Here is a 52,938-nt window from a genome sequence, read left to right on the forward strand (position 1 = left end):
CCGTCTTCATGGTCGAGCAGAACGCCTATCACGCGCTGAAGCTCGCCCACCGCGCCTACGTCATGGTCACCGGCCGCATCACCATGAGCGGCACCGGGGCCGAGCTGCTGGCCGACCCGGAGGTCCGCGCCGCCTATCTCGAGGGAGGGCACTGATGGAACAGCTTCTGGGATCCTCGCCCGGCGTCTTCATCGGGCTGACCCTGGTGGTGTTCGGCGGCTGCGGCTGGCTGACCGGCCAGTCGCTGGCATCGGGGTGGAAGCCGCTGGGGGCGGTGTTCGGCTACGCCGCGCTGCTCGGCGCCGGCGACCGCTTCCTGGTCTTCGGGCTGTTCGGCGGCGAGCTGCTGTCGGCCTGGGGGTACCTGTTCCACACCGGCGTGCTGGCGGTGATCGTCTGGCTGTCCTACTCCGCCGGCATGGCCCGGCGCATGGTCCGCCAGTACCCCTGGCTGTACGAGCGCGTTGGCCTGTTCGGCTGGCGCGAGCGGCGCCGGCAGCCCGCCTGACCTTATCACCGGAGCGTCCACCCCCTTTCCGCACCCGCCGGAGCCTCTCCGGGCGGGAAGGGGGACACTCGCGCGCCGGCCGCCCCCTCCGGTTCGGGGCGCGGCGGCCGGCGGCCTTTTCCTGAACAGCATACGGAAGGGTCGAGCATGCCTGGGGACACGCGGCGCCGTTTCTGGACCATCGGGCGGAAGGTCACCGCCGCCTTCGTCGCCGCTCTGCTCGGCGGCTTCGTCGCCATCATGGGCATGCAGGCGGCCATGCAGTACCGCGACGCGGTGCGCCTTGCCGCGCACGATGCCCGCGTGAAGACGGAGATGCTCGCCAACGCCGTGCGCGTCGGCATCCTGGCCGGCGACGGCGCGGCGGTGGAGAGCGAGTTCATGCCGCTCGCCAACTCCAACGAGGTGCAGCTGGCCTCGCTGCGCGCGCTGTCGGTGTCGGCCGGGGCGCTGGTGGACTTCGCCAACCCGCGCTTCGCCCGCTACGACCTCGGCGCCGACGCGGATCTGGCCGAGGCCGCGAAGGGCGGGGCCGCGAAGGGCGGGGCCGCGAAGGGCGGGGCAGGGGTGCAGGTGCGCTCCGGCAACGGGCACATCGTGGTGGCGGTGCCGGTGGTCAGCGGCAAGAGCAACCGGCTGATCGGCGTGCTCCAGATCGCCTGGAGCCTGGAGGAGCAGGTCGCCGCGATCCAGGGGCAGATGCGCGGGCAGGTCGCGGCGGCGCTGCTGGCGCTGGCGGTGCAGATCCTGCTGCTCAACGTCCTGCTCGGCCGCGTGGTGGTGAGGCCGCTGCGCGCCATGGCGGCGGTGATGGCGCAGCTTGCGCGCGGCGACACCGGCGTGGCGGTGCCGGGCGCCGGCCGGCACGACGAGATCGGCGACATGGCGGACTCGCTGCGCGTCTTCCGCGACAACGCCGAGGCCATCCAGCGGATGCACGCCGACCAGGCCGAGGCGACCGCCCGCGCGGAGCGCGACAAGCGCGCCGCGCTCTGCGCCCTCGCCGACCGCTTCCAGAGCCGGGTGAGCCGGCTGGTGGAGGGCATCGCGGCGTCCGCGCAGGGCATGGCCGGCAGCGCCGGCACCATGGCGGAGGAGGCCGGCGACGCCTCGGCGCGGTCGCAGGAGGCGGCGCGCGAGGCCGCCGCCATCCTCGGCAACGTCCGCTCCGCCGCCGCCGCCGCGACCGAACTCGCCGGCTCCATCCACGGCATCGAGGAGCAGGTCGGCCACTCCGCCCGCATCGCCGGCGCCGCGGTGGCGCACGCCGGCCGCACCAACGAGACGGTGCAGGGCCTGATCGCCAGCGCCGGGCGGATCGGGCAGGTGGTCGAGCTGATCCACGCCATCGCCAAGCAGACCAACCTGCTGGCCCTCAACGCCACCATCGAGGCGGCACGGGCAGGGGAGGCCGGCAAGGGCTTCGCGGTGGTGGCCAGCGAGGTGAAGGGCCTCGCCGACCAGACCGCCAGGGCGACCGACGAGATCAACGCGCACGTCGCCGCCATGCAGGGCGTGACGCGCGAGGCGGCGGCGGCGATCCAGGCCATCGCCGCGACGATCACCGAGATCGACTCCATCTCCGGCGCCGTCACCGCCTCGGTCGGCGAACAGAACGCCGCCACGCGGGAGATCGCGCGGGCGGTGGAGATGGCGGCGCTCGGCAGCCAGGGCGTGTCCTCGACCGTCGCCGGGCTGGCGCACACCACAGAAAACGCGGGCGGCACCGCCGCCGCCGTGCTGTCCGCCGCGCGCGGCCTGTGCGAGCAGAGCCGCGCGCTGTCCGCCGAGATGGCGGGCTTCCTGGACGAGGTGCGCTCCCAGGCCGCGTGAGGATTTTGGAGCGCGGCGCTTGCGCCGCCGCGCTCCAGGCTGTATACACGCCCCAGCATCAAGAGTTGGGCTGACGCCCAACACCAACCTGCCGACCCGGGCAAGGTGGTGCTCCCGCGAGGGAGGATGTGGCCGTACCGGCAACCAAACGGGACCGAGCCGCCGCGTCAGCCCTCCTCGCCGAACCAGAGGAGGGATTTTTTATGCCGGACAGCCTTTCCATCGCCCCGCTCGACCTGTCGCAGCCCGACCTGTCGCTGATCCTCGGCCCGGACGACACCGCCGTCGCCGTCGGGCCATGTCCGCTGCCGGACAGCGGCCGGCGCTTCGTGCGCGGGACGGTGTACGTGGTGGTGCACCGCCGTTTCGGGCTGTGGACGCACGTCTACCGGGTTCTCGAGGAGGACCGGCCGGGCCGGATGCTGGTGCACCTGGACAAGGTCCTGGCCGGCGACCGCCTGGACGAGGCGCGGGACTGGGCGCGGCCCCCCGGACGGTGAGCCCCGCTCACCGCCCCGAATGCGGGGAATGCGAAGGGGTTCCGGAGGAGCCGCCCTGCAGCAGGGCCCGCCCGAGCAGACCGAAGTCCCGCTCGACGTCCCGGGTGAACCGTTCGAGTTCCTGCTGAACGGCGGACACGGCTTGCGTCACCGGATCTTTCCGGACCGTGGGCTGCGCCTCGGCGGTGTACGTCCGCATCGGTTCCGGATCGACGCCGGGCGGCTGGGGGGGCGCAGGGCGGGCGTCGTTGTCCTCCCCGGCGCGCGCCCGGTTCGGCCTTGCGGGAAGCGCCGTCGTTTTCACGCCGTCGGCGCCCGTGGCGTGCCTGCCGCGGTCTTTCGAGCTGGCGATCCTTCCCCCGTGGGGCGGCGTGGCGTCGGTCGTGTTGCGGGCGAAGCTGTCCAGGCACAACCCCTGGTGCCGGGCCTGCTCCAGTGCGTTTCCCGTCAGCAGCCAGCAATCCAGCGTTTCCGCTCCGCACGCGGACCCGAACGAAAACAGCGCGAGCGCCACTGCGCAGCACCGAACCATGCGCGCCATATCGACGTCCTCCCTCGCCGCCGCGGTCGCGACGGCCCCACCGAAGACATACAAGTCGCCTTCGGCAGCATTCCCCGGGAAAAAGAGAGGAGGCGGAGCGTTTGGCATACCTCCGCAGGATGGATGCGGAGGGTGGCGTCCCCACGGGGATTCGAACCCCGGTTGCCGCCGTGAGAGGGCGGTGTCCTAGGCCTCTAGACGATGGGGACATCGTGCACCGGCAAGGGCGCCGTAGATATCCGACCGGAGGCTTGGGCGCAAGCGAAACTTTATCGAAAGTGTCACGATGGCCGGATCGACACGGGATGGCCTGCCCCGGCCACCGTATATTATTTCCATAATCACCATTATGCGATTTTAGGCAATGCGGGCGGGCGCCCTCTCACGGGCTGCGCCGCACGAAGACGCGGCGGTGATGGCGTTCGCAATACGAGGAGCCCGGCCGCCGGCGCTCCTGGCAATAGGTCCAGTCCTCGTCGCCCAGGTCGCCCTGGATCCAGCGGCAGCCGCGCGGTTCCCGCGTCGAGCGCTCCTCCTCCCGCCGCCGCTGCACGGCGTAGCCGCCGACGCCGTCGTGCGACGCCAGCCCCAGCCGGTGGCAGCGCCCGGCCACCGCGTTGCGCGTCGTGCCGAACAGGTCGGCGATCTCGCCGTACGAGCGCCGTTCGTGGACGAAGAGCTGTTCCAGGATCTCCCTCGACGCCGGCCAGCCGCCGGTCCGCGCATCCCACGGCATGTCGCGTGTCCCCCTCGCACGTCCTGAACGCTCAACGCTCAAGGCCGCGCTGGGTTTCCGCGCGCTTCGAAAATCAGGCGGTGATGTCGAGGAACATGCCGCGGCGGTAGTTGCGCGGCAGCGTCAGGATGCCGTTCACCATCAGGCTGGCGAGCTGGCGCACCGACGGGATGCGCTGCCGCCCCGGGGTGCCGACCTCCCCCACCCGGCCACCGCCGCGGCCGGCGGACAGCGCGCGGGCTCCGCCACCGTCGGGGCGGATCGGGTCGGTGCTGCGGTCTCCGGTGCGGCGGATCGAGTCCATGGTCCGTATTTACCATAAATGCGCAGGGCGGGCAACCGCCCCTCCTCCGGCAAGGATGGAACAAGGATGGGACAGCGCTCTTGACCGGAGTTATCCACAAAATGGTGGACAGCTCCGTGGATAAGCCTGTTGAACCCGTGGCCGTCGTTGCCCGGCGCGGGGTGCGGGGTGGCGCGCCGAATCGCCCTCCCCGTCCGGAGAGGGGCTCCCATCCTGCGCCGCCCCGCTAACCCCGAAGAAGAGGTAGGGGATCGCCCGCCCTGCCCCATATCAGGCTTCGTTGGTAGACGAAGGAGCTGGCGCGATGGCGCACTATCTGGTCACCGGCGGCTGCGGCTTCATCGGTTCGCACTTGGCCGATGCCCTGTTGGGCGAGGGGCACGCCGTCACCATCCTCGACGACCTGTCCACCGGCCGGCTGGAGAACAAGCCGTCGCGCGCCGAGCTGGTGGTCGGCGACGTCGCCGATGCCGACGCCGTGCGGCACGCCATGGACGGCGTGGACGGCGTGTTCCACCTTGCCGCCGTCGCCTCGGTGCAGCGCTCCAAGGAGTTGTGGGCGGAGACGCACCGCACCAATGTCGGCGGCGCCGTGACGGTGTTCGAGGTGGCGCGCGCCATCCGCGATGGCGGGTCGGTGCCGGTGGTCTACGCCTCCTCCGCCGCGGTGTACGGCGACAACCCGGACACGCCGCTGGGCGAGGACTGCGTGCCGCAGCCGCGCTCGGCCTATGGCGTGGACAAGCTGGGCTGCGAGCTGCACGCCCGCGTGGCGTGGGAGATCCACAACGTTCCCACCGTGGGCTTCCGCTTCTTCAACGTCTACGGGCCGCGCCAGGACCCGCTGTCGCCCTACTCCGGCGTCATCTCGATCTTCGCCCGCCGGGTGGCGCGCGGCGAGGAGGTGGAGATCCACGGCGACGGCGAGCAGGTGCGCGACTTCGTCTACGTCGGCGACGTGGTGCGCTTCCTGATGGCCTCCATGCAGAAGCGCTCGCAGGGGGCGGCGGTCTACAATCTGTGCACCGGCCGGCCGACCTCGATCCTGATGCTGCTGGACGTGCTGCAGGAACTGTGCGGCAAGAAGGCACGGCGCCTGCACCGGCCGGCGCGGCCGGGCGACATCCGCGTGTCCATCGGCGATCCGGCCAAGGCGCGCGCCGCCTACGGGCTGACCTGCCGCACCGGCCTCCTGGAGGGGCTGGGCGCCACGGTCAGCTGGGCGGTGCTGTGAGTTCGGCGGCGATGCGCTGCGCCACCAGGTCCGCGGCCTCGGCCACGGCGGGCGTCAGCGCGTCGCCGAAGCCGAAGTCGGCGCCCTCGATTCCCCAGATCACCAGGCGTTCCGGCAGGTGGCCGAGCGCGCGGGCCGTCTCCACCGCCTCGGCGAGGCCGAACAGATGGCTGGAATAGCGGAACAGGCCGCGCGGCGGTGCGGCGCCCACGGCGTCCAGCCGCACGACGGTGCCCGATTCGGCACCGGACTGCGTGGCGTCGACCACGACGACGCGGGCTTGGCCGCGCCACGCCTCGATCAGGCCGGCGCCCTCGCCCGAATGCTCCTGCGCCGGGATTCCCAGCGCCGCCAGCCGGTCGGCGACCGCCGGACCGACGCCGTCGTCGCGGCGGAAGCGGTTTCCGATACCCAGCACCAGCGTCATCGCGTGGCCCCTTCACCCTTCGGACAGGGGCGGAACGGCGGCCGTCCGGCATCCGTTCTCAACGATCCCATCCCGCACACCTCGGCAGCACAGGGTACGATCCGATGACCATCACCCGCAATCGCGAGGACGAGAACCGCGAAGCCACCTGGCGGCTGTTCCGCCTGGAGGAGCCGACCTTCGACGACCTCACCCGCGGCGTCTTCCTCGGCGTCGTCTGGTGCTTCGTCATGTGGGCGCCGATGTTCATCGACGTGCTGACGAAGCGCTGATCAGCCGCGCTCCACCGTCAGCGTCAGGAAGTGCGTGGCGCAGGAGATGCAGGGGTCGTAGTTGCGGATCGCCTGCTCGCAGCGCCACTTCAGCTGCTCGTCGGGCAGGTGCAGGTGGGCCTGCACCACGCCCCACAGATCGCGCTCGATCTGCTTCTGGTTCTGCGCCGTCGGCGGGACGATGCGGGCGTGCGTGATGCGCCCCTCCCCGTCCAGGTCATAGCGGTGCCAGCACAGGCCGCGGGGCGCCTCTGTGCAGCCGTGGCCGCGCCCGGCGCCAGGGGCGATCGGCGGCGCCGGGATCGCCAGTTCCTCATAGCGTTCCGCCAGCTTCAGCGCCTCCTCGAAGGCGTACAGCACCTCCACCGCGCGGACGACGATGCTCTTGAACGGGTTGCGCTCGACCGGACCCAGGCCGGCGTCGTAAGCGGCCTGCCGGGCAAGCGGCGACAGCTGCGCGTGGTTCAGCGCGTAGCGGGCCAGCGGGCCGACCATGTAGGGGCCGCTGCCGTCCGTCATCACGCCGTGCAGGGCGGTGGAGTGCCGGACGTGTTCCTCGTCGAAATGCTCCTCGAAGGCGGAGACCGGGATATCCAGCCCGCGGTTGGAGACCAGCCGGCCGCGCTCGATGGCGTAGTCCTCGTCGTGGTGCAGGGCGACGAAGGTGTAGTCGTGCTCGTAGTCGGGGAACTCCAGGCCGGCGAAGACCCTGACGGTCGCCAGAGATTCGTCGACCGCGCGCTTCAGCGGCTCGATGAGGGCGCGCACCTCGGCCTTGCGGGGCGACTTGTAGAAGCCGCCGACCCTGGTGTTGACCGGGTGGATGGCGCGGCCGCCGATGACCTCGATGATGCGGTTGCCGAGCTTCTTCAGCTGCAGGCCGCGCTCGACCAGCTCCGGGTGCACCTTGGCGATCTGGAGGGCGTCCTCCATCCCCAGGAAATCCGGCGCGTGCAGCAGGTAGGCGTGCAGCACGTGGCTCTCGACCCACTCGCCGCAGTACATCAGGCGGCGCAGCTTGCGCACCCCCTCGCCGATGTCGACGCCCAGCGCGTCCTCCATGGCCTGGCTGGCGCCGGCGATGTAGGCGACCGGGCAGATGCCGCAGATGCGCGACGTGATGTCCGGCGCGTCGGAATAGGGACGGCCCTTCAGCAGCGCCTCGAAGAAGCGCGGCGGCTCGAAGATGCGGAACTTGACGTCGGTGATGACCCCGTCCTTGACCCGGACGGTCAGGGCCCCCTCCCCCTCCACGCGGGCGAGCGCGTCCACCTTGATGGTGCGGCTGGCGGTTTCAGCGATCGTCATGGGCATCACCCTCCTTCCGGAAGGTCTCGGCGTTGGCGTTGAAGGAGCGGAAGGCCTGGGCGATGTCGCGGCTGCCCACCCCCAGCGCCGCCATGTGCCGGGCGAGGCTGGCGGTGTTGGGGTTCTCCTTCGGGCCGAAGCAGCCGTAGCAGCCGCGCGCGAAGCCCGGGCACAGGTTGCCGCAGCCGGCCTGCGTAACCGGCCCCAGGCACGGCGTGCCGTGCGCCACCGTCACGCAGATCGTGCCCGCCATCTTGCACTCCACGCACTGGCTGTGCGCGGGGATCACCGGCTTGCGGCGGTTCAGCGTGGCGTTCAGCACCTCCAGCAGCTGGTGCTTGTTCACCGGGCAGCCGCGCAGCTCGAAGTCCACCGCCACGTGGTCCTGGATGGCCGTCGAGGTCGCCAGCGTGTCGATGTAGGCGGGGTGCGCGTAGACCGCCCTGATGAAGCCGTCGACGTCGCGGAAGTTCCGCAGCGCCTGGATGCCGCCCGCGGTGGCGCAGGCGCCGATGGTGACGAGCACCTTCGACTGGGCGCGGATCTTCTTGATGCGGACGGCGTCGTGCGGCGTGGTGATCGAGCCCTCGACCAGCGAGACGTCGTACGGCCCCTTGATCTCCACCCGCGTCGCCTCGAGGAAATAGGCGATCTCCACCGCCCCGGCGACCTCCAGCAGCTCGTCCTCGAGGTCGAGCAGCGAGAGCTGGCAGCCGTCGCAGGACGAGAACTTCCACACCGCGAGCTTGGGTTTGGCCTGTTTGGATTTTCGGGCCTGGACCATGGCTACAGCTCCCGCACCGTGAAGATGTCCTCGATGGTGTCGTAGCGGTACACCGGCCCGTCCTTGCACATGAAGGAGCCGCCCATCTGGCAGTGCCCGCAGAAGCCCACGCCGCACTTCATGTTGCGCTCCAGCGTCACGTAGATACGGTCCGAGGTGATGCCGCGCTCGTGCAGCGCCTGCACGGCGGGGCGGGTCATGGTCTCCGACCGGCAGACGTAGGCGGTGGTGAGCTCCGGGTCGAAGCGGGCGATCTTGACGAGGTTGGCGACGCTGCCCACCCGCCCGCGGTAGCCGCTTGGGGCCGAGTGCACGGTGACGTGCACCTGCAAATCGAAGCGCCCGCGCCAGCGGTGCAGGTCCTTCTCGTACAGGATGTCGTGGGTGCCGCGCGAGCCGTAGCAGATCACCACCTTGCCGAAGTGCTCGCGCCGGTGCAGCACCTCGTGGATCAGCGGGCGCAGGGGGGCGAGGCCGATGGTGCCGGTGACGAACAGGATGTCGTTGCCGTACGCCTCCTCGATGGGCCATGCCCGGCCGAACGGGCCGCGCACGCCGACCACGTCGCCGACCTTCAGCTTCGCCAACGCCTTGGTCACCGTGCCGACCTCGCGGATGGTGTGCACCAGCGTGGTCAGGTCGCGGCAGTCGCCGGAGATGGAGATCGCCACCTCGCCCGCGCCGAAGGCGTAGAGCATGTTGAACTGTCCGGGCTGGTAGACCAGCGGCCGGCCGTCCAGCGAGCGCAGGTGCAGCGTGAAGCAGCCGTCCACCTCGGCGATGCGGCGGACGATGCGGAACGGCCGCGTGTCCATCGGGTCGGGCGCAGGGGCGGGGGAAGCGTTCACGCGGGTCGGTAGGGTGCCGTCCATGACGGTCGCTCCGCAGCGGTGGTGCTCAGTAGACGGCGTCCGTGGTCAGCTCGACGATGCGCAGCCGCGCCTCGGAGATGCGGCGCCCCATGATCGGGATGAAGCGCTGGTAGAGCTGGTAGCCGAGCTCGTGGTTGGCCTCGAGCTTGGTGCGCAGGCAGGCGCCGTCGATGGTGATGGCGCGCACCTGATCGGTGGCGCGGGCGTCGAAGGTCCAGACGTAGGGCGGCACCAGCCAGGACCAGCCGATGATCTCGCCCTCGCCGATGTTCTCCACCACCACCGCGGGCCGGCCGGGCGCGTGCACCTCCACGGCGACGCTGCCCTGGCGGATCAGGTAGAAGTGGTCGGCCTTGCCGCCCTCCTTGAACAGGTACTCGCCGGGCCGGTAGTGCGCGTTGGCGCAGCAGCCGACGACGATGTCGCGGACGTCCGAGCTCATGTCCCGGAAGAACGGATGTTCGGCCAGCAGCCGGCCCAGCCCCTCGATCGCCACCATCTCACGCCCTCCCCTCGTCGGTGCCCTTTGCGTCGCCACGCGTGCTGTCGTGGATCGCGCGGGCTTCCTCGGTGATGTCGATGCCGACCGGGCACCAGGTGATGCAGCGCCCGCACCCGACGCAGCCCGAGGTGCCGAACTGCTCGTGCCAGGTCGACAGCTTGTGGGTGATCCACTGGCGGTAGCGCGACGCCGTGCTCTGCCGGATGCTGCCGCCGTGGATGTAGGAGAAGTCCAGGGTGAAGCAGGAATCCCAGCGCCGCACCCGCTCCGTCCGTTCGCCGGCGAGGTCGGTCACGTCCTCCATGGTCGAGCAGAAGCAGGTCGGGCAGACCATGGTGCAGTTGGCGCAGGACAGGCAGCGCTTCGCCACCTCGTCCCAGCGCGGGTGCTCCAGGGTCTTCGCCAGCAGGCCGGCGACGTCCGGCACCATGGCGCGGCCCATCTGCCCGCGCGCGGCGTCGGTGACGGCTTGGGCGGCCTGCACGTCGTACACCTCGGCCCGCCGGCCGGGCAGCGCGTCCAGGATGGCGCGGCCGTGTTCGCTGCCCGCCTCGACCAGGAAGTCGTGCCAGCCGTTGCGGTTGATCTCGGTGATGGCGAGGTCGTAGCCGCCCTCGGCCTTCGGGCCGCCGCCCATCGACGTGCAGAAGCAGGTGCCGCCCGCCCGCCCGCAGTTGACCGCGACCACGAACGCCGTGGCCCGCCGCGCGGCGTAGCCCTGGTCGGTGAACTGCGGGGCGCCGTGCCCGCCGTCGTGCGGCTGCACGCCGAACACTTGGTCGTGGATGCCGAGCGCCTTCAGTTCGCACGGCCGGACGCCGAGGAACGCCTGGCGCGGCGGCGTGTCGTCGGGCTTCTCCACGGTGAAGCCCTTCTCCGGGTCGCGCGCCGCCGTCCACAGCGACTGCCGCGGCGGGTACAGCGCGCGCTTCCAGCTGTGCGGGCCGACCGTGTAGCCGAACAGCGTCTCGTCCGGGCCGGTGTTCAGGCGGTAATGGCCGCCGTCCTGCTCGTCGATGACGCCGATGGGGAGGTCGGCGGTGCTGTCGACCGGCTCGTAGGCGATGGCGCCGTCGCGCACGCGGGGGCCGATCACCGCGTAGCCATCGCCTTGCAGCGCGGCGATCAGGGCGTCGAGGCCGTCGCGGCCGACCACCAGCCGGTGGCCGGCGGGCGCCGCGTTGGTGTCGTTGTGAACCATGGGCTCCGTCCGATGCGAAGCGTTCCGACGGGCACGAGTATACGCGTGTCACGGCGCGCCACGCTGCGCAAATAGCCGCAGCCGGAGGTCTCGTGCCCTGCGCCTTTCGGGGGGCTTGGACCTTTTCAACGGAGCGCGCGCGCCGTAATGATCGCCGGCGGACGGACGGGGGATCGGCGATGGATCGATGGAACGGCGGCGGACGGCGGTCGTGGCGGCGCCTGTCGCCGGGCGCGCTGCTGCTGGCGCTGGCGCTGCTGGGCGGGGCGGCGCTGCTCGAACGGCTGGATCTGCTGCCGCCCGGCACGGTGGAACGGCTGCTCGGCCAGGAGCCGAAGCGCCCCGCCTACCGCGTGCCGGCGGTGCCCCCCGACGCCGCGCGGGTCGACGTGGCGGAGGTCGAGGGCTGGCTCGCCCGCGTCCGGGTGGTGGCCGAGAAGCAGAAGGGCTATCGCCGCGAGGACTGGCCGCACTGGGCCGAGGTGCCCGGCAGCTGCCGCGACGTGCGCGCCGCGGTGCTGATCCGCGACAGCCTGGAGCCGGTGCAACTCTCCTCCGACGGCTGCCGGGTGATCCGCGGGCGCTGGCGCGACTCCTACACCGGCCAGGAATCCCGCGATCCGCACGAGTTGGACATCGACCACCGCGTGCCGCTGGACGAGGCGCACGACAGCGGCGGCCACGCCTGGAGCCGCGAGCGCCGCGCCGCCTACGCCAACGACCTGACCGACCGCCGCACGCTGGTCACCGTCGCCGCCGCCGTCAACCGGGCCAAGGGCTCCAAGGGACCGGACGAGTGGCTGCCGCCCGACCGCACGCAGCTCTGCCGCTACGTCGCCGACTGGGTGGCGGTGAAGCTGCGCTGGGAGCTGGCGGTGGACGCCCGCGAGCGCGCCGCCATCGACCAAGTGCTCGACGGCTGCCGGCGCGCGGGGCGGTAGGGCTCAGCCCAGCCCCTCCGGCACCGGCACACCGAGCGCCGCCGACTTGCCGCGCAGCGCGTCGAGGATCGCCGGCGACAGCGCCACGCCGGACTCGAGCTGCTGCCGGCGCCGCTCCAGCCCGCGCTCGCCGGGCAGGCGGACCGGCGGCGCGCCCTCCGGCACGCGGGACTCGCGGCAACTGCGGGCCAGCGCCTCCATCTGGTGGCGGAAGGCGCCCTGCCCGCCGGCACGCGCCGGATCGACGATCTGCAGGAACACCGCCGCGCCCCAGCGCTTCTCCGGCTCCGCCCGGCCGTAGCCGCCGAGGCCGGCGGTCAGCGCCTCGACCAGCAGCGACAGGGCGAAGCCCTTGTGGCCGTGGTCCTGGCCGCCGATCGGCAGGATGGTGCCGGGCGGGTCGGTGAACAGCGCCGCCGGGTCGTCGGTCGTCCGGCCGTGCGCGTCCTGCACCCAGGGGTGCGGCAGGCGCCCGCCCTGCTTGTGAAGGCGCCCGGTCATGCCGTTGGTGGTGATCGAGGTGCTGACGTCCAGCAGGATCGGCCCGCCCTCCGTCGGGATGCCGGCGGCGATGGGATTGGGCGTCACCACCGGCGACAGCCCGCCGAACGGCGCCACGCTGGCCACCGCCGGGTCGGATGAGGCGAGGATGATCAGCCGCCCGGCCTCCGCCACCGGCCGCAGGTAGGCGGCGAGGCAGGCGATGTGGTGGCTGCGGCGGATCACGACGGTGGCGCTGCCGTGCTCGGCGGCGCGGGCCGAGGCCGCGTCGATCGCCCGGCGCACCAGCCAGGGGCCGGGCAGCCAGCCGCCGTCCCACAGCGCCAGCGCGCCCGCGTCCGACACCACTTCGGGCTCGCCCCGGGTCGCCATGCGGCCGGCGGCGATCTCGTCCAGGTACGGGGCCAGCAGTTGCAGGCCGTGCGTGTCGTGGCCGAGCAGGTCACCCTCCATCAGCACGTCGGCGACGACGCCCGCGCGCTCCTCGGCCAGCCCGGCCCGTGTCAGCAGCGTCGCGGCCCAGCCACGCAGCGTGTCGGCCGACGGCCGTTGCGTCTCCATGCGTCCCTCCCCTGCACTCCCGTCCGGGCACCGTTTGCCCCGACAGACGTTTTGTCAGGAGGGAAGCTTTGCAAGGACGAGCGATGTTTGGAAACCCATTCCTGCGCATGCTGACCATCGCGGCGGTGCTGACGCTGCCGCTGGCGGCGTGCGACGACCAGACCTCCGCCGAGAAGGCCGGCGCCGAAGCCGGCCGCGCGGTGGATCAGGCGGCCGAACGGGTCGGCGAGGCCGCGGGCGACGTGGCCCGCGGAGCCGGCCGGATGATGCAGGACGCCGGCGAGGCCATCGAGCGCGCCGCCCGCGACCCGCGCGGCACCCAGGAGCCGCCGAAGCGCTGACGCCTCACAGCCCGTCGAACAGCAGCTGCGCCGGGGGCGTCGGCTTGCTGCTCGACGGCGCCTTGGCCGGCTTCGCCGCCTTGGGGGTGGGCTTGGAGGGCGTGGCGTTGGGGGGCGTGGCCTTGGGGCGGGCCGGCGCCCGGCGCGGGGCGATGCCGACGCCGCGCTTGGCGCGGTCCACCGCCTTGTCGCGGGCGACGGCCTCCGCGGCGGCGGGGTCGCCGTCCAGCCACTTGCCGCGCTTGATCACCTCGTTCACCCGGCCCTGGTTGACGCCGAGCTGGAAGGCGATCTCCTGCTGCGTCATCTGCGTGGTGTGGTGGAGGTGCAGGATCTCCCCCGCCAGCTCCGGCGTCATCTTCCGCCCGGTCAGCCGCCGCGCCGGGCGGATCGAGCGGTTGGCGCGGTCGCGCTCCCGGAGCGTCTCCAGAATCTCCAGCGCCGCGGTGTTGCCCGCGGCCTTCAGCGCCTCCTCGAATTCCTTCAGCGTCGCCATCCGAGCCTCCTGCCGATGCGCACCGGACTAGAGATGGGGGCGTTTGCCGAAATGACGAGTTCTTGTTTTGTTGTCAGTGGTGGTATTTGCGTTCGCAAATCCGTGGTTTTGCGACGAAGTACGGCTTTTCAAGGCATTGAGCCGCCTTTCTGATGGGAACATCCGCCGACACGCTCTGCGCTGCCCCTCACGGCCATCCCCTTCCCCTCGCCGTCATCCCCGCGAAGGCGGGGATCCAGGGAGTCATGCGAAATCAAGGCGTTGCCAACGTTGCCTGGATCCCCGCCTTCGCGGGGATGACGGTGAAGGGGGCGCCATAAAAATCAAAAAATCTGAATTTATGCAGTTGATTAGAACATATTTCTCATGCAGCTCATGAACTCCGCCGTCTTGTCGCATCGCTCCCCCTCCTTCCCAGGGAACGGATTCCCGCCGGCCCGGTTCTGTCGGCATGGACGATCATCGCGCGCCGACCGCCGCCACCCGTCAGGGGCCCACCCGCCCTCCGCCCAAGCCGCCGGGCCTCAGCTCGGTGCTGGAGCGCAACATCCAGGCCTTGCAGCGGCGGCGCCAGCACGAGGAGGCCAAGGCCAGCTTCGAAGAGCGGATCGCCGACGGGATCACCCGCTTCACCGGCAGCATGACGTTCGTTTACCTGCACCTCGCCTTCTTCGGGTTCTGGATCATCGCCAACCTCGGCTGGATCCCCGGCGTGCCCAAGTGGGACGAGTCGTTCGTGGAGCTGGCGATGATGGCCTCGGTGGAGGCGATCTTCCTGTCCACCTTCGTGCTGATCAGCCAGAACCGCATGGCGAAGACGGCGGACAAGCGCGCCGACCTCGACCTGCAGATCAGCCTGCTGGCCGAGCACGAGATCACCAAACTCGCAACCCTGGTCGCCGCCATCGCCGAGCGGCTGGACGTGCGCACCGCGGTCGATCAAGAATTGGACGAGATCAAGCGGGACGTCGCCCCGGAGGCCGTCCTCGACGAGATCGAAAGCGAAGCGCCGCCCGATCGGCGGTGACAGGCAACAGGGGGCCGAGTGCGATGAGCAAGTCGATCATGTGGACCGAGACCGACGCCAAAGGCTTCGAATCCGAATGCCTGTTCAACGAGGATTCCCGCAACTACGAGGTGATGGTCTGCGCCTCCGGCCGCCGGCTGTGCCGTTCGGAATCCTTCACCGCCCGCCGCGACCCGCAGCAGGGCATGGACGAGGCCGACCGCCGCACGTCGGTCACCATCGCCGAGCGCCTCGTCGTCGAGATCGAGCACGAGCTGGGCGACCGCTGACATGACCCGCCGTCGCATCGGCGTGATCGGCCTGGGCATGGCGGCCGCGCCGCACGCCCAGAGCCTCATCGACCTGGCCAGCCGCGTCGACGTCGCCGGCTGCTTCAGCCCCACCCCGTCGCGCCGCGAGGCGTTCGCCAAGACCTTCCGCCTGCCGGTGGTGGACCGGATGGAGACGATCCTGGACGACCCGACGGTGTCGGCGGTGCTGGTCCTGACGCCGCCCGACAGCCACGCCGACGTGGTGGCGCGCTGCGCCGCCGCCGGCAAGCACGTGCTGCTGGAAAAGCCGCTGGACGCCACGCCCGAGGGCGCCCGCGCCGTGGTCGAGACCATGGAGCGCGCCGGCCTCACCCTCGGCGTCGTCTTCCAGCACCGCTTCCGCGCCTCGGCGGAGCGGTTGGCCGACCTGCTGGAGCGCGGCGTGCTGGGCCGGCCCGTCTCGGCGGCGGTGTCCGTGCGCTGGTGGCGCGACGCCGGCTACTACGCGCAGCCCGGCCGCGGCATGAAGGCGCGCGACGGCGGCGGCGTGCTGCTGACCCAGGCAATCCACACGCTGGACCTGTTCGTCAGCCTGCTGGGCCTGCCGCGCGCGGTGGCGGGCTTCGCCGGCACCAGCCCGCTGCGCACCATCGACACCGAGGACGTGGTCGCGGCGGCGCTGCGCTACGAGAACGGCCTGCTGGCGACGGTGAACGCGACCACCGCGGCCTTCCCCGGCTTCCCCGAGCGCATCGAGATCGCCGGCACCGCCGGCTCCGCCGTGCTGTCCGGCGACACGCTGGAGGTGGACCTGCACACCGGCGAGGCGATCCGCGAGGGCGGCGAGAAGGGCACGCTGGGCGGCGGCGCCGACCCGATGAACTTCCCCAACCTGCACCACCGCGCCGTGCTGGCGAACTTCCTCGACGCGCTCGACGGCGACGGCCGACCGCGCGTCGACGGCCGCGAGGCGCTGAAGGTGCACCGGCTGATCGAGGCGCTGCTGGGCAGCGACGGCGGTGTGCGGGTGGCCGACGCCTAAAGCGGATTGTGATCCGCTTTAGATTCAAATGGCCTCACATGCCGGCCGGGCTTCGGGCGCACGCGCGCCCGGGACCGCCGTCGCGGTCCAAGATCGGATCACAATCCGATCTAACGCCCGAGCGCCCGGAGCAACGCCATCAGCGCGCGGTCGCGCTCCGCCTCCAGGTCGGCGACCGAGCGGCCGGCGGCCTCCTCGGCGACGCCCTCGACGATGCGGGCCTGCACGTCCGGTCCAAGGCTCGGACTGCCGAGCGATGCCCAGCGGCGGACCTGGCTCGGCCCGAGATGGGCGAGGTAGTGGGCGATGCCGCCCTCGCCGCCGCCCAGGTGGTAGGTCATGTGCGGCCCCATGATCGCCCAGCGCAGGCCGGGGCCGTGGCTGATCGCCGCGTCGATGTCGGCGACGCTCGCCACCCCCTGCTCCACCAGATGCACCGCCTCGCGGTAGAGGGCCGAGCTGAGCCGGTTGGCGATGTGCCCCGGCATCTCGCGCCTCAGCACCACCGGATGGCGGCCGAGCGAACGATAGAAGGCGCAGGCGTCCTCCACCACCGCCGGGTCGTCGCCGACGATCTCGACCAGCGGCAGCAGGTGCGGCGGGTTGAAGGGATGGGCGACGACGTGCCGGCCCGGCGTCCGGCACTCCGCCACGATGGCGCTGCGCAGCAGGGCGGAGGTGCTGCTGGCGACGGTGACCTCCGGCGGGACCAGCGCGTCGATCTCCGCCAGCAGGCGGCGCTTCAGCGCCTCGTTCTCCGGCGCGTTCTCCTGCACGAAGCCGGCGCCCTCCAGGGCATCCGCCATGGCGTCATGAAAGGACAGCGTCCCGCCGCCCGCGCAGCCGAGGTCGGCGAGTTGCGCCAGCGCCCGCTCGACAAAGCGCTCCAGCCGCTCACGCGCGCCGGGCGCCGGGTCGGTGGCGGACACGTCCAGACCGTGCGCCAGGAACAGGGCGGCCCAGCTCGCCCCGACGGTTCCGCAGCCGACGACGGCGACGCGCATGGCTCAGCCCTCCCCGCGCAGCATGCGGACGATGCCGGAGAAGTCCAGGTCGCCGTGCCCGCTGCCGCAGAACAGCGCGTACAGCGCCGCCGCCTGGGCCCCGAGCGGGGTGGCGGCACCGGTCGCCGCGGCGGCCTGCTGCGCCAGCTTGAGGTCCTTCCACATCAGCGCGGCGGCGAAGCCCGGCTTGTGGTCGCGGTTGGCCGGCGAGGTCGGCACCGGGCCGGGAACCGGGCAGTAGGTGGTCAGCGACCAGCACTGGCCGGAGGATTTGGACGCGACGTCGAACAGCTTCTGCGCGTCGAGGCCGAGGCGCTCGGCCAGGATGAACGCCTCGGCCACCGCGATCATGGTGGTGCCGGCGATCATGTTGTTGCAGATCTTCGCCGCCTGCCCGCTGCCCGACGGCCCGGCGTGCACGATGGTGCGGCCCATCGGCTGGAGCAGCGGTTCGGCGCGCCGGAACGCCTCTTCCGGCCCGCCGACCATGAAGGTGAGCGTCGCCGCCTCGGCCCCCACCGTGCCGCCGGACACCGGCGCGTCGACCATCGGGAAGCCCGCCGCCTCGGCCTGCGCGGCGACGGCGCGCGCCGTCTCCACGTCGATGGTAGAGCTGTCGATGAGCAGCGTCCCCGGAGCGGCGGAGGCGAGCACCCCGCCCTCCCCCAGCACCACCTCGCGCACGTGGCGGCCGACCGGCAGCATGGTGACGACGGCGTCCGCGTCGCGCACCGCCTCCGCCGTGCTGGCGGCGACGGTGCCGCCGGCCGCGGCGTGCGCCGCGCAGGCGGCCGGCGCGAGGTCGACGCCGACGACGGTGTGCCCGGCCGTCAGCAGGTTGCGGGCCATCGGCCCGCCCATGTTGCCCAGGCCGATGAAGGCGATGCGTGCCATGCGGTGTCCCTCCCCTGATTTTCCGTCATCCTGACACAGGGAAGGGCCCAAACCAACGACTGGGCCATCAGCCCTGGAGCGACGCCCACATCTGACGGTCGCGCTCGGCGGTCCAGATCTGCGGGTCGCGCAGGCCGCCGGCCTCGTCGTAGGCGCGCGACACGTCGAAGGGCAGGCAGTGCTCGAAGATCACCCAGCCGCCGAAGCGCGGCTCCAGCGCCTTGCGGGTCTCGGCGAACGCCTCCTTGAGCGAGGCGCCGCGGGCGCGGGCCTGCTTCACCGACTGATACAGCGCGCTGACGAAGTCGCGGGTCTCCTGCAGCGCCTTGCCGCACAGCTCCGGCGTCATCAGCGCCTCGCCGCGGCCGGGCACCAGCCGGTGCGGGCCAAGGGCCGCCAGCCGGTACAGCGTCTGCGGCCAGTCCTCCAGGTACGCGTCGCCGGTGTAGGGGGTGGCCCCGAACTCCACCAGGTCGCCGGCGTAGAGCACCTTCTGCTCCGGCAGCCAGACCACCGTGTCGCCCTTGGTGTGGCCGCGGCCGAGCTGCAGGATGTCGACGCGCGTCTTGCCCATGAACAGCGTCATCGAGCCCTCGAACACCAGCGTCGGCCAGGTCAGGCCGGGGATGCTGGAGGCGCCGCGGAACAGGCGCGGGAAGCGGCCCAGTTCGGATTCGTAGTCCTGCTGGCCGCGCTCGACGATGGTGTCCCAGGTGTCGCGGCTGGCGATGATCTGCTCGGCGCCGTAGGCCGAGGCGCCCAGCACGCGCACCGCGTGGTAGTGGGTGAGGACGACGTACTTGATCGGCTTGTCGGTGACGGTGCGCACCTTGGTGATCACGTCCTCGGCCATGGCGGGCGTGGCCTGGGCGTCGATGACCATGACGCCGTCGTCGCCGACGATGATGCCGGTGTTGGGGTCGCCCTCCGCCGTGTAGGCGTAGGCGCCGGGGGCGAGCTGCGAGAAGGTGACCTTCTTTTCCTCGAGGTCGCCGGTGGAGGCGAAAGCAACGGACATGCGGTTCTCCAGGGGCTGACGTAATTTGGTTCAAGCCCCTCCCCCGCGAGGGGGAGGGGCTTCAGAGGCCGAGGTAGGCCTGCTTGACTCGGTCGCTGGCCAGCAGCGCCTCGCCGGTGTCGTGCAGCGTGACCTCGCCGGTCTCCAGCACGTAGCCGCGGTCGGCGATGGCGAGCGCCGCGTAGGCGTTCTGCTCGACCAGGAAGATCGTGGTCCCCTGCTGCTTCAGGCCTTGCACGGCGTTGAAGATCTCGCCGACCAGCAGCGGGGCGAGGCCCATGCTGGGTTCGTCGAGCAGCAGCAGGCGCGGATGCGCCATCAACGCGCGGGCGATGGCGACCATCTGCTGCTGGCCGCCCGACAGGGTGCCGGCCGGCTGGTGGCGCTTCTGCTTGAGGATGGGGAAGCTGGCGTACATCCGCTCGATGTCGTCGTTCGGCTTGCCGCCGCGCCGGTAGGCGCCGAGGCGGAGGTTGTCCTCCACCGACAGCGGGCCGAACAGCTGGCGTCCCTCCGGCACCTGCAGGATGCCCTCGGCGACGCGCTGATGCGGCGTCATGCGGGTGATGTCGACGCCCTCGAACTTGATGGTGCCGCTGGTCGCCGCCTGCACGCCGGACAGGGTGCGCAGCAGCGTCGTCTTGCCGGCGCCGTTGGCGCCGACCAGCGCCACCAGCTCCCCCTCGTTGACCACGAGGTCGACGGATTTGAGCGCGTGGATGCGGCCGTAATGCGTGTTAATGCCGCTGATCTCGAGAAGCACGGCGGGGTCTCCTTATGCCATCGAGCCGAGGTAGGCGGCGATCACGTCGGGGTTCGCGCTCACCTCGGCGGGCGTGCCCTCGGCCAGCTTGCGGCCGTAGTTCAGCGCCAGGATGTGGTCGGAGATGCCCATGACCATCTTCATGTCGTGCTCGACCAGCACCACCGTGATGCCGCGTGCGGCGATCCGCTTGATCAGCTCGTCGATCTCGCGGCTCTCGGTGCCGTTGAGGCCGGCGGCCGGCTCGTCGAGCAGCAGCATCTTCGGCTCCGCGGCCAGCGCGCGGGCGATCTCCAGCCGCTTCAGGGCGCCGTAGGGCATGGCCGAGGCCTGGGCGTCGATGTACTTGGACAGGCCCACCTCGCGCATCAGCTCGGCGGCCAGCTCGCGCGCCTCCTTGTCCTTGCGCACCAGGCGCGGCAGGCGGAACAGCGCCGCCAGCACGCCGCGGTCGAGGTGGAGGTGCCGCCCCACCATCACGTTCTCCAGCGCCGACATGTTGAAGAAGATCTGCAGGTTCTGGAACGTGCGCGACATGCCGCGCGCCGCCAGCAGATAAGGCGGCAGGCCGGAAATGTCGCGGCCGTCGAACAGGATGCGCCCGTAGGTCGGCGTGTAGACGCCGGTGATCAGGTTGAACAGCGTGGTCTTGCCGGCGCCGTTCGGGCCGATGATCGAGACGATCCTTCCCTTCGGCAGCGTGAAGCTGAGGTCCTGGATCGCCAGCACGCCGCCGAACTCGCGGCTCAGGTTCTCGACGCGCAGCAGGGGGGACGCCCGTTCGGCGACGGCGGGGGCGGCTTGGGCGAGGGTGTCCATCATGGCGGGGGACGCGGCGTCGATCATACCCGCCTCCGCGGCGCGATCAGGGCGGAGAGCGTGGGCACCAGCCCGCGGGGCATGAAGACCATGGTCAGCATCAGGATGGCGCCGAGCACCATCGCCTCGTAATCATGAAAGGACGTCAGGAGCTGCGGCAGCACCGTCAGCACCACCGCGCCGACCACGGCGCCGAAGGTGGACGCCATGCCGCCGAACACCACCATGGTGACCAGCTCGATGGAGCGGAAGAAGTCGCTGGCCGACGGCGTGATGAAGCCGAGGTAGTGCGCCGAGAGGCTGCCGGTGACGCTGGCCATCACCGCGGACAGCACGAACACCATCACCTTGTAGCCGGCGGTGTCGACGCCCAGCGTCTCGGCCGCCACCTCGGCGCCGTGCACGGCGCGCAGCGCCCGGCCGGCCGGGCTGTCGACCAGGTTGAGCGCGCCCCACACCGCCAGGATCAGCAGCGCCGCGACGATCCAGTACCAGACCTTCTCGCCGTAGGCCTGGAAGCCCAGGACGGCGAAGCTGTCCACCGGCATGCCGTCGGGGCCGCCGGTGATTCTCGTCTCGGTCTTCAGCACGATGGAGATGATGATGCCGATGCCCAGCGTCGCCATGGCGAGGTAATGGCCCTTCAGGCGCAGGATCGGCTTGGCGACGGCGAAGGCCAGCAGCCCGACCGCCGCGGCGCCGGCCAGCAGCGCCGCCAGCGGCGGCCAGCCGTGGGAGGACACCAGCACCGCCGAGGCGTACGCCCCCAGCCCGAAGAAGCCGGCGTGCCCCAGGCTGATCTGCCCGGCGAAGCCGATCAGCAGGTTCAGCCCGACGCAGACGATGGCGTTGAAGCCGGCGACGATGGCGATGTTCAGCAGGAAGTTGTTGGTGAGCGCCAGCGGCAGCAGCGCGGCGACCACGGCCAAGACGGCCAATGGGGCAAGTCGATGCGACGACATTCCGGCTTTCCCCTTACACGCGCTCGGTGCCGCGCTTGCCGAACAGGCCGTTCGGCATGAACACCAGCACCAGCAGGATGATGACGAAGGCCACCGCGTCCTTGTAGGCGGAGGACAGGTAGCCGGCGGACAGCGCCTCGGCGATGCCGACGATCAGGCCGCCGACCACGGCGCCCAGCCCGTTGCCGAGGCCGCCCAGCACGGCGGCGGTGAAGCCCTTGAGGCCCAGCATGATGCCCATCTCGCTGGACGAGAAGGTGATCGGCGTCACCACCGCGCCGCCGACGGCGCCCAGGGCGGCCGACAGCGCGAAGGCGGCCAGCACCACCTTGCGCACGTTGACGCCCACCAGCTGGGCGGCCAGCCGGTTGTAGGAGGTCGCCAGCATGGCCTTGCCGGCCAGCGTGCGGGTGAAGAAGAAGCCGATGACCAGGATCAGCACCAGCGCCACGCCGACCACCCACAGCGACTGCGGCAGGATCGCGGCACCGAGGAGCAGGATGGGCGCGTCGCCGGAGAAGGAGTCCAACTGGTGGAACTCCTTGCCCCACACCACCTCGGCCAGCCCGCGCAGGAAGATGGAGGCGCCGATGGTGATGATGATGAGCGTGACGACGGAGGCGTTGCGCGCCTTCTCAATGGCGAACTTGGCCAGCAGCACGCCGCCCAGCATGGCGGCGGCGCAGCCGACGAGGATGGCCAGCGGCAACGGCAGGCCGGCCGCGGTCAGCGTCGCCGCGCTCATGCCGCCGATCATGATGAACTCGCCCTGGGCGAAGTTGATCACGGTGCTGGCGTTGTAGATGATCGCGAAGCCCAGGCCGGCCAGCGCGTAGATCGCGCCGACGGTGATCCCGGACACCAGGAATTGCAGGAAATCGGCGCCCATGGTGATGGCGTCTCCAGGTGGAGCCCCTCTCCCCTCGCGGGAGAGGGGTTTGGGAGAGGGGGCAGGTGCTGAACGTTTCCGGTCGGCTGCGCGGACGCCACCCTCTCCCCAACCCCCCTCCCGTCAAGGGAGAGGGGCTAGGAGCGGCGCCGTGCAAGTCCGTCAGTCGGCCAGCTGCCAGTTGCCCTGCTTGATCTCGACCATGTGGAAGGCGTCCAGCCCCAGGCCCATGTGGTCGGTCGGCGACATGGTCACGGTGCCGCCGGTGCCGACGTAGCCCTTGGTCTTCTCGATCTCGTCGCGGACCTTGGCCTTGTCGGTCGTGCCGGCGCGCCGGATCGCCTCGACCGCCAGCATCAGCCCGTCGTAGGCATGGCCCGCGAAGGTCGAGGGCTCCGCCTGGAACTGCTTCTGGTAGGCCTCGGTGAAGGCCATGACGACCTTCTTCTGCGGGTCGGCATTGGACAGCTGCTCGGCCACCACGAGGCCGGCCGCCGGCAGGCGCACGCCCTCGGCCGCACCGCCGGCCAGCTTGATGAAGTCCTTCGACGCCACGCCGTGGCCGTGGTAGAGCGGCAGCGCCATGCCGAGCTGGCGGTAATTGCGCGTCACCACCACCGGCCCCTGCCCCAGGCCGAACACCAGCACGGCCTGCGCCTGCCCGTTGTTGCGGATCTTGGTCAGCTGCGCGGTGACGTCGTTGTCCTTGGCGCCGTAGACCTCGTCGGCGACGATCTCGATGCCGCGCTCCTTGGCGACCTTCAGCGTCTCCTCGCGGCCGGACTTGCCGAAGCCGGAGTCCTCCGACAGCAGGGCGAGCTTGCTCAGGCCCCGCTTCTTGAGGTCGAGCATGACCTTCTCGGCGGCCATGCGGTCGGTGTGCGGGGTCTTGAACACCCACTTCTTCACCGGCTCGACGATGACGACCGCGCCGGCCAGGGAGATGAAGGGGATCTCGGCGCGCTCGGCCAGCGGCACCGCGGCCATGGTGGCGGCGGTGGTGGTGCCGCCGACGATGACGTCGACCTTGTCGCTCTCGATCAGGCGCTTGGCGAAGCTGCCGGCCTTGGCGGCGTCGGCGCCGTCGTCATAGACGATCAGTTCGATCCTGCGGCCGTTGATGCCGCCGTCCTTGTTGATCTTGTCGACGTACAGCTCCAGCACCTTCTTCTCCGGATCGCCGAGGAAGGAGGCCGGGCCGGTGGCCGACAGGAAGGAGCCGATGCGGATGAGGTCCGCGGCGGAGGCGGTGCCGGCCAGCAGGCCGACGGCGGCGGTGGCCGTCGCGAGGACGCCCACGATGCGCTTGAGCATGATTCACTCCCATAGGTCGTTCTTGTTATCGTTTCAAACGAAACTTTTTTGAGACGCGAAGGCCGGTGAAGGGTCGGTTCCTCCCGGTTGTCAGTGGCTGAACAGCAGGCGCGACAGCCGCGCCCCGGCGGCGCCGAACGCCTCGACGGCGTCCTCGTAGGCGTCGCGGGCGACGGCGTATTCCTCGACCAGGCCGGTGGCGATGCCCTCGCCGAACAGGCGGACGTGCAGCGCTTCGCAGCGGTCGAGCTTCAGGTCGGCGTCCAGCCCGCACACCATGTAGGCGCGGGCGGCGGCGGCGGTCTCGCCGGACAGGGCGTCCAGCGGCGGCACGGCGGGATGGTCGTGCGTGGCGAAGTCGCCGCGCAGCTGGTCCCACAGCGCCGCCCAATCGACGGCACCGGCGTCGGGCATCGCCTCCATGGCACGGTAGCCGTAGCGGGCCAGCACGGCGCGGCCGTCGATCAGCAGGCGGTTCGGCAATTCCTGGACCGGAACCATGGCGCCCTCCCCTCTAGCCGACGAGTGCGGTGAGTTGCGCCTCGCCGGCGTCGTAGCTCATGCGCATGTCGTAGTCGGGCTCGACGCCGGCCGGCAGCTCCAGGCCGATCTCCTTCAACCGCGCCTCCAGCAGTTCCAGGTACTCGGCCTGGAGTTCCTCGGGGCGCTTCGTCTTCAGGCCGACATCGTAATATTGGTCGAAGGTGGCCGAGCGGTCCGGCCCGGTGGACGGCCGGCCGTAGAAGCCCAGGCCCATGCGCAGGAACTTCGGCACGCGCGATTGCAGGTCCTCGCGCGCGGCCTCGCCGCCGAACTCGATCACCCGCTTCGCCGCCCAGACGCCGAAGGCGAGGTGGCCGTATTCCTCCTTGTGGATGCGGCTGTTGACGCGCGCCCAGGGCAGGTAGGAGCAGTCGCGGTACTGGCCCAGGAAGGCCACCGCCGCCGGCGTCACCACGCCCGAGAACAGCGCCACGTCCGACCAGCTGTCGAACCAGCGCGACCAGTTCTCCTGGCGGAAGCCGTTGATGACGCAGACCTTGCGTGCATCGGGATTCTCCGGGTTGCGCACCAGCTCGGCCAGCCGCGCGTCCACGTCCACGCCCAGGTCCTGCATCAGGTTCCAGACGTAGTAGGCGTGGCCCATCTCCTCCATGACCTTCTTGGACAGGCGGTAGGCCTCTTCCGGCCGCGGCGCGAAGCGCATGTTCTCCGCCACGCGCTGGGCGCCCGCGTACTCCGAATCCCCCTGGAAGGACATCAGATGGATGAGCATGGCGCGGTACGCCTCGGGCAGCGGATCGCCCTTGTCGTAGGTCTTCCATGTCCTGGACATGGCGTTCCCCCTCTTGTCGTTTCCTCCGGCGTGTCAAGCCGCGACCCTGGGGCGCGGCATTATGTGACACACAAATTCTATTTTGATGAACCGTAATGTATCATATTTTGGCGTGTCAAACGGTTTTTCGGAGAAGGGCGGCGCCTCGCCACTGGCCACGGGGGCGCCGCATGCGTTACATGCTTGTGTCGAAACGCTGAAGCGGCTGTTTCTCCAGTCCACGCCCACATCGGTAGACCGCCATGGCCCGTCCCCGCCGCACCGAGGATCTCGTTGCCAACCTGCTGCAGGCCATCGCGCCGCGCGCCAAGTCGCTGATCATCACGGTGTATGGCGACGCCATCCTGCCGCACGGCGGCTCGGCCTGGCTCGGAAGCCTGATCGACCTGATGGCCCACTTCGACATGAGCGAGCGCATCGTGCGCACCTCGGTGTTCCGGCTGGGCAAGGACGACTGGCTGACCAACACGCAGATCGGCCGGCGCAGCTTCTACCGGGTGACCGAGAGCGGGCGCGAGCGATTCGCGGCGGCCGAGCGGCGCATCTACGCGCCGCTGGTGCGCTATTGGGACCGCGGCTGGCACATGGTGCTGATCGGCCAGCCCTCCATCGGGCCGGAGCTGCGCGAAAAGCTGCGCAGCGAGCTGGCGTGGCTGGGCTTCGGCGCGGTGGCGCCGAACGTGCTGACCCACCCCGCCTACGACGAGGCCGCCCTGCACCGCCTGCTGCGCGAGCTGGGCGTCGCCGACAAGGTGGTGGTGATGCGCGCCGAGCACGACCGCTCCGGCGGTTTCGGCGCCATGCGCGAGCTGGTGCGCGACTGCTGGGACATCGAGCGGCTGGAGGCGGACTACGCCGGCTTCCTGACGCGCTTCCGTCCGGTGTGGCAGGCGCTGGAGGGGGCGGACGAGCTGGACCCGCGCCAGTGTTTCCTGCTGCGCACCCTGATGATCCACGACTTCCGGCGAATCCTGCTGCGCGACCCGCTGCTGCCGCCCGATCTGCTGCCGCACGACTGGCCGGGGCAGGCGTCGCGCATGCTGACGCGCAACATCTACCGGCTGATCCTCGGGCCGTCCGAATCCTTCGTCATGAACGGCCTGACCACCGCCGACGGCCCCCTGCCCGAGGCCGCGCCGTCCTTCCTCGACCGATTCGGTGGTCTGGGCGAGGAACAGGGGCGCATGGCCGGATAAGCGCCGGCAACGGTCCCCCACCCTGCCCCTCCCCCACGGCGCGGGGGGACTCCGTCGCACGCCCCTCAAAACCCTCCCCCGCGAAGTGGGGGAGGGTTGGGTGGGGGTGCGGACAGGCGCCGTCGCAGCTGCCCTCCTTGCCCTTCATCGATACGCTTCTCTGGATACGATGCGCCGATGCGCATCGTGTTTGAGCGTCGTCGCGCGTCCTTGCCTCAAATTAACATGTTGAAAAATCTTGAAAAGTCAGCGCGGGCGCCATGCGGCGTCGCTAAAGCGATACATTTTTCTGTTGTCAGTCCAAAAATAATGCGTCACTTTGTGGGCGTGCAAGGCGACCGGCCGCCCCCGCGTGGGGCCACCATCCGCGGCGCCTTCCAGAAAAACCGAAGAATCAGGCCGGGCCCGCACCGCCACGGCCACCGCATCCCCAAGGAGGAAAACGCCCCATGGCCAAGGACTTCGAGCGTCTCGCCAACACGATGGACATGCCGCCGCCGACGCCGCAGCCGAACGTCTATCCGCTGTCCTGGCACTCGCACACCAAGAAGCTGGAGGAGATCTACGCCGCCGCGCAGCGCGAGAACTGGGATCCGGCCAAGCTGCCGTGGGACACCTTCGATCCCTCCAAGTACAGCTGGGAGGAGCGCGAGTGCATCGCCTACTGGTGGACGCTGCTGTCGGTGTTCGACGCCTCCGCCCCGCCGGTGTTCGCCGAGGCGCTGATCAAGACCTACGAGGTGCACGAGGAGGATCCGGTCCGCCGCTGCTTCTTCTCGGTCACCCGCGACGAGCAGAACCACGAGCAGCTCTGCGGCCTGTCCATCACCAAGCTGCTGGAGCACCCGGACCCGCTGACCTACGAGCCGAAGACCGAGCTGGGCAAGAAGCTGCGCCGCAACGCGCACTGGCTCTACTACAACGGCGGCCGCTACTGGAACGGCTACAAGCAGGCGGTGCCGAAGTACCCGCTGGCCGTGCTGTTCAGCTCGTTCCTGATGGGCGAGATCGCCGCCGCGACGATCTTCCACCAGATGGCCGCGCAGTCGCGCGAGCCGGTGTTCCAGGCCGCCTTCAAGAACGTCGGCCGCGACGAGGGCCGCCACATGGCGATCTGCATGTCGGTGATGGAGCGCGACTATCCGAAGCTGCCGCCCGAGGAGAAGTCGATCATCACCAAGCAGATCCGCGCCGGCTACCTGTTCCTGTCGGCCGTGCTGTTCGAGCCGCCGGCGGACTTCTGGGACCTGCCGGAGGACTTCATCCCGGTGCAGCGCGAGGCCGAGGAGGTCGCCCGCAAGGCCGGCTTCGGCATCCCGACCTACGAGATGAAGAAGGAGAACTGGCGCAACGCCATGCTGAACCTGAAGGGCGTGCTGGACAAGTACGGGATCCCCTTCCCGGCCATCCCCGAGGTCGGCATCACCGGCGAGGAGATCCGGGACATCGACATGGACGAGATCATCCCCGTGTTCTGAGGATGATGCTGCGAGCCCTGGCGTCCGCCCGCGGCGGGCGCCAGGGGCGCGTCCCGCTGAACTGGGGCGGCGGGCACCACCCGCCGCCCGCCTTTGTCCGCTGCACGTCACAAGTGGGGGAGTTCGTCCCGTGAGCCGCATCCGCATGCATCCCTCGGGCCGCGAGGTCGAGTGCCAGGAAGGCGATACCGTGCTCTCGGCCCTGGAGAAGGCCGGCTACGCGCTTCCCAACAACTGCCGCGCCGGCGCGTGCGGCGAATGCAAGGTGAAGGTCCTCTCTGGCCAGTTCGACCAGGGCATGGTGCTCGACATGGCGCTGTCCCAGGCCGAGCGGAAGGACGGCTACGGCCTGATGTGCATGGCCAAGCCGATCAGCGAGGAACTGATCATCGAGTGGGGCACCGCCGACGCCCGGCCGAAGCTGTTCCCGCCGCGCGAGAACGTGCTGTACGTCGTCACCGACCGCATCCCGCGCACGCCGCGCATCGTCGAACTGCTGCTGCGCCCGCTCGGCACGCCGCTGCGCTACTGGCCCGGCCAGTACGTCCAGTTGGGCGATGAGCGCGCGGGCGCCCCGCCGCGCTGCTACTCCATCGCCAACGCCCCGCGCCCGGACGGTGAGATCGCGCTGCACATCACCCGCGTCGACGGCGGTTCGACCAGCTCCTGGGTGCACGACACGCTGAAGGCCGGCGACGTGGTGTCGCTGAACGGGCCGTACGGCACCTTCATCGGCGATCCCTCGGTGGAGACGCCGGTGCTGTGCATGGCCGCGGGCTCGGGCCTGGCGCCGATCCTGGCGCTGGCCGACGCGGCGCTGCGCCGCGGCTACCGCCTGCCGGTCACCCTGCTGTTCTCGGCGCGCGAGAAGGCCGACCTGTACGAGCAGGGCATGATGGCCTACTGGCAGCAGAAGCACCGCAACTTCGAATACAAGGCGACGCTGACCCGTGAGACGCACGGCGGCCTGTGCGGGCGGATTCCGGCGGTGCTGCCGTCGCTGTTCACCGACCTGTCGCAGCACAGCGTCTTCATCGCCGGCAGTCCGGAGTTCGTCGAGGACTGCGTCAAGGCCGCCAAGGCTTTGGGTGCCAAGGACGAATTGATCCACACCGAAGGCTATTTCGCCCAGCAGCAGCCCGAGTATCCCTCGGCCGACCGCCTGACCGCTGTTGCATAGCTCTCTCCCGTTCCGCTGACCTCGACGCCGTGGGCTTTCGCTTACGGCGTCATTTCTTTTTGCGGGGAGCCGAAGAGTCGCTGGCAACCATTCACACGGATTGCACGGATTGAGGCACGGATTACACGGATTTTTTTTGATCGTGCAGAGCTTCCTGTTTCCGAATAACGACCGCGCAGCACGAAGAAAAGAAAATCCGTGTAATCCGTGTCGAAATCCCCAAAATCCGTGTGAATGTTGCCCGCGTCGCCACGGCCTTCGGGACTACGCGTCCGCCAACCCCCACGGCGCCGGAGCCAGGTTCACGATGCGCGAGTACAGCGACCGCGCGTCCTCCTGCGCCTCCGGGCTGAACAGCGGGTCCTTGTTGTCGGCGAAGGCGGCGTTGATGCGCTCCCAGTCCTCGGGAGCCAGCGCCTCGCGGGCCATCGGGATGACGACGCCCTCCTCTTTCTGCAGGTGCCGCAGCTGCAGGTGCCGGTAGGCCTTGGCCGCTTCGGCGAACGCCTCGCGGCCGCCGGGGGCGCCGGACTTGTAGGCCTCCAGCGCCGTCGCCAGCCCGGCGGTGGCGGCGTAGCACTGGTCGTGCTCGGCCTCCAGCTCGTCGAGGATGGCGTGCGCGTCGGCGCTGCGCTCGCGCAGGGACGCGAACAGGAAACGGTCCTCCTTCGGGTGGTGGTGCTGGTCGGTGAAGGTGCGCAGATAGTCCACGATGGCGTCCAGCAGCGCGAAGTCCGGCGCGCGGCCGGACTCCACGCCGCGCAGGACGGCGTCGAAGGTGTTGACGACCCGCATCAGGTTGCGGTGCTCGGTCTTGATGACGGCGACGGCGTCGGTCATGCCCGGTTCTCCATGACTGGGGCCTCCGGACTGTGACGCACCACCTCCTGCTCGATGGCGCCGAAGATGCTGCGGCCGTCGGCGTCCGGCATCTCGATGCGGACGCGGTCGCCGAAGCGCAGGAAGGGAGTGGCGGGCCGGCCCGCCTGGATGGTCTCGATCATGCGGATCTCAGCGATGCAGGAGTAGCCGACCCCGCCCTGCCCGACCGGCTTGCCCGGCCCGCCGTCCAGCTTGTTGGACACGGTGCCGGAGCCGACGATGCTGCCCGCCGCCAGCGGGCGGGTCTTCGCCGCGTGCGCGATCAGCTGCGGGAAGCCGAAGGTCATGTCGACGCCGGCGTCCGGCGTGCCGAACAGAGCGCCGTTCAGCGCGCTGCGCAACGGCCGGTGCACCCGCGCGCCGTCCCAGGCGTCGCCCAGCTCGTCCGGCGTCACCGCCACCGGCGAGAACGCCGAGGACGGCTTGGACTGGAAGAAGCCGAACCCCTTCCCCAGCTCCGCCGGGATCAGGTTGCGCAAGCTGACGTCGTTGACCAGCATCAGCAGCCGGATGTACGGGCCGGCACGCTCCGCCGGCACGCCCATCGGCACGTCGCCGGTGACGACCGCCACCTCCGCTTCGAAGTCGATGCCCCAGTCCTCGCTGCCCGCCGGGATCGGGTCGCGGGGACCGAGGAAGCTGTCGGAGCCGCCCTGGTACATCAACGGGTCGGTCCAGAAGCTCGCGGGCATCTCGGCGCCGCGCGCCTTGCGCACCAGCTCCACGTGGTTGACGTAGGCCGAGCCGTCGCACCACTGGTAGGCGCGCGGCAGCGGCGAGGCGCAGGCCCCCTGGTCGAAGGGGTGTCCGTACGCCTCGCTGGCGTTGAGCGCGCGGTAGACCGCCTCCAGCCGCGGGGCGGCCTCGGTCCAGTCGTCCAGGGCCTGCTGCAGGGTGCCGGAGATCTCCGGCACCGCGCGGCAGCGGGCGAGGTCGCGGGACACGACGACCAGAGTGCCGTCGCGCCCGCCCCGCTTCAGCGTCGCCAGCTTCACGGCTTCGCCTTCCAGGAATCGACGTAGCCCGCCCACTCGACCTTCTCCAAGTCCCCCAGGACCGTCAGCGGGTCGCGGGTGTCGAGCATCACCGCAACCTCGTCGGTCTCCTTGCGCTCGTACTTCTGCGCGACCTCGAAGGCCTTCGGGTGCGGGCCGTGCGGGAAGCCGGCGGGGTGATACGTGATCATGCCGGGGTGGATGTTGTCGCGCGAGAAGAACTGGCCGCGGTGGTAGAACAGCACCTCGTCGTAGTCGTCGTTGGAGTGGTAGTAGGGCAGCTTCAGCGCCTCGGGATCGGACTCGATGGGCCGCGGCACGAAGGTGCAGATGATGAAGCGGCTGGACACCCAGGTGCAGTGCGCGCTGGGCGGCAGGTGGTAGCGGTGGCTCATCAGCGGGCGGATGTCGCGCCAGTTCAGCCGCACCGGGGCGAGGTTGCCGTGCCAGCCCACCGCGTCCAGCGGGTTGAACGGGAAGGTGACGGCCGACAGGCGGTCGTTGCGCTTGATGCGGATGGTGGTGCGCTGCTCGCCCTTCTGGGCGTTGAAGGCGTCGTCGATGCGCGGTGCCTCCAGCATCGCCTCGTCGAAGATGGCGTGGTTGCCGACGAGGCCCTTGTAGGGCAACTGGTAGGCGTCGTTCGTCGCCTCGATCATCAGGACGCCGACCGGCGTATCGCTTTCCAGCCGCCACGCGGTGGAGCGCGGCAGGATCACGTAGTCGCCCTCATGCACCTCCATGTGGCCGTAGTCGCAATAGAGGTGGCCGCCGCCCTGGTGGAAGAACAGCAGCTCGTCGCCGTCGGCGTTGCGGACCAGATGGTCCATCTTGCCCTTGAAGCGCCAGAACCGCACCTGCGTGGCGCCGTTGCCGAACAGCCGGTAGGCGTCGAACGGGCTGGCCTGCATCTCGGCCGCCTTCACGGTGTCGAACGCGCGCGGGCGCAGGTCGCCCTCCCAGCTCTCCCACGCGGTCGGCGGGTGGGTGTGGTGGATCTGCGTGGCCGGGCCGAAGAACCCCTCGCGCCCCACCTCGCGCTCATAGGTGCCCGGCGGCAGGGCGACGTGCGCCTGACGCGTCGCCACGCCCTCCACCCGCGGGAACCCGATCCAATTCTTCATGGCGCTTCTCCCATTTTGTATCGTTATGGCCTGAGCCTGCGGTCAAGATAGTTTCATCTGAAACAATTGCAAACGGAAAAATCCCGGGCACGATGGCCGGCATGACGACGTCCGACCTCAATCTCGCGCGCTTTCTGCCCTACCGGCTGTCGGTGCTGTCCAACACGATCAGCCACACGGTGGCGCGGCTGTACGAGACGCGGTTCGGGATCACCATCCCGGAATGGCGGGTGATCGCCGTGCTCGGCTCCGGCCGCACCATGAGCGCCGGCGAGGTGGCCGCCGCCACGGCGATGGAGCGGGTGCAGGTCAGCCGCGCCATCAGCCGCATGCTGGAATCCGGCCTGATCCTGCGCGAGACCGGCGATCGCGACCGTCGCCGCGCCGACCTGACGCTGACCGCGCGGGGCTTGGCCATCTACACGGAGATCGCGCCGCTGGCGCTGGCTTACGAGACGCGCATCACCAGCGTGCTGGACCCGGCCGAGGCGGCGATGCTCGACCGGTTGCTGGCGAAGCTGCAGGTCCAGGCGGACATTTTGGCATCATCGCCTCCCCCAGCCCCGCTGGGGGAGAGTCAGGGTGGGGGCAGCGGCCTGCCTGATACGCGGTAGCCCCCACCCACCCCTCTCCCGCCGGAGGCGGGGGAGGGCTTATACGCTATCGCCCCTTCACCTTGTGCAGAGGCTCCACCACGCCCGCGTCCACGCGGCCGCGGTCCGGCTCCGGCGCCTCCAGCGGGTCGCACTCCACCATGGTGGCCAGCGACCGCAGGGTCAGGCGCTGGTACTCGCGCGTCCCCTCCGCCTTCCAGGCGATCTCGTCATCGGACAGGTCGCGCAGCAGCTTCGCCGGGGTGCCGGCCACCAGGGTGCGCGGCGGCACCTGGAAGCCGGCCTTGACGAAGGTGCAGGCGGCGACGATGGCCGACTCGCCGATCACCGCCCCGTCCATCACCACGGCGTTCATGCCGACCAGCGCGTTGCGCTCCACCACGCAGCCGTGCAGCACCGCGCCGTGCCCGACGTGGCCGTTCACCCGGACGATCACGTCGAGCTGCGGGAAGGCGTGCGCGGTGCAGTTGTCCTGCACGTTGGCGCCCTCCTCCAGCACGATGCGGCCGAAGTCGCCGCGCAGGCTGGCGCAGGGGCCGACGTAGCAGCGCGGCCCCACCACCACGTCGCCGATCAGCACGGCCGAGGGGTGGACGAAGGCGGTGGGGTCGATGACCGGCGTCACGCCGTCGATGGCGTAGACGCGCGGGCGCAGGCCGTTGGGCATGATGGCTCCCTTACGCGGCGGCCGCCGGGACCGGGGCCGGGACGCGACTCTGCACGACGCGGAAGCGGTTGGCAACGAAGGCCAGATCGCACAGCGCGGCGTTGCAGGCCGGGTTGGCGCCGGTGCCGTGGAAGTCGCTGAACGCCGCCGACTGGTTGACGAACACGCCACCCGTCAGGTTCACCGACAGCGCCACGCCGGCGTCGACGAAGGCGTCCTCGGCCGCCGCGATCACCGCCGGGTCGCTGGAGTACAGCGCGGCGGTGAGCGCCCCCTTGCCCTTCACCAGCGCGGCGGCGCGGGCGAGCGCGTCGGCGGTGCTGTCCACCTTGACCAGCATGGCGATCGGGCCGAACAGCTCGCGCCCGTACACCGCCTCGTCCTTGGCGTCGAGCACCAGCAGCAGCGGCGTGCGCACGCGCGCCTCCGGATAGGCGGGGTGCGCGATCGCCTTCGACGCCAGCGCCACCGGGCCGAGGGATGCCGCGTCCTCCAGCCGCTTCAGCGTGGCGTCGGACTGGATGGCGCCCAGCACCTCGACCGCGCGTTCGGGGTCGGAGAGGAACTTGTCCACCCCGCCGGCCAGCGCCTGCGCCACCTCGTCGAACGACATGCGGGCAGCACCGGCCTGGATGCCGTCCTTCGGCACGAAGATCACCTGCGGCGTCGTGCACATCTGGCCGGAATAGAGGCTGAGCGAGAACGCCAGATTGCGCACCATGCCCTTCGGGTCGTCGGTGGAATCGATGATCACGGTGTTGACGCCGGCCTTCTCGGTGAAGACCTGGGCGTTGCGGGCGTTCTCCTCCAGCCAGTTGCCGAACTCCGACGAGCCGGTGAAGTCGATCAGCGCGATCTCCGGGCGCAGCGCCAGGTCCTTGGTGACGGGCGCCTCGGCGCGGTCGGCGACCAGGGTGACGAGATTCGGGTCGAAGCCGGCCTCGCGCAGCACGTCGCGGGCGATCTCCACGGTGATGGCGAGCGGCAGGATGGCGGCGGGGTGCGGCTTGACCACCACGGCGTTGCCGGTGACGAGGCTGGCGAACAGGCCGGGGTAGCCGTTCCAGGTCGGGAACGTCGCGCAGCCGATCATCAGGGCGACGCCGCGGCCGGCGACCTCGAAGCGCTTGTCCATGACCAGCGGCAGGTTCTTGCCCTGCGGCTTCTCCCAGCGGGCGGCGGGCACCTGGTCGGTCATCGCCTTCCAGCCGTAGGCGACGGCCTCCAGGCCGCGGTCCTGGGCGTGCGGGCCGCCGGCCTGGAAGGCCATCATGAAGGCCTGCCCGGTGGTGTGCATCACCGCGTGCGCGATCTCGAACGAGCGGCGGTTGAGGCGGGTGAGGATCTCCAGGCAGACGCCGGCGCGGCCGTCCGGCCCGGCCTTGCGCCACGCCGGCATGGCGGCCTTCGCCGCCGCCAGCACCGCGTCGATGTCGACCTCCGGATAGGTGACGCCGAGCACCGGGCCGAAGGGCGAGCGCTCGCCGCCCACCGCGCCCTTCCCCGCCGGCTGGCCGGGCAGCGCGAACGGCGCGTCGAGGCGCGCCTTGTAGGCGACCTCGCCGTCCGCCGCGGCGGTCTCGCCGTAGGCGCGCGGGCTCGGCATCTCCGGGAACGGCGACCAGTAGCCGCGCGAGCGGGCGGTGGCGACCGCCTGCTCCAGCGTCGCGCGGTGCCGCTCAAAAAGCTCTTGGGGCGTCATCTTTTCCTCCACACAGGTGCGTTCGTTGTTGTTCGGCGTCGAGCAGCGACGCCCATTCGCTCGCCCACGCCTGCGCCGCCGTGTCGGGCAGCGGGTCGGCGCAGGTGTCGATCTCCAGCCGGGGGCCGAGCCGCCGGCCGCCCAGTTCGGCCAGCAGCGCGTCGACGCGCCGCCCAGCCATGCAGAAGGTCTCCGTGTAGGTGCGATCACCGAGCGCGATCACCCCGTAGGGCAGCCCGCGCAGGTCCGGCCGCAGCACGCCGACGCGGCGCACGAAGGGCGCCAGATTCTCCGGCAGGTCGCCGTAGCCGTAGGTGGAGGTGCAGACCAGCAGCGGCCGGGACCGGTCGAGCGTGTTCGCGATACGCTCCGACCCGAAAGTCAGCTCGACAGCGTGTCTTTTGGTGGACAGCGCCTCGCCCGCCGCTTCCGCCGCGAAGCGGGCGTTTCCGCCTTCCGTTCCAACGATGATCAGGATGTCCGCCATGGCGCCGCAGGTGGTGGTCCGCACCGGTCGCGCCACCCTATACGAAAATCCGCTTTTTGCGATACGGAATTTTGTGATACAAGCGATAAACTGTATCTCATTGAAGGGCGGCCGCACCGCCTTCCGGACCAAGAAAGCCGCACAAAAGCGGCGCCTATGGGGATTGGAAACGCTATGACCTACGCCACGATCCGGCTGGAGGTGGGCGACGGTGTCGCCACCCTGACGCTGAACCGGCCCGACCGGCTGAACAGTTTCACCAGCGAGATGCACGCCGAGCTGCGCGACGCGCTGGCGGCGATCCGCGCCAATCCCTCGGTGCGCTGCCTGCTGCTGACGGGTGCCGGCCGCGGCTTCTGCGCCGGGCAGGATCTGTCCGACCGCGCGGTGGCGCCGGGAGCGGAGACGCCGGATCTCGGCCAGTCGCTCGAATCCAATTACAACCCGCTGGTCCGCGCGCTGCGCGATCTGCCGATGCCGGTGGTCTGCGCGGTGAACGGCGTCGCCGCCGGGGCGGGCGCCAACCTCGCCTTCGCCTGCGACATCGTGCTGGCGGGGCGCTCGGCCAGTTTCATCCAGGCGTTCTGCAAGATCGGGCTGGTGCCGGATTCGGGCGGCACCTGGATCCTGCCGCGCCTCGTCGGCACCGCGCGCGCCATGGCGCTCGCCATGCTCGGCGACAAGATCGGCGCCGAACAGGCCGAGGCCTGGGGCATGATCTGGAAGGCGGTGGACGACGCCGCGCTGATGGACGAGGCGAGCAAGCTCGCCCGCCATCTGGCGACGCAGCCGACCAAGGGCCTCGCCTTCATCAAGAAGGCGATCCGGGAGTCGGCGACCAACACGCTGGACCAGCAGCTCGACCTGGAGCGCGATTTGCAGCGCGAGGCCGGGCGCAGCCACGATTACCGGGAGGGCGTCGCCGCCTTCGTCGCCAAGCGCGCGCCGAACTTCGAGGGGCGCTGATGGCCGCGCTCGACCGTTCGGCGCCGGTGGCCGTGATCGGCTGCGGCGCCATGGGACAGGGCATCGCCCAAGTGGCGGCACAGGCCGGGCACCCGGTGCTGCTGCTCGACAGCCGCCCTGGCGCCGCCGCGGCGGCCGTGCAGGGCATCGCCCGCGCTCTGGGCAAGCTGGTGGAGAAGGGCAAGCTGGCGGCCGGCGAGCGCGACGCCGTCGTGGCGCGCCTGACGCCGGTCTCCGGCGCGGCGGAGCTCGGCGACGCCGCGCTGGTGGTCGAGGCCATCGTCGAGGATCTCGCCGTCAAGCAGGCGGTGTTCAAGGAGGTGGAGGCGGTCGTCCGCCCCGACGCGATCCTCGCCAGCAACACGTCGTCGCTGCCCATCACCGCCATCGCGGCGGCCCTGGAGCGGCCGGAGCGCTTCGCGGGGATGCATTTCTTCAACCCGGCGCCGCTGATGGCGCTGGTGGAGGTGATCCGCGGCGTCGCCACCGATCCCGCCGTGGCCGAGACGCTGTTCGACACCGCGAAGGCCTGGGGCAAGGCGCCGGTGCACGCGCGCTCGACGCCCGGCTTCATCGTCAACCGCGTCGCCCGCCCCTTCTACGCCGAGGCGCTGCGCCTCCTCCAGGAGGGCGCCGGCAGCCCGGCGACGCTCGACGCTGTGATGCGCGAGTCCGGCGGCTTCCGCATGGGGCCGTTCGAGCTGATGGACCTGATCGGCCACGACGTGAACTTCGCGGTGACCAGTTCGGTGCACCGCGCCTATTTCGGCGACCCGCGCTTCCAGCCCTCGCTGGTCCAGCAGGAGCTGGTGGAGGCCGGGCGGCTCGGCCGCAAGACCGGGCAGGGCTTCTACCGCTACGCCCCCGACCCCGAGCTGCCCCAGCCCCACACCGCCGAACCCGGCCCCGCCCCGCGGCGGATCGAGGGCGAGCTGGCGTCCGGCCGGCTGGTGGTGGACGGCGTCACGCTGGCGCTGACCGACGGCCGCAGCGCCACCCGGCGGGCCGCCGAGGAGGGCATCGCCGACCTCGTGCTGTTCGATCTGGCCCTCGATTACGCCACGGCGCCGCGCCTCGCCGTCGCCGCGGCCGACCAGGCCTCGCCCGACGCGCTGCGGACGGCCGTCGGCTATCTCCAGTCGCTTGGCAAGACGGTGTCGGTGCTGGACGACGCGCCGGGGCTCGTGGTCATGCGCACCGTCGCCATGCTCGCCAACGAGGCGGCGGACGCCGTGCTGCACGGCGTCGCCAGCGCCGCCGACGTCGATACCGCCATGACCAAGGGCGTCAACTACCCGCTGGGTCCGCTCGCCTGGGCCGGGCGCATCGGGATCGGCCGCGTCGCCGCGGTGCTCGACGCGCTGGCCTCCACCTACGGCGAGGACCGCTACCGCACATCGGCGCTGATCCGCCGCAAAGTCTGGGCCAAGAAAGATTTTGGAGGAACGGGATTCCATGGCTGACCACTCGCCGCAGCACATCGCCGACGCCGTCGGCCGCGGCATGTACGAGCGCGACTACTGCGCCCACGCGCACGGCATCGAGCTGCTGGAGATCGCGCCGGGCTATGCCCGCATGAGCATGACCGTGCGCAAGGACATGGTGAACGGCCACCACACCTGCCACGGCGGCATGACCTTCACCCTGGCCGACACCGCCTTCGCCTACGCCTGCAACGCCAACAACGAGGCGACCGTCGCCGCGTCGTGCCACATCAGCTACCCGGCGCCCGGCCGGCTCGGCGACACGCTGACGGCCGAGTGCCGCGAGGTGCACCGCAAGGGCCGCAACGGCGTCTACGACTGCATCGTCACCAACCAGGACGGCGCGACCGTGGGGATCTTCCGCGGCATGTCGGCCACCGTGAAGGGCGCGGTCGTCGCGCTGCCGGAGTGAGAGCCATGACCGAAGCCTATCTCTGCGACGCGATCCGCACCCCCATCGGCCGCTACGCCGGCGCCCTGTCGGCGGTGCGCGCCGACGAGCTGGCCGCCGTGCCGATCAAGGCGCTGATGGAGCGCAACCCGGGGGTGGATTGGGCGGCGGTGGACGACGTGGTCTACGGCTGCGCCAACCAGGCCGGCGAGGACAACCGCAACGTCGCCCGCATGGCGGCGCTGCTGGCCGGGCTGCCGGTGGACGTGCCGGGCACCACCGTGAACCGCCTGTGCGGGTCGGGCATGGACGCGGTGGGCATCGCCGCGCGCGCCATCAAGGCCGGCGAGGCCGATCTGGTCATCGCCGGCGGCGTCGAGAGCATGACCCGCGCCCCCTTCGTCATGCCGAAGGCGGAAGGCCCGTTCAGCCGCGACAACGCGGTGTACGACACCACCATCGGCTGGCGCTTCGTGAACAGGCGCATGAAGGAGCTGCACGGCATCGACTCCATGCCCGAGACGGCGGAGAACGTCGCGCAGGACTTCGGCGTCAGCCGCGCCGACCAGGACGCCTTCGCCCTGCGCAGCCAGCAGCGCACGGCGCGTGCCCAGGAAGCCGGCCGCTTCGCCCGGGAGATCGTCCCGGTCACCGTCAAGGGGCGCAAGGGCGACACCATTGTCGACCGCGACGAGCACCCGCGCGCCGACACCACGCTGGAGATGCTGGCCAAGCTGAAGCCCATCGTCCGCCCGGACGGCACGGTCACCGCCGGCAACGCGTCGGGCGTCAATGACGGTTCGGCGGCCCTGCTGGTGGCGTCGGAGGCGGCGGTGCGCCGCTACGGCCTCACGCCGCGCGCCCGCGTGGTCGGCATGGCGGTGGCCGGCGTGCCACCGCGGATCATGGGCATCGGCCCGGCCCCGGCCACGAAAAAGCTGCTGGAGCGCACGGGCATCGCGCTGTCCCGGATCGACGTGATCGAGCTGAACGAGGCGTTCGCCGCCCAGGGCCTCGCGGTGCTGCGCGAGCTGGGGCTGCCGGACGACGCGGAGCACGTCAACCCGAACGGCGGCGCCATCGCGCTCGGCCATCCGCTGGGGGCCAGCGGTGCGCGGTTGGTCGGAACATCCATATACGAATTGTGTGATAGACAAGCCAAGCTCGCCCTGTGCACCATGTGCATCGGCGTGGGCCAGGGCATCGCCATGCTGATCGAGCGCGTCTGAGAACCCCGCAAAAGGGGCGCGCGCTCGCAACGATAAAGACGGCATTCTGTGGGAGGAACGCCATGTACATGCTCAACACGCCGCTCCGGCATGAGCTCGACCACTACGAGACCGCCAGCCGCGACGAGATCACGGCGATGCAGCTCTCAAGGCTGAAGTGGTCGATCCAGCACACCTACGCCAACGTCCCGCACTACCGCGCCAAGTGCCAGAAGGCCGGCGTGCATCCCGGCGACCTGAAGGAGATGAAGGACCTGGCGCTGTTCCCCTTCACCGTGAAGGACGACCTGCGGCAGACCTACCCCTACGGCATGTTCGCCGTGCCGCTGACCGAGATCGTGCGCATCCACGCCTCCTCCGGCACCACCGGACGGCCGACGGTGGTCGGCTACACCCAGAACGACATCGACATGTGGGCCGGGCTGGTCGCCCGCTCGATCCGCGCGGCCGGAGGCCGGCGCGGCGACAAGGTGCACATCGCCTACGGCTACGGCCTGTTCACCGGCGGCCTGGGCGCGCACTACGGCGCCGAGCGGCTGGGCTGCACGGTCATCCCCATGTCCGGCGGGCAGACGGAGAAGCAGGTCCAGCTGATCCGCGACTTCCAGCCGGACATCATCATGGTGACGCCGTCCTACATGCTGAACATCGCCGAGGAGATGGAACGGCAGGGCCTGCGCCCCTGGGAAACGGCGCTGCGCATCGGCATCTTCGGCGCCGAGCCGTGGACCAACGCCATGCGCGGCGAGATCGAGCGCCGCTTCGGCATCGACGCGGTGGACATCTACGGCCTGTCCGAGATCATGGGCCCCGGCGTCGCCAACGAATGCGTCGAGACCAAGGACGGCCCGGTGATCTGGGAGGACCACTTCTACCCGGAGATCATCGACCCCCTCACCGGCGCGGTGCTGCCGGACGGCGAGTACGGCGAGCTGGTGTTCACCACGCTCACCAAGGAGGGGCTGCCGATGATCCGCTACCGCACGCGCGACCTGACGCGGCTGCTGCCGCCGACGGCGCGCAGCATGCGGCGCATCGACAAGATCACCGGCCGCTCCGACGACATGCTCATCATCCGCGGCGTCAACGTCTTCCCGACGCAGATCGAGGAGATCATCTGCAAGGACCCGACGCTGGCCCCGCACTACGAGCTGGTGGTGACCCGCGACGGCTACATGGACGAGCTGGCGGTGCGCGTCGAGACCGCCCCGACCAGCCACGGCCGCGGGCGCGCCGAGCAGGCCAAGGATCTCCGCCACCACATCAAGTCCTTCATCGGCATCTCAACCGCCGTCGAGGTGGTCGATCCCGGCACCATCGAGCGCTCGCAGGGCAAGGCCAAGCGCGTGCGCGACCTGCGGCCGAAGGCCTGAGGAACCGGCCCCGCCGTTTGCGCGGCAGGGCTTTCTTCGGCCTATATAATTGCGAATGAAACTATCGCGAATGAAAGGACTGGCCTGAACCTCCCCTTTCCGTCATCCCCGCGAAGGCGGGGATGACGGAAAGGGAATGCGCCGGCTGTCCGAGAAAAGTTCAAAACAAACATCCTGAGGGAACGCCATGCTGTCCACCTACCAATACCCCACCTTTCCCTACCGGCCATCGGAGGAGCAGCGCACCGGCACGGTGAAGCGGCATCCGGTGGTCATCGTCGGCGCCGGCCCGATCGGCCTGACCGCGGCGCTGGACTTCGCCCGGCGCGGCGTGCCGGTGGTGGTGCTCGACGACGACGACACCGTGTCCATCGGCAGCCGCGCCGTGTGCTACGCCAAGCGCGCGCTGGAGGTGTGGAACCGCCTCGGCTCGTCGAAGCGGATGATCGACAAGGGCGTGGTGTGGAAGGTGGGCAAGGTCTTCCACGGCGACTCCCAGGTCTACCAGTTCGACCTGCTGCCGGAGCCGGACCACAAGATTCCCGCCTTCATCAACCTCCAGCAATACTATCTGGAGGAGTACCTGATCGACGACGCGATGAAGACCGGGCTGGTCGACATCCGCTGGAAGACCAAGGCGTTGAGCGTCAAGGACGAGGACGGCCGCGTGGTGGTCCAGGCCGAGACGCCGGACGGCGTCTACCAGTTGGAGGCCGACTGGCTGATCGCCTGCGACGGCGCCAAGAGTTCGATCCGCAAGATGCTGGGCCTGGACTTCGTCGGGCAGGTGTTCCAGGACCGCTTCCTGATCGCCGACGTGGTGATGAAGGCCGACTTCCCGGCCGAGCGCTGGTTCTGGTTCGACCCGCCCTTCCACCCGAAGCAGTCGACGCTGCTGCACATGCAGGCCGACAACGTCTGGCGCATCGACTTCCAGCTGGGCTGGAACGCCGATCCCGAGGAGGAGAAGAAGCCCGAGCGCGTCATCCCCCGCCTGAAGGCCATGCTGGGCGAGAAGACCGAGTTCGATCTGGAGTGGGTCTCCGTCTACACCTTCCAGTGCCGCCGCCTGGAGAACTTCCGCCACGGCCGCGTGTTCTTCGCCGGCGACGCGGCGCATCAGGTCTCGCCGTTCGGCGCGCGCGGTGCCAACTCCGGCGTGCCGGACACCGACAACCTCGTCTGGAAGCTCAAACTGGTCATGGACGGCGTGGCGCCGGACAGCCTGCTCGACACCTATTCCGACGAGCGCGTCGCCGCCGCCAAGGAGAATCTGCTGAACTCCACCCGCTCCACCGACTTCATCACGCCGAAGAGCGAGGTCAGCCGCACCTTCCGCGACGCGGCGCTGGAGCTGGCGGCGACGCAGCCCTTCGCCCGCTCGCTGGTCAACAGCGGCCGGCTCTCCACGCCGACCACCTACACCGACAGCCGCCTCAACACGCCGGACGAGGACGTTTTCCAGGGCGCCATGGTGCCGGGCGCGCCGGCCACCGACGCGCCGCTGGAGTTCGCCGACGGCGACGCCGGCTGGCTGATCGATCGGCTGGGCGGCAGCTTCGTCGGTGTCTACTACGCCGGGTCCGACCCGGTGCCGGCCGACGTGGCGGACGCCATGGACCAGCAGACCCGCGGACGCATCCCGGTGACGTGGATCGTGGTCACCGACCGCCGCACCGGCGCCCCCGGCACCGCGGTGGACTGCAAGGGCCGCTTCCGCGAGCGGTACGACGCCCAGCCCGGCACCGCCTACCTGTTCCGCCCCGACCAGCACGTGGCGGCCCGCTGGCGCCGCTTCGACGCCGCCCGGACCACCGCCGCGCTGACCCGCGCCATCGGCCTCTGATCAGGATTTCGCACCCATGGCCCAGCTCATCACCGAGAACCGCTTCGCCAGCCCCGACGCCTTCTACGAGGCGCTGATCGAGACCCACCGCGACCTGACGCCGGAGCAGAGCGCCAAGGTCAACGCCAAGCTGATCCTGCTGCTCGCCAACCACATCGGCGACATGGAGGTCCTCCAGCAGGCGATGACCATCGCCCGCGGCGAGGCGGGGTGACGGTGCACGCGATGCCTCCCCCAGCCCCGCTGGGGGAGGAAGGGGCCCGCGCCGCAGGCGCGGGAAGGTGGGGGCAACGGTGAAGGTGGCGGGCGTATTCTTGTGTACGCCGCTGCCCCCACCCTCCCAGGCTTTGCCTGGGTCCCTCCCTCCCCCGCCGGAGGCGAGGGAGGGGGCGCCCTACGGCTGCTGCGCCGTCTCGTCGCCGGTGAACTCGCCGTCGCGGATCAGACGGTCGATCTCCGCCTCTTCGCGGGCGAGCTGCGCCTGCAGCTCCGGGCTGATCTGGTGGCCCGACCAGAACGCGTCGGCGTAGAAGGTGTCGTACCAGTTCTGCAGCGTGTTCACGCCGATGTCGAGCGCGACGGTGCCGAGAATCGAACCGGCGACGATCAGGGCGGTCAGGGACGGTTCCATGGCGGGCCTCGCGCGGCGTCAGAAGGTTTGATCAGAAGGTTTCATGGGCCAGCTCGCCCTCGGCGGCGAACTGCAGGCGGCTCAGCGCCTCCTGGCCGAAGCACTGGAAGAGCACCGGCGTGGTCAGCGTGTCGAGCAGCGTCGAGCTGATCAGCCCGCCGAAGATCGCCACCGCCACCGGGTGCAGGATCTCCGTACCCGGCGCGTCGGAGGTGAACAGCAGCGGGATCAGCGCCAGACCGGCCGACAGCGCGGTCATCAGCACCGGCGTCAGCCGCTCCTCGCAGCCGCGCAGGATGAGGGTGCGGCCGGGCGGCACGCTCTCGTGCAGGGCCAGGTTGATGAAGTGGCTGATCTTGAGGACGCCGTTGCGCACCGCCACGCCGGTCACCGCGATGAAGCCGATCATCGCGGCGAGGCTGAGGTCCTGCCCGAACGCCACCAGCGCGATGACGCAGCCGATCAGCGCCAGCGGAATGTTGGCCATGATGATCAGGCTGAGCACCACCGACTGGTAGCGCTGGTACAGCACCAGGAACACCAGCGCCATGGAGATGGCGCACAGCCCGGCCATCACCATGCGGCTCTCCTCCTCCTGCCGGAAGCTGCCTTCCAGCGAGGTGGTGTAACCCTGGGGCAGCGGCGTCGCCGCAACCACCTCGCGGATGCGCTTGACGATGGCCGCCATGTCGGAGCCGTCGGTGTTGGTGGTCAGCACGATGCGGCGCATGCCGCTCTCGCGCATGATCTGGTTGGGACCGGACCCGTTGACGACGGTGGCTACCGAGGACAGCGACACATAGCCGGCCGGCGTCGCCATGCGCATCTGCGCCAGCGTCTCCGGCGTGCGGTCGGCGTCGGACAGCTTCAGCACCACGTCGAAGCGGCGGCCGTTGTCGATCACCTGTGACACGGTGCGGCCGTTCGACAGGCTCTCCAGCGCCTGCGCCAGCTGCGCCGGGGTGACGCCGAACAGCTTGGCCCGCTCGTAGTCGATGGTGATGCGGATCTGCGGCACCTGCACCTGCTGCTCGACCAGCAGGTCCTTCAGCCCCGGCACGGAATCGAGCTTCTGCCGGAAGGTCGAGGCGAGCACCCGCAGCGTTCCGAGATCCTCGCCGAAGATCTTCAGCACGATGGCGCCGCGCACGCCGTTCTGCGCCACCTCCATGCGGGACGTGAGGAACTGCGTCACCGTCAGCTCCACCGGCAGCACCGACAGCCGGGTGCGGATGTCCTCGATCACATCGGCGCGCGAGCGGCCGTCGAGGCGCACGCGGATCGGGAATTCCGAGCTGTTGACCGGATCGGCGTCCTCGTCGTCCTCGTTGCGGCCGGTGCGGCGGGCGACGCTGACCACCTCCGGCACCTGCATGATGATGTCCTCGGCCAGCGCGCCGATGCGGCTCGATTCCGCCAGCGAGATGCCGGGCCGGTTGAGCAGCTGGACGTACAGCGTGCCCTCGTTGAACGCCGGCAGGAAGGAGCGCGGCAGCAGCGGCAGCGCCAGCGCCGACGCGAGCACCAGCCCGCCGGCGATGCCCAGCAGCCGGCGCGGGTTGTCCAGCGCCCAGCCGAGCGCCCGGGCGTTCCAGCCCTTCAGCGCCTTGATCAGCCGGCCGTCGTGCGATTCGTCCAGCCGCTTCATGTTCGGCAGCAGGTAGGCGCACAGCGCCGGGGTGACCGTCACCGACACCAGCAGGCTGCCGAAGATCGAGACGATGTAGGCGATGCCCAGCGGGCCGAACAGCCGCCCCTGTTCGCCCGGCATGGCGAACAGCGGAAGGAACACCAGCACCACGATGGCGGTGGCGTAGAGGATGCCCGAGCGCACCTCGTTCGACGCCCGGAGGATGACGTGCATCACCTCCAGCGGCCGGGTGCGGCGGCGGTTCTCGCCGAGGCGGCGCAGGATGTTCTCCACGTACACCACGGAATCGTCCACCAGCTGGCCGATGCCGATGGCGATGCCGCCGAGCGTCATGGTGTTGATGCTGGCGCCCATCAGATGAAGCACCAGCACCGTCACGATCAGCGACACCGGGATCGCCAGCAGCGAGATGGCGGTGGTACGCACGCTCATCAAAAAGGCGGCGAGCACCACGGCGACGATGATGATGGCGTCGCGCAGCACGTCCTCGACGTTGTGGATCGAGGCGCTGATCAGGTCGGCCTGGCTGTACGACACCCGGTCGGCGCGCACGCCCTGGGGCAGCGACGGGGCGAGGCCGCGCAGCACCTCCTCCACCTCGGCGGCGAGGCGGACGCTGTTGGCCGAGGGGTGCTTCAGCACCGACATCAGCACGGCGGGCGCGCCGTTGAAGCTGCCCTCGCCACGCTTCACCTTGGCGGCGAAGCTCACCTCGCCGACCTGGCTCAGCAGCACCGGCCGGCTCTCGCGGTAGGAGACGACGAGGTTGCGCATGTCGTCCAGGCTGCGGCTGCGGGCGACGTTGCGGATGATGAACTCAGTGTTGAACAGGTCGTTGAAGCCGCCGCTGCTGTTGGCGCCGAAGGCGGTCAGCGCCTGCTCCACCTGGGCCAGCGAGATGCCCAGCGAGTTCATGGCGCCCGGGTTGGGGGTGAAGCGGAACTGCCGGACGTCGCCGCCCACCACGTAAACCTGCGACACGCCTTCCGCCGCCATCAGCCGCGGGCGGATCGTCCAGTCGGCGATCTCGCGCAGCGCCATGGGATCGAGGTTGGGGCCGCTGACCACGATCTGCATGGCCACGCCCATCACCGACGACAGTGGGGCAAGGTGCGGCGCCGCGCCCTGCGGCAGCCGCTCGCGCGCCATGGCGATGCGCTCGGTCACCAGCTGGCGGTTGCGGTAGGGGTCGGTGCCCCACTGGAACTCGACGTAGACCAGCGCGAAGCCGGGGCTCGACGCGCTGCGCACGCGCGACACGCCGGGCATGCCGTTCAGCACCAGTTCCAGGGGCTGGGTGATCAGCTGCTCGACCTCCTCGGGCGCGAAGCCGCTCGCCTCGGTGACGATGGTCACCATGGGCGGGTGCAGGTCGGGCAGCAGGTCGATGGGCATGTCGCGGGCGACGAACACGCCCCAGATGGTCATCAGCAGCGTGGCGACGAACACGAACAGCCGCTGGCGCAGGCTGAAGCCGACGAGGGCCTGGAACATGGGCTACGACTCCCGGGCAGCGAGGAAACGCGCCGTCACGCCGCGCGCCCCGGCCGCCACCACGCCGCGCCCGGCCGCAGGTAGCGGAACAGACCGAGCGCGGCGCCGGCCGCCAGCGCCAGGATGAACAGCTTCAGTCCCAGCCGCGACGAACCGGCGGAGCCCGAGTCCGGCACCTCGGACAAGACGAGGTCGGCGGCGCCGCGCGCCGTCGTGCCGGCCAGGGCCACACTGACCGTCAGCGGCGTGCGCACGGCCGGCGGCAGGAACGCGCCGGAGACGTAGATGCCCGGCGAGATCTCCTGAAGCGGCAGGGTGGTGCGCGCCGTGGCGATCTGCACCGTGGCCCCGCGCACCGGGGCGTTGTCGTCGAGCCCGTCGAGGAAGGCGTACAACTTCTTGTGCGCGGCGATGACGACCACGCTGGCGTTGTCCAGCGTCAGCGCGACGCGCGGCAACGGGGCGGCGGAGCCGGGCACCTCGGCGCGCGCCGGAACCCCGGCGGTGAGCAGGGCCAGCAGCGCCAGCAGGGCGAGCAGTGGACCGTTCGTGTTCGTCATGTCGTTTCTTCTCCCCCTGCCCCGCGTCCGTTTTAGCCGCCGCCGGGTTTACTGAAGCTGTGACAACAGGCGCGAGCCGCGGGTGACGATGCGGGCACCGGGCTCGACCCCGGCGACGATCAGCACGTTGCGGCCGTCCAGCACCTCGGTCTTGACCGTGTGCGGCATGAAGACCTCGGGCTCCACCAGCTCCCAGACCTGCTCGGCGCCGCTGGAATCGGCGACCAGCGCCTCGCGCGGCAGCGGGATGCCCTGCTGGAGCTTGTTGCGGTTGCGGACCGTCACGGTGACCGGCCGGCCGACGCGCAGCCCTTCGATGGGCGTGTCGATGCGGAACATCAGCGGCACCGACTGCTGCTGCAGCGCGAGGCCGCTGCCGATGTAGGTGAGGTCGAGCGCCTGCCCCTCCGGCGTCACCGCCAGGGCGGAGATGCCGGCGGCGGCGTCGCGGACCATGTCCGGATCGGCGGCCACCGCCTCGATCCACAGGCGCTGCGGGCTGACGATCTCGAAGATCTTCTCGCCGGGGTGGACGACGCGGCCGTTGATGGCGTTGGACAGGCTGATGACGCCGTCGCTGGCGGCGCGCAGCACCTCCTGCGTCTGCAGCATCGGCAGCAGCGCGGCGCGTTCGCGGCGCAGGCCGTCCAGCTTGGTCTCGGCCTGCAGGATCTTGCCGTCGCGGAACGGCACGAACCAGAATTGCTTCAGGATCTCAAGGCTTTCCGCGGCGATGCGGATCTCGTTGGTGAGGCGGGCGACCTCGCGCTTCACCTGGCTGCGGTCGACCACGCCGACCGCCGGGGTGACATAGCCCAGCACCTCGCCCTGCTTCACCGTCTGGCCGAGGACGGGGAAGCCGGTGCGCGGCGGCTCGATGCGGCCGAGCAGGCTGGCCTCCACGTCGCCGTGCGCGTTGGGATCGGGGACGATGCGGCCGGGCAGGCGCACGGTGAGCGCGCTCTGCCGGGTGTCGGCCTTCTGCGTGCGGATCTCGAACAGCCGCTGCAACGGCTTCGGCACGAAGTACGAGCCGTCGGGGCGGCGCTGCGATTTGTCGAGCGCCAGACCGGCCAGCGTGCGCGTGTCCACCGGCTCGGGCGCCGGGGCGGGCGTCGGGGCCGGGGGTGGTTCGGCGGCGCGGATCCGGGGCGGCTCCGCCGGCGGATTCGGCTCGGAAGCCCTAGGCGCGGGAGCCGGCGCGGCGGCGGGCTCGCCTGCAGGCGGGGCGGGCGCAGGCGAGGCGGGCGCGGCCTTGCCGTCCGCGGCCAGCGTGTCCGCCATCGCCGTGCGCGGGCCGTCGGACACGTGGACCGGCGCGACCGGCGTGCCGTTGATGCCGAAGACGTACTCCACCTCCCAGGTGAACTGCCGCAACGCCGAGGCGGTGACGCCAAGGCGGTGGCTGACCGCCTCCCCCGCGGCGCCCGCGGCGTCGCCCACCGTGGCGGCGGCGCTCGACGCGGTCTGGCCGACCCAGCCGGCCACCCCGCCGGCGACGCCGCCGACCCAGCCGGCGACGGCCGGCAGCGACACGGCGGGCGCGGCTGAAGCCGCGGGCGGGCGCACAGCCGCGGCGCGGGGCGGCGCCAGCGTCTCGTCGAGGTCTTCGGCCGGCCCCTGCGTCCAGCGCCCGGCGTGCGCGGAATCGGCGAGCATCAGGCCGGCCGCCAGCAGGACGGCGGTCCCTCCCCGCCAGGAGCGTGACGGCCGCTTGGAACTCAGGTCGCGCACGTTCGGCTCCACTCTTGCCCGCCCTTCCAGCCCAATCGATTTTGCCTCATGCGACCTTCATGGGCAAAGCAATCATCCCTTGCCAAGGATATCCTGCGAACGAAACTGTCCGGACCGGGACGACTGCTCCGGCCGAGCGTGCATCGGGAGTGATGAGCGAAGGATTAATGCGGCGTTCCGCCGGCCTGCGCCTCGGCGCCGGTGGCCAGTTCAATCAGCTCGGTGGTGATCTGCTCCTGCCGCAGGCGGCGGACGATGCCGGTCAGCGTGTCCAGCGTCGTCGCGATGTTCTGGCGCGCCGCCATCATCACCAGCAGCCGCGCCGCGTTCTCGGCGGCGAAGCTCTCCATGGCGGCATGGACCAGCAGGGCGAAGACGTACTCGTCCACCAGATGCGCCACCAGCTCGGCCGCCGGCAGGTTGGTCAGCGGCGGCACCGCGCCGCCGACCGCGGGAACGCGCGCGAGGTCGAGCGGCAGCAGCGCCTCGCGGACCAGCTCCGGCGCACCGCCGGACACGGTGCGGCCGTACAGCAGCTCGACCCGGCTGAGCCGGTCCTCGGCGGCGGCGCGGTAGAGCGCCTCGGCGATGCGGCGGGCGGTGGAGGTGACGCCGTCGGTGTGGGTGGCCATCGGCAGCCCCCAGTCGGCCGGGCGCCCGCGCTCCTCCAGCAGCGCCGCGCCGCGGCTGCCGACCACCCACAGGGCGTGGTCCGGCGGGGCGGCCTGCGCGGCATCCGCCAGCCGCTCGGCGAAGGCGCCGACGAATCCGTGCTCCGGCGCGAACAGCACCAGCGCCGGGCGGCCCCGCCCGTTGCGCGACGGCCAGCGGCCGGGCGCACCGCGCCGCAGCGCCACCGCCTGCGCCAGCGCGCCGGCCACCACCTCGGCGTAGGTGCGGGTGCCGGCCAGCATCGCCGAAGCCTGCTGCAGCCGCACCGCGGCCAGCGACCGCATGGCGTCGGTGACCGTGCCCAGCTCCTCGACGCTGGCGCGGCGGGCTTCGACCTCGGAGAGGCGTTCAGGCATCGGTTGCCCCCTCCCCATCCCTCCCCCGCTTCGCGGTGGAGGGGGCTGCCGACGAAGCGGCGGAGTTCCCTCCACCGCGAAGCGGGGGAGGGTTAGGGAGGGAGCCGGTAACGTTGTTGCCCAGGCCGGCCGCCGCCTCGCGCACCAGAGCCTTCGGGTCGGCGTCCGGCCGCGCCTCCAGCAGCGCCGCCAGTGCGCCCCGGAAGCGCGGCACCGCCTCCACCGGCAGCGTGTCCAGCGTGCCGCCGGACAGCGCCGCCAGCTGCGCCACCTGCAAGGCCAGCGGCTGCGGATTCAGATGGCGTTGCGCCAGCAGGGCGCGCATGCGCTGGCCGTGCGCCACGGCGGCGCGGGTCTTCTCGTCCACCATGCCGCCGAAGCGGGTGAACACCTCCAGCTCCAGGAACTGCGCGTATTGCAGGCGCAACGGCTCGGCGAGGGCGCGCAGCGCCGGCGGCTGGGCCTTGCCGCCGACGCGCGACACGCTGCGGCCGACGTCCACCGCCGGCTTCTGGCCCTCGTAGAACAGCTTGGCGTCCAGGTAGACCTGCCCGTCGGTGATCGAGATCAGGTTGGTGGGGATGTAGGCGGAGAGGTTGCCGGCCTGCGTCTCGGCGATCGGCAATGCGGTCAGAGAGCCGCCGCCCCTGGCCGGCGACAACTTGGCGGCGCGCTCCAGCAGGCGGGAGTGCAGGTAGAACACGTCGCCCGGATAGGCCTCGCGCCCCGGCGGGCGCCGCAGCAGCAGGGAGAGCTGGCGGTGCACGGCCGCGTGCTTGGTCAGGTCGTCGACGATGACCAGCGCGTGCCGGCCGGCGTCGCGGAAATGCTCGGCCATGGTGAAGGCGGTGTAGGGCGCCAGCCACTGCAGCCCCGGCGGCGCGTCGGCCGGGGCGACGACGAACAGCGTGCGGCCGAGCGCCCCGCCCCGCCGCACCGCCTCGATCACCTCGCGCACGCCCGACGCCTTCTGGCCGACCGCGGCGTAGACGCAGAACACGTCGCCGTCCTTCTGGTTCAGGATGGCGTCCACCGCGATGGACGTCTTGCCCACCGCGCGGTCGCCGATCAGCAGCTCGCGCTGGCCGCGGCCCAGCGGGAACAGCGCGTCGATGACGGCGGTGCCGGTCAGCAGCGGCTCGCTCACCGCGGCGCGGTCGGCGATGGAGGGGGCGGGACGCTCCACCGGATCCAGGCGCTCCGCCGGCACCGGCGGCCCGCCATCGAGCGGCTGGCCGAGCGGGTCGACCACCCGCCCCATCAGCGCGTCCCCGACCGGCACCCGCACCACCGCGCCGGTCCCGTGCACCGGGGCACCGGCCGACAGGTGACGGTCCTCGCCCAGCAGGATGCAGCCGATCTCGCCGTCCAGGTCGACCGCCAGCCCGGCCACCCCGCCGGGGAACAGCAGCAGCTCGTCCGCCCGCGTTTCCGGCAGGCCGGACACCCGCGCGATGCCGTCGCCGACCGAGACGATGCGGCCGACGAACTCGAACCGCGGCTCCGGCCGCACGCCGTCCAGCCGGCGCGCCGCCGCGGGGATCCAGGCGTCAAGCGCTTGCGTGAGCGTCGTCATCGCGGGTCAGCTCCTCCGTCGCCTCGGCCAGCGCCTGCTTCCAGGAATGGCGCAGCACGCTGTGCGGGAAGTGCAGCTCAACCCCGGCGATCAGGCCGGGATCCTCGGCGAGGCTCAGCGCCACCGGCCGCCCGAGCGCCGCCGCCAGCCGTGTCCGCCAGGGCGCCGGGTCGAGCGGGGCCGCCGTCACGAGGCGCACCGGCGCCGGAGTCTCCTCGCCGGCCAGGGCGTGGCGCTGCGCCTCCGGCAAGCCCTCGACGCTGCGGCAGGCGGCGTCGAGGAAGCGGCCGTCGTCGCCTCCGGCGGCAAGCAGCAGCCGGCCGGCCAGATCCGCGCCGAGCGCCGCGGCCTGCCCGCGCAGCCCGGCGAGCGCCTGACGGCGCTCCTCCTCCAGCCGGGCGCGGGCGTCGGCGAGCAGGCGGTCGGCATCAGCACGCGCCTTGTCGATCAGTGCAGTGCGCTCCGCCTCGGCCTCGGCACGGGCGGCGGCGAGCAGGCGGTCGCGTTCGGCGGAGAGACCGGCGCGGGCGTCCTCCAGGCCGCGGCGCATCCCGTCGGCCTCCTGCCGGATGGCCTCGGCCTGGGTGCGCACGCGCTCCGTCGCGGCCTGCCGTTCGGCGATCACCGCCAGCACCGGGCGGTACAGGAAATGGCGGAGCAGCCACACCAGGATCAGGAAGTTGACCGCCTGGAGAAGCAGCGTCCAGCCGTCGACATGCATGGCGCGCCTCTCAGGCGAACGGGTTGGCGAACAGCAGCAGCAGCGCCACGACGAGGCAGTAGATCGCCATCGTCTCGATCATGGCGAGGCCGACGAACAGCGTGCGCGACAGCGTGTTGGCCGCTTCCGGCTGGCGGGCGATGGCCTCCATGGCGGCGGCGACCGCCCGGCCTTCGGCGAGCGCCGGGCCGATGGCCCCGACCGACACGGCGATCACCGCGCCCAGGATGCTGATGGCGTGGACGTCCATGGCTTATCCCCTCTCGATGGAACCGACGGCGCCGCCGATGAACACCGCGGCGAGGATGGTGAAGATGTACGCCTGCACGAGGCCGAGCAGCAGTTCGAGCGCCATCAGCGGCACCGGCACGAACAGCCCGGCCAGCGACAGCACGATGGCGATGACGAACTCCCCGCTCATGACGTTGCCGAACAGGCGCACCGACAGCGAGAAGGCCCGCGTCACCTCGGACAGCAGGTTGAGCGGCAGCAGCACCGGGGTGGGGTGCGCGAAGCCCTTGAGATACGCCCACAGCCCGCGCGCCCGGACGCCGTAGACCTGACTGCCCAGCAGCACGATCAGCGCCAGCGCCGCGGCGGTCTCGATGAAGGCGGTGGGCGCCTTCAGGCCCGGCACCAGCCCGGACAGGTTGGCGGTGGCGAGGAAGAGGAACAGCGTGCCGAGCAGCGGCAGAAACGGCGTGGCGTCGGCCTGCATGGTTTCGCCGATCTGCTTCTGCAGCGTCTG

At 70.8% G+C, this 52,938-nt stretch carries 57 protein-coding genes, 1 tRNA gene, 1 pseudogene and 1 riboswitch (1 of these 60 only partly in view); of the genes and pseudogenes, 22 read left to right on the forward strand and 37 right to left on the reverse strand.

From position 1 onward, the window contains the following. The 4 genes and pseudogenes from ACRWK7_RS09140 to ACRWK7_RS09155 form a co-directional block, all read left to right on the forward strand. Nucleotides 1-155: pseudogene (locus ACRWK7_RS09140) on the forward strand (ABC transporter ATP-binding protein); the annotation flags it as partial. After that, nucleotides 155-508, forward strand: a complete 354-nt coding sequence (locus ACRWK7_RS09145) for a DUF6867 family protein (protein WP_431855899.1) — start codon at nt 155-157, stop codon at nt 506-508. The pseudogene ACRWK7_RS09140 and the gene ACRWK7_RS09145, both read left to right, overlap by 1 nt. Before the next feature lie 147 nt (nt 509-655). Further along, on the forward strand, nt 656-2,341 hold the full coding sequence (locus ACRWK7_RS09150) for a methyl-accepting chemotaxis protein (RefSeq protein WP_431855900.1): 1,686 nt from the start codon (nt 656-658) through the stop codon (nt 2,339-2,341). Between the two features lie 50 nt (nt 2,342-2,391). Next, nucleotides 2,392-2,499, forward strand: a riboswitch (SAM-I-IV-variant riboswitch). A 45-nt stretch (nt 2,500-2,544) separates the two neighbouring features. Next, entirely contained in the window at nt 2,545-2,841 is a 297-nt protein-coding gene (locus tag ACRWK7_RS09155; protein WP_431855901.1) for a hypothetical protein, read from the forward strand. Nucleotides 2,842-2,848: 7 nt separating this feature from the next. Here the strand turns inward: ACRWK7_RS09155 and ACRWK7_RS09160 are convergent, their stop codons facing one another. The 4 genes from ACRWK7_RS09160 to ACRWK7_RS09175 form a co-directional block, all read right to left on the reverse strand. Beyond that, entirely contained in the window at nt 2,849-3,382 is a 534-nt protein-coding gene (locus ACRWK7_RS09160; RefSeq protein WP_431855902.1) for a hypothetical protein, read from the reverse strand. A gap of 133 nt (nt 3,383-3,515) precedes the next feature. Next, nucleotides 3,516-3,591: transfer RNA gene (locus ACRWK7_RS09165), tRNA-Glu, on the reverse strand. Nucleotides 3,592-3,764: 173 nt separating this feature from the next. After that, on the reverse strand, nt 3,765-4,118 hold the full coding sequence (locus ACRWK7_RS09170) for a GcrA family cell cycle regulator (protein ID WP_431855903.1): 354 nt from the start codon (nt 4,116-4,118) through the stop codon (nt 3,765-3,767). Between the two features lie 73 nt (nt 4,119-4,191). Next, on the reverse strand, nt 4,192-4,422 hold the full coding sequence (locus ACRWK7_RS09175) for a hypothetical protein (protein WP_431855904.1): 231 nt from the start codon (nt 4,420-4,422) through the stop codon (nt 4,192-4,194). 304 nt (nt 4,423-4,726) lie between these two features. Between ACRWK7_RS09175 and ACRWK7_RS09180 the strand changes: the two genes are divergently transcribed. Then, nucleotides 4,727-5,656 carry an NAD-dependent epimerase/dehydratase family protein gene (locus ACRWK7_RS09180; protein ID WP_431855905.1) on the forward strand — a complete coding sequence of 310 codons (930 nt, stop codon included), beginning with the start codon at nt 4,727-4,729 and terminating at the stop codon, nt 5,654-5,656. On the opposite strand, the gene ACRWK7_RS09185 is transcribed toward ACRWK7_RS09180, so the two are convergent. After that, nucleotides 5,637-6,083 (reverse strand): hydrogenase maturation protease, encoded by a 447-nt coding sequence (locus ACRWK7_RS09185; RefSeq protein ID WP_431855906.1) that lies wholly within the window; start codon nt 6,081-6,083, stop codon nt 5,637-5,639. The genes ACRWK7_RS09180 and ACRWK7_RS09185 overlap by 20 nt on opposite strands. Before the next feature lie 104 nt (nt 6,084-6,187). On the opposite strand from ACRWK7_RS09185, the gene ACRWK7_RS09190 reads away from it, so the two are divergent. Continuing rightward, on the forward strand, nt 6,188-6,355 hold the full coding sequence (locus tag ACRWK7_RS09190; RefSeq protein ID WP_158284105.1) for a hypothetical protein: 168 nt from the start codon (nt 6,188-6,190) through the stop codon (nt 6,353-6,355). Here ACRWK7_RS09190 and ACRWK7_RS09195 read toward each other — a convergent pair whose 3' ends face one another. Genes ACRWK7_RS09195 through ACRWK7_RS09215 form a run of 5 tightly spaced genes read right to left on the reverse strand, consistent with a single transcriptional unit; the run spans nt 6,356 to nt 11,022 of the window. Then, the gene (locus tag ACRWK7_RS09195) at nt 6,356-7,663 is read right to left on the reverse strand and encodes a Ni/Fe hydrogenase subunit alpha (RefSeq protein WP_431855907.1); all 1,308 of its coding nucleotides are present in this window, start codon (nt 7,661-7,663) and stop codon (nt 6,356-6,358) included. Beyond that, a complete protein-coding gene (locus ACRWK7_RS09200) occupies nt 7,650-8,447 on the reverse strand; it encodes an oxidoreductase (RefSeq protein ID WP_431855908.1) in 798 nt (265 codons plus the stop codon). The genes ACRWK7_RS09195 and ACRWK7_RS09200 overlap by 14 nt, the downstream gene beginning before the upstream one ends. Before the next feature lie 2 nt (nt 8,448-8,449). Further along, nucleotides 8,450-9,319 (reverse strand): FAD/NAD(P)-binding protein, encoded by an 870-nt coding sequence (locus tag ACRWK7_RS09205; protein WP_431855909.1) that lies wholly within the window; start codon nt 9,317-9,319, stop codon nt 8,450-8,452. Nucleotides 9,320-9,344: 25 nt separating this feature from the next. Beyond that, a complete protein-coding gene (locus ACRWK7_RS09210; protein ID WP_431855910.1) occupies nt 9,345-9,818 on the reverse strand; it encodes a cyclic nucleotide-binding domain-containing protein in 474 nt (157 codons plus the stop codon). A 1-nt stretch (nt 9,819) separates the two neighbouring features. After that, the gene (locus tag ACRWK7_RS09215; protein WP_431855911.1) at nt 9,820-11,022 is read right to left on the reverse strand and encodes a 4Fe-4S dicluster domain-containing protein; all 1,203 of its coding nucleotides are present in this window, start codon (nt 11,020-11,022) and stop codon (nt 9,820-9,822) included. Between the two features lie 179 nt (nt 11,023-11,201). Between ACRWK7_RS09215 and ACRWK7_RS09220 the strand changes: the two genes are divergently transcribed. Then, entirely contained in the window at nt 11,202-11,963 is a 762-nt protein-coding gene (locus ACRWK7_RS09220) for a GmrSD restriction endonuclease domain-containing protein (RefSeq protein ID WP_431855912.1), read from the forward strand. A 3-nt stretch (nt 11,964-11,966) separates the two neighbouring features. Here the strand turns inward: ACRWK7_RS09220 and ACRWK7_RS09225 are convergent, their stop codons facing one another. Further along, nucleotides 11,967-13,025 carry an Ldh family oxidoreductase gene (locus tag ACRWK7_RS09225; RefSeq protein WP_431855913.1) on the reverse strand — a complete coding sequence of 353 codons (1,059 nt, stop codon included), beginning with the start codon at nt 13,023-13,025 and terminating at the stop codon, nt 11,967-11,969. 83 nt (nt 13,026-13,108) lie between these two features. Between ACRWK7_RS09225 and ACRWK7_RS09230 the strand changes: the two genes are divergently transcribed. Then, nucleotides 13,109-13,366, forward strand: coding sequence for a hypothetical protein (locus ACRWK7_RS09230; RefSeq protein ID WP_431855914.1), 258 nt, complete (start codon nt 13,109-13,111; stop codon nt 13,364-13,366). Nucleotides 13,367-13,370: 4 nt separating this feature from the next. Here the strand turns inward: ACRWK7_RS09230 and ACRWK7_RS09235 are convergent, their stop codons facing one another. Continuing rightward, complete coding sequence (locus tag ACRWK7_RS09235; protein WP_431855915.1) at nt 13,371-13,862, reverse strand: hypothetical protein; 492 nt, start codon at nt 13,860-13,862, stop codon at nt 13,371-13,373. Between the two features lie 451 nt (nt 13,863-14,313). Here ACRWK7_RS09235 and ACRWK7_RS09240 point away from each other — a divergent pair, with 451 nt between their 5' ends. From ACRWK7_RS09240 to ACRWK7_RS09250, 3 genes are read left to right on the forward strand one after another with little or no spacing between them, the layout of a single operon-like run. Further along, complete coding sequence (locus ACRWK7_RS09240) at nt 14,314-14,889, forward strand: DUF1003 domain-containing protein (protein ID WP_431855916.1); 576 nt, start codon at nt 14,314-14,316, stop codon at nt 14,887-14,889. A 23-nt stretch (nt 14,890-14,912) separates the two neighbouring features. After that, nucleotides 14,913-15,158, forward strand: coding sequence for a hypothetical protein (locus tag ACRWK7_RS09245; RefSeq protein WP_431855917.1), 246 nt, complete (start codon nt 14,913-14,915; stop codon nt 15,156-15,158). Between the two features lies 1 nt (nt 15,159). Then, entirely contained in the window at nt 15,160-16,182 is a 1,023-nt protein-coding gene (locus ACRWK7_RS09250) for a Gfo/Idh/MocA family protein (RefSeq protein ID WP_431855918.1), read from the forward strand. A gap of 110 nt (nt 16,183-16,292) precedes the next feature. Here ACRWK7_RS09250 and ACRWK7_RS09255 read toward each other — a convergent pair whose 3' ends face one another. The 10 genes from ACRWK7_RS09255 to ACRWK7_RS09300 form a co-directional block, all read right to left on the reverse strand. Beyond that, on the reverse strand, nt 16,293-17,186 hold the full coding sequence (locus ACRWK7_RS09255; protein ID WP_431855919.1) for a 3-hydroxyacyl-CoA dehydrogenase NAD-binding domain-containing protein: 894 nt from the start codon (nt 17,184-17,186) through the stop codon (nt 16,293-16,295). Between the two features lie 3 nt (nt 17,187-17,189). Further along, nucleotides 17,190-18,080, reverse strand: a complete 891-nt coding sequence (gene mmsB / locus ACRWK7_RS09260) for a 3-hydroxyisobutyrate dehydrogenase (RefSeq protein ID WP_431855920.1) — start codon at nt 18,078-18,080, stop codon at nt 17,190-17,192. Nucleotides 18,081-18,147: 67 nt separating this feature from the next. After that, nucleotides 18,148-19,098, reverse strand: coding sequence for an MBL fold metallo-hydrolase (locus ACRWK7_RS09265; RefSeq protein ID WP_431855921.1), 951 nt, complete (start codon nt 19,096-19,098; stop codon nt 18,148-18,150). A 61-nt stretch (nt 19,099-19,159) separates the two neighbouring features. Continuing rightward, nucleotides 19,160-19,861 carry an ABC transporter ATP-binding protein gene (locus ACRWK7_RS09270; protein WP_431855922.1) on the reverse strand — a complete coding sequence of 234 codons (702 nt, stop codon included), beginning with the start codon at nt 19,859-19,861 and terminating at the stop codon, nt 19,160-19,162. Between the two features lie 12 nt (nt 19,862-19,873). Then, entirely contained in the window at nt 19,874-20,680 is an 807-nt protein-coding gene (locus tag ACRWK7_RS09275) for an ABC transporter ATP-binding protein (RefSeq protein ID WP_431856019.1), read from the reverse strand. Nucleotides 20,681-20,703: 23 nt separating this feature from the next. Next, nucleotides 20,704-21,642: a branched-chain amino acid ABC transporter permease gene (locus ACRWK7_RS09280; protein WP_431855923.1), complete on the reverse strand. Its 939-nt coding sequence runs from the start codon at nt 21,640-21,642 to the stop codon at nt 20,704-20,706. Nucleotides 21,643-21,655: 13 nt separating this feature from the next. Next, the gene (locus ACRWK7_RS09285) at nt 21,656-22,531 is read right to left on the reverse strand and encodes a branched-chain amino acid ABC transporter permease (protein WP_431855924.1); all 876 of its coding nucleotides are present in this window, start codon (nt 22,529-22,531) and stop codon (nt 21,656-21,658) included. A gap of 162 nt (nt 22,532-22,693) precedes the next feature. Beyond that, nucleotides 22,694-23,845, reverse strand: coding sequence for an ABC transporter substrate-binding protein (locus ACRWK7_RS09290; protein ID WP_431855925.1), 1,152 nt, complete (start codon nt 23,843-23,845; stop codon nt 22,694-22,696). A gap of 90 nt (nt 23,846-23,935) precedes the next feature. Beyond that, complete coding sequence (locus ACRWK7_RS09295) at nt 23,936-24,346, reverse strand: hypothetical protein (RefSeq protein ID WP_431855926.1); 411 nt, start codon at nt 24,344-24,346, stop codon at nt 23,936-23,938. A gap of 13 nt (nt 24,347-24,359) precedes the next feature. Continuing rightward, on the reverse strand, nt 24,360-25,181 hold the full coding sequence (locus ACRWK7_RS09300; RefSeq protein WP_431855927.1) for a Phenylacetic acid catabolic protein: 822 nt from the start codon (nt 25,179-25,181) through the stop codon (nt 24,360-24,362). Nucleotides 25,182-25,423: 242 nt separating this feature from the next. Here ACRWK7_RS09300 and paaX point away from each other — a divergent pair, with 242 nt between their 5' ends. The 3 genes from paaX (at nt 25,424) to ACRWK7_RS09315 (ending at nt 29,035) form a co-directional block, all read left to right on the forward strand. Beyond that, complete coding sequence (paaX, locus tag ACRWK7_RS09305; RefSeq protein WP_431855928.1) at nt 25,424-26,377, forward strand: phenylacetic acid degradation operon negative regulatory protein PaaX; 954 nt, start codon at nt 25,424-25,426, stop codon at nt 26,375-26,377. Between the two features lie 449 nt (nt 26,378-26,826). Continuing rightward, complete coding sequence (locus tag ACRWK7_RS09310; RefSeq protein ID WP_431855929.1) at nt 26,827-27,855, forward strand: hypothetical protein; 1,029 nt, start codon at nt 26,827-26,829, stop codon at nt 27,853-27,855. A gap of 130 nt (nt 27,856-27,985) precedes the next feature. Continuing rightward, nucleotides 27,986-29,035, forward strand: a complete 1,050-nt coding sequence (locus ACRWK7_RS09315; RefSeq protein WP_431855930.1) for a 2Fe-2S iron-sulfur cluster-binding protein — start codon at nt 27,986-27,988, stop codon at nt 29,033-29,035. Nucleotides 29,036-29,299: 264 nt separating this feature from the next. On the opposite strand, the gene ACRWK7_RS09320 is transcribed toward ACRWK7_RS09315, so the two are convergent. Genes ACRWK7_RS09320 through ACRWK7_RS09330 form a run of 3 tightly spaced genes read right to left on the reverse strand, consistent with a single transcriptional unit; the run spans nt 29,300 to nt 32,036 of the window. Beyond that, on the reverse strand, nt 29,300-29,875 hold the full coding sequence (locus tag ACRWK7_RS09320) for a hemerythrin domain-containing protein (RefSeq protein WP_431855931.1): 576 nt from the start codon (nt 29,873-29,875) through the stop codon (nt 29,300-29,302). Beyond that, nucleotides 29,872-30,912, reverse strand: a complete 1,041-nt coding sequence (locus ACRWK7_RS09325; RefSeq protein WP_431855932.1) for a fumarylacetoacetate hydrolase family protein — start codon at nt 30,910-30,912, stop codon at nt 29,872-29,874. Before ACRWK7_RS09325 ends, ACRWK7_RS09320 begins: the two co-directional genes overlap by 4 nt. Continuing rightward, entirely contained in the window at nt 30,909-32,036 is a 1,128-nt protein-coding gene (locus tag ACRWK7_RS09330) for a homogentisate 1,2-dioxygenase (RefSeq protein ID WP_431855933.1), read from the reverse strand. Before ACRWK7_RS09330 ends, ACRWK7_RS09325 begins: the two co-directional genes overlap by 4 nt. 101 nt (nt 32,037-32,137) lie before the next feature. On the opposite strand from ACRWK7_RS09330, the gene ACRWK7_RS09335 reads away from it, so the two are divergent. Further along, complete coding sequence (locus ACRWK7_RS09335; RefSeq protein ID WP_431855934.1) at nt 32,138-32,650, forward strand: MarR family winged helix-turn-helix transcriptional regulator; 513 nt, start codon at nt 32,138-32,140, stop codon at nt 32,648-32,650. Nucleotides 32,651-32,696: 46 nt separating this feature from the next. Here the strand turns inward: ACRWK7_RS09335 and ACRWK7_RS09340 are convergent, their stop codons facing one another. Genes ACRWK7_RS09340 through ACRWK7_RS09350 form a run of 3 tightly spaced genes read right to left on the reverse strand, consistent with a single transcriptional unit; the run spans nt 32,697 to nt 35,530 of the window. Further along, the gene (locus ACRWK7_RS09340; protein WP_431855935.1) at nt 32,697-33,317 is read right to left on the reverse strand and encodes a phenylacetic acid degradation protein PaaY; all 621 of its coding nucleotides are present in this window, start codon (nt 33,315-33,317) and stop codon (nt 32,697-32,699) included. 10 nt (nt 33,318-33,327) lie between these two features. Next, nucleotides 33,328-35,019 (reverse strand): phenylacetic acid degradation protein PaaN, encoded by a 1,692-nt coding sequence (gene paaN / locus ACRWK7_RS09345; RefSeq protein ID WP_431855936.1) that lies wholly within the window; start codon nt 35,017-35,019, stop codon nt 33,328-33,330. Then, the gene (locus ACRWK7_RS09350) at nt 34,997-35,530 is read right to left on the reverse strand and encodes a flavodoxin domain-containing protein (RefSeq protein ID WP_431855937.1); all 534 of its coding nucleotides are present in this window, start codon (nt 35,528-35,530) and stop codon (nt 34,997-34,999) included. The genes paaN and ACRWK7_RS09350 overlap by 23 nt, the downstream gene beginning before the upstream one ends. A 150-nt stretch (nt 35,531-35,680) precedes the next feature. Between ACRWK7_RS09350 and paaG the strand changes: the two genes are divergently transcribed. From paaG to ACRWK7_RS09385, 7 genes are all read left to right on the forward strand, one after another. Further along, nucleotides 35,681-36,472 carry a 2-(1,2-epoxy-1,2-dihydrophenyl)acetyl-CoA isomerase PaaG gene (paaG, locus tag ACRWK7_RS09355; protein ID WP_431855938.1) on the forward strand — a complete coding sequence of 264 codons (792 nt, stop codon included), beginning with the start codon at nt 35,681-35,683 and terminating at the stop codon, nt 36,470-36,472. Next, entirely contained in the window at nt 36,472-37,935 is a 1,464-nt protein-coding gene (locus tag ACRWK7_RS09360; RefSeq protein WP_431855939.1) for a 3-hydroxyacyl-CoA dehydrogenase, read from the forward strand. The genes paaG and ACRWK7_RS09360 overlap by 1 nt, the downstream gene beginning before the upstream one ends. Then, nucleotides 37,928-38,368, forward strand: a complete 441-nt coding sequence (gene paaI / locus ACRWK7_RS09365; RefSeq protein WP_431855940.1) for a hydroxyphenylacetyl-CoA thioesterase PaaI — start codon at nt 37,928-37,930, stop codon at nt 38,366-38,368. The genes ACRWK7_RS09360 and paaI overlap by 8 nt, the downstream gene beginning before the upstream one ends. A 5-nt stretch (nt 38,369-38,373) precedes the next feature. Then, complete coding sequence (pcaF, locus tag ACRWK7_RS09370; RefSeq protein WP_431855941.1) at nt 38,374-39,576, forward strand: 3-oxoadipyl-CoA thiolase; 1,203 nt, start codon at nt 38,374-38,376, stop codon at nt 39,574-39,576. Between the two features lie 62 nt (nt 39,577-39,638). After that, on the forward strand, nt 39,639-40,949 hold the full coding sequence (paaK, locus tag ACRWK7_RS09375; RefSeq protein WP_431855942.1) for a phenylacetate--CoA ligase PaaK: 1,311 nt from the start codon (nt 39,639-39,641) through the stop codon (nt 40,947-40,949). Nucleotides 40,950-41,136: 187 nt separating this feature from the next. Further along, nucleotides 41,137-42,795: an FAD-dependent oxidoreductase gene (locus ACRWK7_RS09380; RefSeq protein ID WP_431855943.1), complete on the forward strand. Its 1,659-nt coding sequence runs from the start codon at nt 41,137-41,139 to the stop codon at nt 42,793-42,795. Between the two features lie 16 nt (nt 42,796-42,811). Beyond that, nucleotides 42,812-43,009, forward strand: coding sequence for a DUF2783 domain-containing protein (locus tag ACRWK7_RS09385; protein ID WP_431855944.1), 198 nt, complete (start codon nt 42,812-42,814; stop codon nt 43,007-43,009). Between the two features lie 180 nt (nt 43,010-43,189). On the opposite strand, the gene ACRWK7_RS09390 is transcribed toward ACRWK7_RS09385, so the two are convergent. The 9 genes from ACRWK7_RS09390 to ACRWK7_RS09430 all read right to left on the reverse strand — a co-directional run. Then, nucleotides 43,190-43,426, reverse strand: a complete 237-nt coding sequence (locus ACRWK7_RS09390) for a hypothetical protein (protein ID WP_431855945.1) — start codon at nt 43,424-43,426, stop codon at nt 43,190-43,192. A 31-nt stretch (nt 43,427-43,457) separates the two neighbouring features. After that, a complete protein-coding gene (locus ACRWK7_RS09395) occupies nt 43,458-46,571 on the reverse strand; it encodes an efflux RND transporter permease subunit (RefSeq protein ID WP_431855946.1) in 3,114 nt (1,037 codons plus the stop codon). A 35-nt stretch (nt 46,572-46,606) separates the two neighbouring features. Further along, nucleotides 46,607-47,131: a hypothetical protein gene (locus tag ACRWK7_RS09400; protein WP_431855947.1), complete on the reverse strand. Its 525-nt coding sequence runs from the start codon at nt 47,129-47,131 to the stop codon at nt 46,607-46,609. Between the two features lie 48 nt (nt 47,132-47,179). Beyond that, nucleotides 47,180-48,865, reverse strand: coding sequence for an efflux RND transporter periplasmic adaptor subunit (locus ACRWK7_RS09405; protein ID WP_431855948.1), 1,686 nt, complete (start codon nt 48,863-48,865; stop codon nt 47,180-47,182). A 164-nt stretch (nt 48,866-49,029) separates the two neighbouring features. After that, nucleotides 49,030-49,893 (reverse strand): F0F1 ATP synthase subunit gamma, encoded by an 864-nt coding sequence (locus tag ACRWK7_RS09410; RefSeq protein ID WP_431855949.1) that lies wholly within the window; start codon nt 49,891-49,893, stop codon nt 49,030-49,032. After that, nucleotides 49,886-51,469, reverse strand: coding sequence for a F0F1 ATP synthase subunit alpha (locus ACRWK7_RS09415; protein ID WP_431855950.1), 1,584 nt, complete (start codon nt 51,467-51,469; stop codon nt 49,886-49,888). The genes ACRWK7_RS09410 and ACRWK7_RS09415 overlap by 8 nt, the downstream gene beginning before the upstream one ends. Continuing rightward, nucleotides 51,444-52,190 (reverse strand): F0F1 ATP synthase subunit delta, encoded by a 747-nt coding sequence (locus ACRWK7_RS09420; protein WP_431855951.1) that lies wholly within the window; start codon nt 52,188-52,190, stop codon nt 51,444-51,446. Before ACRWK7_RS09420 ends, ACRWK7_RS09415 begins: the two co-directional genes overlap by 26 nt. A gap of 10 nt (nt 52,191-52,200) precedes the next feature. After that, nucleotides 52,201-52,440, reverse strand: a complete 240-nt coding sequence (locus ACRWK7_RS09425) for a F0F1 ATP synthase subunit C (protein ID WP_109119419.1) — start codon at nt 52,438-52,440, stop codon at nt 52,201-52,203. Between the two features lie 3 nt (nt 52,441-52,443). Next, a protein-coding gene (locus ACRWK7_RS09430) for a F0F1 ATP synthase subunit A (RefSeq protein ID WP_431855952.1) crosses the window boundary here: on the reverse strand, nt 52,444-52,938 show its 3' portion. It continues 180 nt past the right edge of the window; the window shows 495 of its 675 coding nt (coding positions 181-675); its start codon lies off the right edge, out of view; its stop codon occupies nt 52,444-52,446.

The organism is Azospirillum sp. (assembly GCF_050789165.1).

Bases quoted from the DNA above. Each gene is read 5' to 3' on its own strand.
- ACRWK7_RS09145 (WP_431855899.1), top strand. From the start codon at position 155: ATGGAACAGCTTCTGGGATCCTCGCCCGGCGTCTTCATCGGGCTGACC.
- ACRWK7_RS09150 (WP_431855900.1), top strand. From the start codon at position 656: ATGCCTGGGGACACGCGGCGCCGTTTCTGGACCATCGGGCGGAAGGTC.
- ACRWK7_RS09155 (WP_431855901.1), top strand. From the start codon at position 2,545: ATGCCGGACAGCCTTTCCATCGCCCCGCTCGACCTGTCGCAGCCCGAC.
- ACRWK7_RS09160 (WP_431855902.1), bottom strand. From the start codon at position 3,382: ATGGCGCGCATGGTTCGGTGCTGCGCAGTGGCGCTCGCGCTGTTTTCG.
- ACRWK7_RS09170 (WP_431855903.1), bottom strand. From the start codon at position 4,118: ATGCCGTGGGATGCGCGGACCGGCGGCTGGCCGGCGTCGAGGGAGATC.
- ACRWK7_RS09175 (WP_431855904.1), bottom strand. From the start codon at position 4,422: ATGGACTCGATCCGCCGCACCGGAGACCGCAGCACCGACCCGATCCGC.
- ACRWK7_RS09180 (WP_431855905.1), top strand. From the start codon at position 4,727: ATGGCGCACTATCTGGTCACCGGCGGCTGCGGCTTCATCGGTTCGCAC.
- ACRWK7_RS09185 (WP_431855906.1), bottom strand. From the start codon at position 6,083: ATGACGCTGGTGCTGGGTATCGGAAACCGCTTCCGCCGCGACGACGGC.
- ACRWK7_RS09190 (WP_158284105.1), top strand. From the start codon at position 6,188: ATGACCATCACCCGCAATCGCGAGGACGAGAACCGCGAAGCCACCTGG.
- ACRWK7_RS09195 (WP_431855907.1), bottom strand. From the start codon at position 7,663: ATGACGATCGCTGAAACCGCCAGCCGCACCATCAAGGTGGACGCGCTC.
- ACRWK7_RS09200 (WP_431855908.1), bottom strand. From the start codon at position 8,447: ATGGTCCAGGCCCGAAAATCCAAACAGGCCAAACCCAAGCTCGCGGTG.
- ACRWK7_RS09205 (WP_431855909.1), bottom strand. From the start codon at position 9,319: ATGGACGGCACCCTACCGACCCGCGTGAACGCTTCCCCCGCCCCTGCG.
- ACRWK7_RS09210 (WP_431855910.1), bottom strand. From the start codon at position 9,818: ATGGTGGCGATCGAGGGGCTGGGCCGGCTGCTGGCCGAACATCCGTTC.
- ACRWK7_RS09215 (WP_431855911.1), bottom strand. From the start codon at position 11,022: ATGGTTCACAACGACACCAACGCGGCGCCCGCCGGCCACCGGCTGGTG.
- ACRWK7_RS09220 (WP_431855912.1), top strand. From the start codon at position 11,202: ATGGATCGATGGAACGGCGGCGGACGGCGGTCGTGGCGGCGCCTGTCG.
- ACRWK7_RS09225 (WP_431855913.1), bottom strand. From the start codon at position 13,025: ATGGAGACGCAACGGCCGTCGGCCGACACGCTGCGTGGCTGGGCCGCG.
- ACRWK7_RS09230 (WP_431855914.1), top strand. From the start codon at position 13,109: ATGTTTGGAAACCCATTCCTGCGCATGCTGACCATCGCGGCGGTGCTG.
- ACRWK7_RS09235 (WP_431855915.1), bottom strand. From the start codon at position 13,862: ATGGCGACGCTGAAGGAATTCGAGGAGGCGCTGAAGGCCGCGGGCAAC.
- ACRWK7_RS09240 (WP_431855916.1), top strand. From the start codon at position 14,314: ATGGACGATCATCGCGCGCCGACCGCCGCCACCCGTCAGGGGCCCACC.
- ACRWK7_RS09245 (WP_431855917.1), top strand. From the start codon at position 14,913: ATGAGCAAGTCGATCATGTGGACCGAGACCGACGCCAAAGGCTTCGAA.
- ACRWK7_RS09250 (WP_431855918.1), top strand. From the start codon at position 15,160: ATGACCCGCCGTCGCATCGGCGTGATCGGCCTGGGCATGGCGGCCGCG.
- ACRWK7_RS09255 (WP_431855919.1), bottom strand. From the start codon at position 17,186: ATGCGCGTCGCCGTCGTCGGCTGCGGAACCGTCGGGGCGAGCTGGGCC.
- mmsB (WP_431855920.1), bottom strand. From the start codon at position 18,080: ATGGCACGCATCGCCTTCATCGGCCTGGGCAACATGGGCGGGCCGATG.
- ACRWK7_RS09265 (WP_431855921.1), bottom strand. From the start codon at position 19,098: ATGTCCGTTGCTTTCGCCTCCACCGGCGACCTCGAGGAAAAGAAGGTC.
- ACRWK7_RS09275 (WP_431856019.1), bottom strand. From the start codon at position 20,680: ATGGACACCCTCGCCCAAGCCGCCCCCGCCGTCGCCGAACGGGCGTCC.
- ACRWK7_RS09280 (WP_431855923.1), bottom strand. From the start codon at position 21,642: ATGTCGTCGCATCGACTTGCCCCATTGGCCGTCTTGGCCGTGGTCGCC.
- ACRWK7_RS09285 (WP_431855924.1), bottom strand. From the start codon at position 22,531: ATGGGCGCCGATTTCCTGCAATTCCTGGTGTCCGGGATCACCGTCGGC.
- ACRWK7_RS09290 (WP_431855925.1), bottom strand. From the start codon at position 23,845: ATGCTCAAGCGCATCGTGGGCGTCCTCGCGACGGCCACCGCCGCCGTC.
- ACRWK7_RS09295 (WP_431855926.1), bottom strand. From the start codon at position 24,346: ATGGTTCCGGTCCAGGAATTGCCGAACCGCCTGCTGATCGACGGCCGC.
- ACRWK7_RS09300 (WP_431855927.1), bottom strand. From the start codon at position 25,181: ATGTCCAGGACATGGAAGACCTACGACAAGGGCGATCCGCTGCCCGAG.
- paaX (WP_431855928.1), top strand. From the start codon at position 25,424: ATGGCCCGTCCCCGCCGCACCGAGGATCTCGTTGCCAACCTGCTGCAG.
- ACRWK7_RS09310 (WP_431855929.1), top strand. From the start codon at position 26,827: ATGGCCAAGGACTTCGAGCGTCTCGCCAACACGATGGACATGCCGCCG.
- ACRWK7_RS09320 (WP_431855931.1), bottom strand. From the start codon at position 29,875: ATGACCGACGCCGTCGCCGTCATCAAGACCGAGCACCGCAACCTGATG.
- ACRWK7_RS09330 (WP_431855933.1), bottom strand. From the start codon at position 32,036: ATGAAGAATTGGATCGGGTTCCCGCGGGTGGAGGGCGTGGCGACGCGT.
- ACRWK7_RS09335 (WP_431855934.1), top strand. From the start codon at position 32,138: ATGACGACGTCCGACCTCAATCTCGCGCGCTTTCTGCCCTACCGGCTG.
- ACRWK7_RS09340 (WP_431855935.1), bottom strand. From the start codon at position 33,317: ATGCCCAACGGCCTGCGCCCGCGCGTCTACGCCATCGACGGCGTGACG.
- paaN (WP_431855936.1), bottom strand. From the start codon at position 35,019: ATGACGCCCCAAGAGCTTTTTGAGCGGCACCGCGCGACGCTGGAGCAG.
- paaG (WP_431855938.1), top strand. From the start codon at position 35,681: ATGACCTACGCCACGATCCGGCTGGAGGTGGGCGACGGTGTCGCCACC.
- ACRWK7_RS09360 (WP_431855939.1), top strand. From the start codon at position 36,472: ATGGCCGCGCTCGACCGTTCGGCGCCGGTGGCCGTGATCGGCTGCGGC.
- paaI (WP_431855940.1), top strand. From the start codon at position 37,928: ATGGCTGACCACTCGCCGCAGCACATCGCCGACGCCGTCGGCCGCGGC.
- pcaF (WP_431855941.1), top strand. From the start codon at position 38,374: ATGACCGAAGCCTATCTCTGCGACGCGATCCGCACCCCCATCGGCCGC.
- paaK (WP_431855942.1), top strand. From the start codon at position 39,639: ATGTACATGCTCAACACGCCGCTCCGGCATGAGCTCGACCACTACGAG.
- ACRWK7_RS09380 (WP_431855943.1), top strand. From the start codon at position 41,137: ATGCTGTCCACCTACCAATACCCCACCTTTCCCTACCGGCCATCGGAG.
- ACRWK7_RS09385 (WP_431855944.1), top strand. From the start codon at position 42,812: ATGGCCCAGCTCATCACCGAGAACCGCTTCGCCAGCCCCGACGCCTTC.
- ACRWK7_RS09390 (WP_431855945.1), bottom strand. From the start codon at position 43,426: ATGGAACCGTCCCTGACCGCCCTGATCGTCGCCGGTTCGATTCTCGGC.
- ACRWK7_RS09395 (WP_431855946.1), bottom strand. From the start codon at position 46,571: ATGTTCCAGGCCCTCGTCGGCTTCAGCCTGCGCCAGCGGCTGTTCGTG.
- ACRWK7_RS09400 (WP_431855947.1), bottom strand. From the start codon at position 47,131: ATGACGAACACGAACGGTCCACTGCTCGCCCTGCTGGCGCTGCTGGCC.
- ACRWK7_RS09410 (WP_431855949.1), bottom strand. From the start codon at position 49,893: ATGCCTGAACGCCTCTCCGAGGTCGAAGCCCGCCGCGCCAGCGTCGAG.
- ACRWK7_RS09415 (WP_431855950.1), bottom strand. From the start codon at position 51,469: ATGACGACGCTCACGCAAGCGCTTGACGCCTGGATCCCCGCGGCGGCG.
- ACRWK7_RS09420 (WP_431855951.1), bottom strand. From the start codon at position 52,190: ATGCATGTCGACGGCTGGACGCTGCTTCTCCAGGCGGTCAACTTCCTG.
- ACRWK7_RS09425 (WP_109119419.1), bottom strand. From the start codon at position 52,440: ATGGACGTCCACGCCATCAGCATCCTGGGCGCGGTGATCGCCGTGTCG.